The organism is Mesorhizobium sp. WSM3866, assembly GCF_002294795.1.
Taxonomy (GTDB): Bacteria; Pseudomonadota; Alphaproteobacteria; order Rhizobiales; family Rhizobiaceae; genus Mesorhizobium.
Genome location: NZ_NSGC01000003.1, coordinates 281,162 through 336,778 on the forward strand (window position 1 = coordinate 281,162; position 55,617 = coordinate 336,778).

Consider the following 55,617-nt stretch of genomic DNA (forward strand, 5'->3'; position numbering starts at 1 on the left):
GCCTGCCGGTCCTGCGGCGCCATCTGCCGCGCCGCCTCGACCTGCCCGGCATCCGGGCCGGTCGCCGGCTTGCCTGCCGCCGCCGGCGGCTCGGCCGTTTCGGCGAGCGCCTGCTGGACGGCGCCGCGCCAGGGCGAATCGGGCGCAAGCTGACCGAGCATCTTTTGCCAAGCGGCGGCGGCTTCCGCCTTCCTGCCTTCCTGGGCCAGGCCCATCGCCAGATAGAAATTGGCCTTGGCGTTGGCGGGATCGAGCTTCAAGGCCGCGTCGAAGGCGCCCTGAGCCTCGGCCGTGACGATCCCGCCGGCAGCGTTGGCGATCGCCTCGCCAAGGCCGGCCTGGCGCACGGCGCTGTCGCCGTCGAGGCGGATGGCGTTGCGATAGGCGGTCACCGCGTCGGCGTAGCGCTGCAGGCGCAGATAAACCGGCGCCAGCACGTCCCAGCCCTTGCCGTCCGAGGGATTGGCGGCGAGATGCGCCTCGGCGCGGGCAACCAGCTCGTCGACCGAGGACTCGGCAGGGTTCTTGGCCAGCCGTTCGGCCAGCGGCTGCGAGGGCAGATCCGGCGAGCCGAGTGAGCCGTAAAGTCCCCAGCTAACCAGCGGCACCGCCAGCACGGCGGCGGTGGCGACCAGCTTCGCGGCGCGCGCAGGGCGCGGCGCTCGCGCGCTTGCCTGGCTGTGCGAGCCGAGACGCAGAATGCGGCGGCCGATCTCGGCGCGCGCTTCCTCCGCCTCGCCCGGCTGGATGAGACCGCGCGCCATGTCGCGGTCGAGTTCCGAAAGCTGGTCGCGATAGACTTCGAGATCGTGATCGCCGGCGGTCGATGCGGCTTTCGTGCCGCCGGCCAGCGGCAAAAGCACCGCCAGGCTGGCGCCCAGCGTAAGGATTGCAGCTATGACCCAGAACAGCATGGCTATTCCAATAAAGGCAGAGCCCTGCCCTGCCAACACGGACGCCCTGCGACGCTTTGGCGGCAGACGCGCCGGCCGTCCTTGATCAATGTCAAATTGCGCCGATCGTTGCTAATTCAGGTCAGCGGCGTCCAGCTGCCGTCGGCATTGCGGCAGGCGGTGCCGCGCGCCGTGACGCCCGAACCGCTCGTGTAAACGGTGTGGGTGTATTGGCGGCAGTCCTGCGAGCCGACCCGGTAGGGCTGGGCGGCAACGACCTCGCCATAATGGGTCGAGCTGTCGCCCTTCCACGTCACCTTCTGGCCGCTGGCGTTGTATTCCAGCGCCTTGTACTCGGCCTCGAGGCCTTTGCGCTTTTCGGCATCGCTCAGACCCGAACCGATCGAGCCGCCGATGAGCCCGCCATTCATGGCCGCGACGATGCCGGTTCCCACCTTACCGGCGGCCCGCGGCGTGGCGACGGGCGTGACCGGAGAGGTCGGGCCGGTCCTGCCCAGCGTGGTGCAGCCCGACACGGCCATCAGGGCGGAAACGAGCGCAACGCGAATCTTCATGCCAGCAACCAGTTCTCTTGAGCGGGATGGGCTTCTTGGGCGAAAAGCACTTCTGGAGCGAGACGGATCGGGAACCGCGCCAGCGGGAAGGATAGCGAGCCCATAGTATTGATATTTGTCGGAAATTTGGCCGCGAGCGGCCGCACGGAAATCGATAAAAACATTATTGAAGGCTCCGCAATCTTACCACTGCCCTCAAGCCGCCCATGCTGGACCGTTCCAGCGCCAGGGCGCCTCCATACTCGTTGACGAGGTCGGCGACAATGGCCAATCCAAGCCCCGTTCCCGGCTTCGTCTCGTCGAGTCTCTTGCCGCGTTTCAACACTTCCCGCGCGCTGTCCTCGGGAATGCCGGGGCCGTCGTCCTCTATAACGATTTCAAAAAGGTTGGGGCTTCCGGCAACGGTGGCGACCGAGACGGCAACGGCGCTTTTCGCCCATTTCATGGCATTGTCGAGGAGATTGCCGAGCAATTCTTCAAGATCCTCGCGCTCGCCGGCAAAGACGATCCCGGCGGCCGGCGGCGACAGCGAAAGCTGTGTCTGCGGGTTGAGCTTGCGCAGCACGCGCACCATGCGCTCGACCAGCGGCGCCACCGGCGTGCGGAAGACGACGCTGTCGCGCTGGGCGGCGACGCGGGCGCGCTGCAGATAATGGTCGACCTGCTTTTGCATAGAGGCAGCCTGCTCGGCGATGAGCTCTCCCTTGGCGCCGCCGAGCGCGCGGCCCTCGTTGATCAGCACGGCAAGCGGCGTCTTCAGGGAATGGGCGAGATTGCCGACCTGGGTGCGCGAGCGCTCGACGATGCGCCTGTTGTTCTCGATCAGCGCATTGGTCTCGCTGGCCAGAGGCTCGATCTCGGCCGGGAAGCGCCCGTCAAGCCGCTGCGCCGTGCCCTCGCGCACCATCGCCAGAGCATTGCGCACGCGGCGCAAAGGCTGCAAGCCGAAAAGGATGGCGATGGCGTTGATGGCGATCATGCCGACGCCGAACAGCGACAGATAGGTGAGCAGCCGGCGCTGGAAGCTCGCGATCTCCTGCTCGAGCTCGCTGTGATTGCCCATGACGCGGAAGCGCGCGGCGCGGTTCTTGGCATCGAGCACGAACTCGCTCTCGAAAACCTCCAACTCCTCGCCCTTGATGCCCTCGGTCGAATAGCTGCGCTGGAAGTTCGCGTTGAACGGCACCTCGGCGACGCTCGGCGACAGGATCGAGGAGGTCATCGAGGAGGAATGGAGTTCGCCGTGAACGTCTTCGGAGGCCGGCTCGACCGACCAGTACCAGCCGGAATTCGGCTCCGAGAAGCGCAGATCGCCAAGGTCGGGCGAGCCGATGAGCGCGCCATTGTCGGAAATGCCGACGGAGCCGATCAGGTTGAACAGATGCGCCGAAAGCAGGCTGTCGAAGCCGCGCTCGCTGGCCTGGCGGTAGAGCGTGGTGATGAGGGTGAAGATGACGACGAGCGTCAGGATCGCCCAAATCGTGGAAAAGGCGATGACGCGGAAGGTCAGCGAGCGCGGCCAGAGCCGCAGCTTTGAAAGCCACGTTCTCATCGTCGGCTTCAGCGGTTCCGCGTCACGCCTCCGGCTCTCGCATGCGATAGCCCATGCCTCGCACGGTTTCGATCATGTCGATGCCCATCTTCTTGCGAAGCCGTCCGACGAACACCTCGATGGTGTTGGAGTCGCGGTCGAAGTCCTGGTCGTAGAGATGTTCGACCAATTCGGTGCGCGATACCACCTCGCCCATATGATGCATCAGATAGGCAAGCAGCCGAAACTCGTGGGAAGTGAGCTTCAGCGGCACGCCGTTGACGTCGGCCTTGGAGGCCTTGGTGTCGAGCCTCAGCGGCCCGCAGGTGAGCTCGGATGAGGCATGGCCGGCGGCGCGGCGGATCAGCGCCCTCACTCTGGCCAGCACCTCCTCGATGTGAAAAGGCTTGGTGACGTAGTCGTCGGCGCCCGCGTCGATACCGGCAACCTTGTCGCTCCAGCGGTCGCGCGCGGTCAGGATCAGCACAGGCATCTTGCGCCCGCCGCGGCGCCAGCGCTCAACGACGCTGATGCCGTCCATCTGCGGCAGGCCGATGTCGAGGACGACGGCGTCGTAAGGCTCGGTGTCGCCGAGGAAATGCCCCTCTTCGCCGTCATAGGCGCGGTCGACGACATAGCCGGCATCGACCAGCGCATCCGTAAGCTGCCGGTTGAGATCCTTGTCATCCTCGACGACGAGCACGCGCATGGTTCGGAGCCTGTTGAAGGGTGGAGGTATAGGCCGATTCCGCCGGCCAGGAAACTCAAGCCTGTTAAAGGGAATTGGGCGTCAGTCCAGCGGCACCACGATCTCAGTACGGCGCGGCCGCTGGCCCTCCTTGCCCGGGACCAGTACCACGATCACGCAGACCTGCTGTCCGCCGCGCGTCGCCTGCGAGGCCTTGGCGAGCGTGCCGCCGTTCTGCGCGGCGATCTGTTGGCCGATTGCATAGCAGTCGTTGGCAGCAAGCACGAGCGGCTGATCGACCGATGGCTCGACGAGCGGCATCGCCGTCGCCTGCGACGCAAAAATCCCGGCTGCGGCAAGCGCCAGCGTCGCGGCGCGAGTAAGGGAGCGGAACGTTTTCATGATCACGGTACTAACGCATTTGTGCTGAACATGAAATGAACGGTGAACGGCCGAAAATCCATGCCCGCCATACCCCCTGCCCGCGAGACGAACAAATGCGAGTCCAACTGCCTGGGCCCATCAGGACCAGCCATGGATTGATAGCCGGAAAATCACGGGCGCGGCTACGGTTTTCGCGGCTTGCATATGCTCTAATTTGCGCCGTGAAGCAGTTGAGGACGGGGAGAATGCCATGAGCCATGACGACCTTGCCAGTCTCTACAAGGACTACATTGCCTGCCTCAACGAACAGGATTGGGACAATCTCGGCCGGTTCATCGGCGACGAGGTGCAGTATAATGGCGAGACGGTGGGGCTTTCGGGCTATCGCCGCATGCTGGAAGGCGATTTCCAGGCCATTCCCGATCTGCGTTTCAACATCGAGCTTCTGGTATCAGAGCCACCACGCGTGGCGGCCCGCCTGCATTTCGACTGCAGGCCCAAGGGCATGCTGTTCGGCCTGCCGGTGAACGGCAGGCGAGTCACCTTCGCGGAGAACGTCTTTTATGAAATCCAGGACGGGCGAATACGCGAGGTCTGGTCCGTCATCGACAAGGCCGCCATCCAGGCCCAGCTCTAGAGACGTTCATCGCTTTAAGGAAACGCGGAATTGCTCTAACTCTTTGTTTTTTCGCACTTCCGGACGGAAAATAGGTGCGCACTTTCCTGGAATTGCACAAGGAAAAGCTGGTCTCTCAGACACTTTCTTGCGTCAGCGCGCGGAAGCGCAGCAGCCCGTGGTGCACCGCGAGGTCGTCGTCATAGCGCGCCTCGGCGAATTCCAGCGACAGCCGCGTCTGGCCACGCGGGCCGATCGAGAGGGCCGCGCCGTCGAGGCGCGCCTTGATGCTGTCCATGATGAGCCGCGTCTCGGCCTCTCCCTGCGCCTTCGACCAGATGTGGAGCGTGATGAGTTGGTCGTCGTTGTCGTCGGCGCCGGTGTCCAGGTCGAAGGCGCTAGTGCGGCCGTATGTGACGTGCGGAAATGCGGCTTTGGCGTCGGCGCGCTCGAGCAGGCCGGCGCCGCCCAGCAGCGCCGACAGCGACGCATCGGTCTTCAATCGCAGGAACAAGGCCTGCATCAAATCGCCAGGCGCCGTCATATGTGGTTCCTCTCGCCTGCCTTGTCCTCATCGCAGCGTAGCCGCCTTGCACCCGTTTCGCCAGATCGTCGGACGGCGGCTTGAGGCAATGCCATCAAGCCTTGCCGCTGATCACCGTTGCCTGATCCCTGATCACCACAGTTACGAACGGATGACGGCGCACAGGCGCCTCATCACCGATCTCGCGGCGATAGACAAGCAAAACCGGGCGGCTGCCGAGAGTTTCGGGGGCGAGCCGCACCATGCGCGGTTCCGGTTCGGCGGGCATGCAGGGCATCACGCGTGTCACGATGTGGGGCGACACGGTTTTTGAGGAAGGCGCCGCGCAGGGTCTGGTGGAGCAATGCGACTACGTCTACACAAGGCTGCTGCCCGGCTGGGGCGCCGGTCGCTTTCGCCGCAGGGCGCAAGCCTGGCTGACGAGCGGGGCAGACTGGCCAGGGAGGCCGGAGATGAAACTTCTGATCTTTGGCGCCTCGGGCGCGACCGGCCGCGCCCTCGTCTCGGCGGCGCTGGCGGAAGGCCATCTGGTCACCGCCTTCGTCCGCACCCCGCGCAAGCTCGCCATCAGCCACGACCGTCTGAGCGTGATCGTCGGAGACGTCGCCGACTGCAAGGCGGTGGAGGGCGCGATTGCCGGTCACGACGCGGTGTTGAGCTGCCTCGGTGTCGGCGTGCCACTGAAGCACGACGCGGCGGTGATTGCCGGTATCGGCTTCATCGTCGAGGCGATGCAACGGAGCGGGCCAACCCGGCTCATTTATCAGTCCTTCCTCGGCGTCCGCGACAGCCGGCGGCAATTGGGGCCGCTGCTCGGCGGCATCGTCGTGCCGCTCGTGCTGCGCCATGAAGCGGCGGATCACGAAGCGAAAGAAAGGCTCATCGCGCAGTCCGGCCTCGACTGGACGATCGTGCGACCACCAAAGCTCGGCAACGGTCCAGCCATCGGCCGGTTCCGCCACGGCCACGGCATCCGGGCCAGATCCTTGTTGCCGACGCTGGCGCGCGCCGACGTGGCGGCCTTCATGCTCGATCAAGTCAGCGACAAGACCTATTCGCGTACAGCGGTTGCCCTGCTGCCTTGACCTCACGACACCGGTGCCGCGCCGCCCTCTTCGGTGCGACGTGCGATGAAATCGTCGAGCACGCCGGCGGTGGCGGCAGCGGATGCGGGCGGCTGGAAATCGGAAAGAATCCGCTTCCAGATGCCGGTGGCGCGCTCCGTCGCGGTCTTACCGCCGGATTGCGTCCAGTTGCCGAAATTCGACCAGTCGGCCACCAGCGGTTCGTAAAAGGCGGTACGGTAGCGGGCCATGGTGTGGGCGGCCGAGAAGAAATGGCCGCCGGGCTGCACCTCGGCAATAGCGTCGAAACCAATGGCGTCGGCATCACCCGGTGTCGTGGCGCAAAGCTCGGCGACGGTCTGCAGCGCCTCGATGTCAGTGATCAGCTTTTCGAACGAGACGCTCAAGCCGCCTTCCAGCCAGCCTGCGGCATGGATGCTGACGGTGGCGCCGGCAAGCACCGAGCCCCATAGCGCGAACTGCGTCTCATGCGCCGCCTGCGCGTCGGAGACATTGGCGGCGCTGCCGCCGCCGGAGCGCCAAGGCAAGCCGGTGAAGCGCGCGAGCTGACCGGCGCCCAAGGTCGCCTTGATGTGCTCCGGCGTGCCGAAGGCCGGCGCGCCCGACTTCATGTCGACATTGGAGGAAAACGAGCCATAGACCACCGGAGCGCCGGGGCGCACGATCTGGGCGAGCGTCAGCCCCGCCAGCGCCTCCGCATGCTGCAGGGTCAGCGCGCCGGCGACCGTGATCGGCGCCATGGCGCCCGCCAGGCAGAAGGGCGTGATGATCGACACCTGGCCGAACCTGGCGAAGTCGATGATGCCTTGCGCCATCGGGATATCGAGCTGGCGCGGTGAATTGGTGTTGATGACGGTGTAGCAGTAGGCGCCATTACGGAATTCCTCCTGCGAGAGGCCGCGCGCCAGCCGGACCATCTCAAAACTGTCCTCGACCTGCGGCGTGCCGCGGGCGAAGACGAAGGGGAACTTGTCGGAGAGCGTCAGTTGCGCGCGGCCGGTGGCATAGTGGCGAAAGCGCGTGTCGACGTCCTGCGGCTCGATGCAAGGGCCGAGCATATGCAGCACGTCGAAATGCTGCAGCAGCTTCATGAATTCCTCGAAGGCGGCGAGCGTGCCCGGCCGCCTTCCGCGCTCGAGATCGGTGACGTTGGGCGCGCCGGAGCCGGCGAGGAATGTCATGGACCCAAGCTCGAGGATAAGGTCACGGGAGCGGGCGCCGCCATAGGTGGGGATCGAGCGCGGCGCGGACGCCAAGGCTGCCTCGACCATGTCGCGGCCGATCCGCACCATCTGGCTGTCCTCGTCGACCAGGGCGCCGGCCTTGGCAAGAATTGCGCGCGCCTCCGGCAGCAGCACCTTGATGCCGAGTTCTTCCAGCACGCGCAGCGCCGTGTCGTGGATTGCGGCGACCTGATCGTCGGAAAAGACCGGCTGCGGCAGGAAGGGGTTCTTCAGCGAACGATAGTTCGGGCGGCGACTGGACTCGCTACCGGCCTCGCCGGTGCGTCCGCGCCGGCGTTCGCGCCTCTGATCGCGTGCGGCCTCATCAATCATGCCCAATCCTCCCTATTGCCGCATTGCCTCGCCCTTGGGGTCGTAGGGCGAGGCCGCGATGACGCGCGCCGGCCGTTCGACGCCGACAATGTGGACGGAAAGTTGCGTCCCCTCCCCGGCGAAATCGTCATCGAGCAACGCCAGGGCGACGCTCTTGCCAACCGTGTAGCCGTAGCCGCCGGAAGTGACGAAGCCGACGCGCCGGCCCTTGTGCCAGACAGGCTCGAAACCGCTGGCGTCGGCGTCGACGGCATCGACTTCCAGGGTCACGATCCGCCGGGCGACGCCCGCCTTGTGCTCCTTGAGAGCTGCTTCGCGGCCGACAAAATCGCCCTTGTCGAAGGCGACGAACCGGTCAAGGCCGGTCTGGCCGGGCGTGTAGCCTTGGGTAAACTCGCGCGACCAGATGCCGAAACTCTTCTCCAGCCGCAGCGCGTTGAGCGCGTAGTAGCCGATCTCGGCGAGACCAAGATCTTCGCCGGCGGCGAGCAGCGTCTCGCGCAGCGTCCCGTGCAGGGTGGCCGGGCAATTGATTTCGAAGCCGAGCTCGCCGGCGATCGACAGCCGGGCGACCCGGGCGCGAACCATGCCGATGTCGAACTCGGCGCAGGCCATGAACGGCAGGGTTTTGGCGGAGACGTCCTGGTGCGTGGTGCGTTCGACGACCTTCCTTGCATTCGGCCCGGTCACCAGGAAGCCGGACATCGCGTCCGAGATGTCGTTAACCGAGACGCCGTCCGCCATGTGCGCCTCGAACCAGCGCATGTGGAATTCGCGCAGGTAATAGGAGCCCATGATCCAGTAGTCGCCGCCGCCCCAGTTGAGCACGGTAAGGTCGCCCTTCAGCCTGCCGTCATGGCCGAGCATCGGGGCAAGCTTCGCGCGCCGAGGCTTCGGCAGTTTGCAAGCAAGCAGCCGGTCGAGCCAGGCCTCGGCGCCGGGACCGGACACGGCGTAGCGCGAGAAGGCCGTGGTGTCGACGAGGCCGGCGGCGCGGCGCACCTGCAGCACCTCATCGCCGACGATGTCGAAGGCGTTGGAGCGCTTCAGCGTCGTCTCCTCGCGAAAACCCATCGGCGCGAAATAGGCCGGGATTTCCAGCCCCCATGAGGCCGTCCATTCGGCGCCGGCCGCGCTCATGCCGTCATAGGCGCCGGGCCGCTTCAGCGGCCGGCCCGCCGACAGCCGCTCGTTGGGGAAGGTCATGACGAAGCGCCGGGCGTAGAACTGGCGCGTGGTTTGCCTGAGATACTCGCGGTTGGCGGCGAAGGCGCCGTAGCGGGCGATGTCCATGCCGAAGATATCGGCCTGCGGCTCGCCGTAGATCATCCATTCGGCCAGCGACTTGCCGACGCCGCCACCCTGGCTGAAGCCGGCCATGACGCCGCAGGCGACCCAGTAGTTCTTCAAGCCACGCACCGGGCCAACCAGTGGATTGCCGTCGGGGGTGAAGGTGAAGGCGCCATTGACCCATTTGCGGATGCCCGCCTTGGCCAGGCAGGGGAAGCGCTGATAGGCCTTCGAAAGCTCCGGGCTGATGCGGTCGATGTCCTCGGGGATCAGCTCGATGCCGTAGTCCCAGGGCGCACCGTCCATGTTCCAATGTTTTGGGTTCTGCTCGTAGACACCGAGCAGCACGCCTTTGCGCTCCTGCCGAAGATAGGAGAAGCCGTCGAGATCGACGGCAAGGCCGAGCTCGTTGTCCAGGGCAGCGACCTCCGGAATGTCCTCGGTGACGAAATAATGGTGCTCCATCGGCGTCACCGGCAGGTCGACGCCTGCCATGAGGCCGACCTGCTTGGCCCACAGGCCGCCGGCGTTGACGACATGCTCGGCGACAATCGCGCCCTTCTCCGTAACCACATCCCAGCCGCCGTCGGCGCGCTGGCTGAGCTCGATCACGCGGTTGCGCAGGATCACATCGGCGCCGCGCTTCTTTGCGGCGCCCGCATAGGCGTGCGTCGTGCCGTAAGGGTCGAGATGGCCTTCGTTGGAATCGTAAAGGCCACCCAGCACATCGCTGACGTCGACGATCGGGCAGATCTCCTTGATCTCCTCGGGCGTCACCAGGCGGGCCGTCTCGATGCCGACCGACTGGAACACCGCCCAGGCCGATTTCAGCCATTCCCAGCGCTGCGGATCGCTTGCCATGTTGACGCCACCGGTCATGTGCAACCCGGCATCCTGGCCGGACTCGGCCTCGATCTCGCGGTAGAGCTTGATCGTGTAGTCCTGTAGCGCCGCGACATTGGGATCGGCGTTCAGCGCATGGAAGCCGGCCGCCGCGTGCCAGGTCGATCCGGCCGTCAACTCGGCGCGCTCGATAAGCGCCACGTCGCTCCAGCCGAAGCGCGTCAGGTGATAGAGCACCGAGGCGCCGACCACGCCTCCCCCGATGACGACTGCCCGGTAATGCGATTTCACGAGCCTCTCCCTCTCGTTGGAGAGCCTTACGATACACGTCCTGTACAGTAGTGTCTAGACACAAGTGTACAGATCGCTTGCGCGCCGCTTCCCGCCATGCCTATTGTGCGGCCATGATCATGACCGCCCCGCAGGCCGAACCGGTTCCCGGCAACATCAAGGTCACGCGCTCGGACTGGATCGATCTGGCGCTTGAGACGCTGGTTTCAGACGGTATCGAGAGCGTGCGCGTGCTCACCCTCGGCCAGAAGCTCGGCGTGTCGCGCTCGAGCTTCTACTGGTATTTCGAAAGCCGACAGGATCTGCTCGACCAGTTGCTCAAGCATTGGCACGACACCAACACCACTGCGATCGTCGAGCGCGCCCGGCGCCCCGCCGAAACCATCATCATGGGCGTGATGAACGTATTCGAATGCTGGGCCGACGAGCGCCTGTTCGACCCGAGGCTCGATTTCGCCGTACGCGAATGGGCGAGGCGCTCGGCCGACGTGCGGCAGATGATCGACCAGGCCGACGACGAGCGCCTCAGCGCCATCCGCGACATGTACCGCCGGCACGGCTACGACGACGAGGACGCCTTCATCCGAGCGCGTGTGCTCTACTACATGCAGATCGGCTATTACGTGCTCGACCTCAAGGAACCGGTCGAGGCCCGCGTCAGCCATCTCGCCGCCTATCTGCGCTCCTTCACCGGCCAGGAGCCGACCGAAGCGGATGTGGCGCATTTCATGCGCTTCATCGCGGCGCGCTGATGACTACCCGCCGTTCACGGCCGATTGACCTCCATTCAACAAAGCTTGTGCTGTGGCTTCGCTGCCCTTGTGAGCAGTGATAAAATGGTCGAATAGTTTGGCAGGGTGCCACCTGAAACTGCCCGCATGCTGTTTTCGGGCGAAAGCGCATTGGGGCGGAAGTCTGGAATGCCAACTCCTTCGAAACCACGCAAGAGAAGAGGCCGGATCGCCTCGGCGGCTCTTGCCGTCGATGCGTGGCTCGATTCCTCGCTCTACGAGATCAGCTTCAAAGCGCGCGAATTCTGGGAGGCCGCAACCATCTTTTCCCGCCGCTTCCGCCTGCATGGCTGGCGGCGCGCCATCATCGAGGTGCTGAGTGAAGGGTTCACCATGGGAGCCGGCGGCTTCGTGGTGCTGTTGGCGCTGGCCATGCCGGCGTTTGAGATCACCGCCGGCGATTGGCGCAACCAGGGCGATTTCGCCGTCACCTTCCTCGACCGCTACGGCAACGAGATCGGCCAGCGCGGCATCATCCAGCGCGATTCCGTGCCGGTCGACGAGATGCCGGATATCGTCATCAAGGCGGTGCTGGCGACCGAGGACCGCCGCTTCTTCGATCACTACGGCATCGACGTTCTCGGCCTGTCGCGCGCGATCTTCGAGAATGTGCGCGCCAATTCGGTGGTCCAGGGCGGCTCCAGCATCACCCAGCAGCTGGCCAAGAACCTGTTCCTGTCCAACGAGCGCACCTTGGAGCGCAAGATCAAGGAAGCTTTCCTGTCGCTCTGGCTGGAGGCCAATCTCTCCAAGAAGGAGATCCTCCAGCTCTATCTCGACCGCGCCTATATGGGCGGCGGCACGTTCGGCATCGAGGCGGCGGCAGATTTCTATTTCGGCAAGAGCGTCAAGGACCTGAACCTCGCCGAGGCGGCAATGCTGGCCGGCCTGTTCAAGGCGCCCACCAAATACGCCCCGCACATCAACCTGCCGGCCGCCCGTGCGCGCGCCAATGTGGTGCTCTCCAACCTTGTCGACGCCGGCTTCATGACCGAGGGCCAGGTGCTGCAGGCGCGGCTGCATCCGGCAGATGTCGTCGACCGCGGCGAGCAGAAGAGCCCCGACTATTTCCTCGACTGGGCCTTCGACGAGGTCAAGAAGATCGCCAAGCCCGGCCAACACTCGCTGGTCGCCCATACGACCTTCGACGCCAATATCCAGAAAGCGGCCGAAGAGTCGGTCGAATTCCATCTCCGCCAGTTCGGCAAGGAATACAACGTTACCGAGGGCGCGGTGGTGGTGATCGAGACCAACGGCGCGGTGCGCGCCATTGTCGGCGGCCGCGATTATGGCGCCAGCCAGTTCAACCGCGCCACCAAGGCGCTGCGGCAGACCGGGTCGTCGTTCAAGCCTTATGTCTATGCCACCGCGATGGAGCACGGCTTCACGCCGGACTCGGTGGTTTCCGGCGGCGCCGTCAGTTGGGGCAGTTGGTCGCCACACAATTACAATGGCGGCTCGGCCGGCAACGTCACGCTGCTCACGGCTATCGCCAAGTCGATCAACACCGTGCCGGTGCGGCTCGCCAAGGACTATCTCGGTATCGGGCCGATCAAGGCGATGGCCGAATCCATGGGTGTCGAATCGCCGCTGGAATCGCACAAGACCATGGTGCTCGGCACGTCCCTCATGACGGTGATGGACCAGGCGACAGGCTACAGCGTCTTCGCGCAGAACGGCTTCGTCGGTTCCCGGCACGGCATCACGCAGCTCGTTACCCGCACCGGCGACGTCGTCTATGACTGGGCCAAGGACGCGCCGCCGCCGCACCGTGTGCTGTCGGAAAAAGCTCTGAAATACATGAACACCATGCTGGCCGCGGTGCCGGCGATCGGCACGGCGCGGCGCGCGCAGCTTCCCAACATCGTCGTCGCGGGCAAGACCGGCACCACGCAGTCCTACCGAGACGCCTGGTTCGTCGGTTTCACCGGCAACTACACGGCCGCCGTCTGGCTCGGCAATGACGATTTCACGCCGACCAACAACATGACCGGCGGGTCGCTGCCGGCGATGGTCTGGCAGCGGCTGATGGCCTATGCACACCAGAACATCGATCTGAAGCCGATCCCTGGCCTCGATCATCCCTGGGTCGATCCGGAGGTCGCGGCCAAGGCCGAGGAAGAGGCGAAGAAGGAGGCCGCTGATGCCGCGGCGCAGGCAGAGGCCGAGCGCCCGCCAGTGCTTTCCAGCCGCACCACGCAGACGCTGAGGGCAATGACCAAAGCCTTCCAGGCGGCACCCGCTCTCAACGCACCTACCCTGCCGGAGACGCTGTCCGCGCTTTGAACCTTCGTTCGACGCATGCGCTTGCCCCGAAACCGGTCCCACTTTCGAGTGAAATACTTAGCGGAGACTAGGCAATCTCAGCCCGGCCCATTCGCCGGGTGGGATCTCAGCCCCGACACGGAAGTTGAACGACAAGACCCTTGTCGCATCGGCGTCGACCTCGCACCGGAAGCTCAGGCGGTACCATGTGGTTGCCGTGCTGAAGGCGGCCACCGGAGGGTTAAGGACATTGCCCACCTTCAGCGGAATGGATGGCAGCCATTTGGGAGAATAGGAGGCGCCCTGCAATTCCTCGTTCAAAACGCTGCCGCAAAGATTGGCAACCCGCTGGTCGCGAGGCACCTCGCTCATAGAGCTTGTGGCCAGCGCGTCGCCGGTAGCGCCCTGCGAATAGAGCTTTCGAACACCCGGAAGGCCGGAATAGATCGGCGACGCAGCAACGGCGGCGTTGGTGGAACCTGGCGTCCCGGCGCTCTTGCTTCGGGACTTCGAGACCTTCGCGGGCCTGAACTTCAGCGCATTTGCTTGCTTGGGCTTTTGCTTTTCGGTCACGGCCGGAAGATCGACCCTATCGCCGCTCTTGGCATCCATCGGCGTCGGCGCCGCGGCTGTTTGCTTTTCGGCGGTTGGCGCTCCTGCCTCTTGCTCGGCAGCCTGCCGTTTATCCGTGTCCTGGGCTGCCTTCTCCTCACTTTGCGTGGGCTCGGCGTCCGTCGCGGCGATTACCGGCTTCTCGTCAGCCGTGCTTTGATCCGCCGGCTGATCGGCATCTGCCGGCGCGGCAGATTGCTTCTGTGCAGGCTTCGCCACGGCGGGCGGCTTGGTATCGCTATCCTTGGCCGGCGACGGCGTGTTGTCCCGGTTGCCGGCTCCATCCAGGGATTTCCTGGGGCCGGTGTCCTTGTTGCCATACTGGAAAACGGGCTTTAGCACCGCGATCGGCGGTGGCTTCGGCGGCTGCTTTTCCGGCACTGGAGGCTTTTCGACTTTTTCCTGGGGCGGTTTTTCGGCTTTCGGTTCCGGGGGCTTCTCGGCCTTGAGTTCGTTCGGCTGCGGTGCGGGCGGAGGCTTCGGCTTAGGTTGCTCGGGCGGAGGCATAAGCGCGACATTGACCGGCTGTTCCTCATCCGGCTGTTGGGCGGGCTTGGGCAAGGTATAGACCAGAAACGCTGCGATCAGCGCATGCAGCATCAGCGATGCGGGCAAAGCCCACGCCAAATTCCGACGCCGCTCTCCGGTCTCGCCCTTCATTCGACCGATGTGGAACGAAATGGCGGCGGCTTCAAGCACAGGCATCGGATCGGCGCCTGACAAGTCAGTGATTGGATGGCCATGTGCAGCGCCGCCGAGAATCAGAAGGGGCGCGGTCCGGACTTGTCCGTGACAGGCCGTCGCTGACATGGGAACGCAATGCTGCTTGCAGGCCGGACGACCTGAATATCGCGACGCCCGGGGCAAGCCCGCTTGCCACGAGGCCCCACGCCGCGATATCCCGGGCAACCTCCTCAGTTCCGGCCTTCCATGCTCAAGACCGTCTCCCTCACGCTGCTTTCGCTTGCCATGGCCATCGGCCTTGGCGGCGGCAGCGTCTGGTACGCGCTCAACGCGCAGGACGGCGTCGGCGCGATCCGCATCGGCCAATGGACAGCTTTTCCTGAAATCGGCACGGAAGGCTCCGACCCCTACTCCAAGGCGCGCGTGGCGCGTGAGGGCGTGCTGGCGCTCGGCCGGGCGGAGGGGTTGTCCTTCGTCGCCGAGCGCGACGCAGCCGGCCAGCCGCTGAAGCGGGAATGCGCCTATTCGATCGAAGGCGGCTACCCGACGGCCCGGTTCTGGACGCTTTATGCCGCCGACCAGTCGCTCGGCGTCATCGACACCGGCAAGGCGAGACAGGCGGCGCTGCAATCCTACGAAGTGCTGCGCCGGCCCGACAATTCGGTCGTCATCTCCGTCGGCGACCGCCCTGCCCCGGGCAACTGGCTGCTGACGGCCGGCTTCGGCAAGATGTATTTCGTGCTGACCTTCTACGACACGCCGATCGCGAGCAGCACCGGGCTTTCCGACGTGACGCTGCCGCGCATTCTGAAGGCGGGCTGCCATGCGTAGCCTGCTGCACGCCCTGGTCCTCGGTCTGCTCGGCGCCGGCATCGTGCATATCGCGGTGCTGTTTTTGGTGCCGGAATTTTCCGAGCGCGATGCCTGGTCGCGGCTGGCAACGGCCTCCGACCTCTACAAGATGACGCGCCTGGACGCGGAGGCCGGCGGTGCGCCTGTGGTGAAGTCGGTCGACCCCATGTTCTACGCGGCCGCCTGCCGCTTCAATCTCGCCGACGGGCTGGTGCGGATCCGGGCGCCCGGCGACGTGCCGTTCTGGTCGGCCTCGGTCTATGACCGCAGCGGCCATAACATCTATTCCTTCAACGACCACAATGCGAACAGCGAGAAGCTCGATGCCGTGGTGCTGACACCGGCGCAGATGATCGACGTGCGGCGCGATCTTCCCGAGGACTTGCAGGGCGCGATCTTCGTCGAGGCGCCGATCGAGGAGGGAATATTTGTCGTCCGCGCCTTCGTGCCGGACGATAGCTGGAAGCCGATCGTGTCGCGCTTTCTCGAACAGAGTGCCTGCGGGCTGCAGGAATACTGAAGAGTCAGCTCAGTGGTGCGGCACTAGTGGCCGTGGCGACCCAGGCTTGTTCGGGCCGTCCGGACGCGCCCCGCCGACCTGCGGCTGTGGCTCATAGCGGACGCCGGGGAAGATGATGACAGCCGCTGCCGTGTCGGTGTCGTGGGTTACTCGATTGACGGGTGCCGCTCGCGGCACGAAAGACAAGACCATGCCCATGGTTCGCGTATTCCTCTCGGTTTGACCGGAGCACAACGCAACGCCTCCAAAGTCGATTAAGGCGGGCAGAGGGTTAACGGAGCGCTAACGGATCGCGGCTAATTTGATGTTTGTTCCCTGGAGACGCGAAACCGGCCCGGCCGGAGGCGCGGGGCCGGGTCTGTGTCGAGTATCGGGCGTATCCTCCGTGTCTTCTTCGGATTTCAGGCACATCGCTATCCGGACCGAAGCGGGAAAAGCCGAAAGGCTGTTCCGCGCCGCCGTGTCGGCCTTCTGCTCGCTGACGCGCCCGTCGCGGCGCGAAATCGCCCAACTCGAGGATCTGACGCTGCCGCTGTTCGACGAAGTGTCGGTCGAATCGCGCCGCTATGTCGCCGCCGCCCTTTCCGAATGCGAATATGCGCCGGCCGCGTTGGTGCGGCGGCTGGCCGAGGAGCCGGTCGAGATCGCGGCGCCGCTGCTTACCCGCTCGGACGCGCTGAGCGACATCGACCTCATCGCGCTGATCGGCCGCCATGGCCTGCCGCACGCGCGCGCAATCGCTCGCCGCAAGGAACTCAACGCAACCATCGCCCACCTGATCCGCGCGCTGGAGAAGCCGACGCTGGTCAACACGCGGCCGCCGGAGACGGTCACGAAGCTCGCGCCGGTGAAACCGGCGCCAGCTTCCGCAACAGAAGACAACCGCCCGGATCCCGGCGTGCCTGAGGAAAACGCGCGGCGACGCCTGCGCTCGATGATGCGGCCCGCCGGCGAAAGTGCCGCTGTCAACCTGTTCCTCGGACAGCCGACTTATCTGAAGCTGCGCGAGACGGCGCTGACGGGCAACCTTGCTTTCTTCCAGACAGCGCTTGCCGATGCGCTCGACATCGATTTTGCCACAGCCCGCTCAATCACAGAGCAATCGGGCTACGCAGCGCTGCTTGCGGCGCTCAAGGCGCTCGACCTAAGCGAAGACAGGGCCTTCCTGATCGCGGTCGCGGTCCATCCCGGCGAGTTTCCGCATCCCCAGGCAATCCGTCTGTTCCTCGACCGCTATCGGCTGCTGCATCGCGAGGCAGCGCTCGACAAGGTGCGGGCCTGGAAAGCCGAAACGCTGTCTCGGGCGATCCGCGGCAATGCCATCGAGACAGGGCGCCACGCATCGAACAGCGATGACAAGGCCGCCGGCCGCAAGGCGTCCTGACCCAATTCCAGGGAAGTGCACAGCGTTTCCGTGGCCGGTCGGGACGCCGGGCCGCCGCCTCTATTCCGCCTTCACGGACACAAGCTCCTCGACCGGAACGGAGCCGGCCTCGATCTCGACCACCCAGATGTCGGGATCGAATCTCTTTTCCTTTTCCAGCCTTGCATCGAATGCCGAGCTATCGTCGCCAGAATCGAGCAAGGTGAAGAAGCGCTCGTCGGGCTTGGCCGAATCGTAGCTCGTTTGCGGCGCCGGTCCGTACAGAGCCACTTCGCCGAGCCGGTCGCGCGACAACACGAAGACGGCGCCGGCCTCGGTCGCGCCGCGCTTGACCACGGCAGCAAAACCGCCGGCGGTGAAGACACGGCGCAGAAGGGCCGATACCCACAGATCGGTAGTCACGCGCATGGCAGGGTTCCGGATGGCATGCCGACCTTTTTAGCGAGATTCCCGCGTGTTCGCGAGCGGCCAGGATGTCAAGAACGGAACATCCGCTTCTAACAAATCTTGTTGAAATTTATTAGAGGCGTTAAAAACAATAACCATGAAAACTCAAGCCATGCGTACTCTCACCATATCCCTCACACCGAAGCAGGCCGCGCGTCTGCAGGACGCGGTGGACAGCGGCAGCTATGCTTCGAATAGCGAAATCGTCAGGGAAGCCCTCAGGCTGTGGGAACACCGCGAGGAACTTCGCGCCCTGGAACTGGCACAGCTAAAGCAAGCTTATGAAGAAGGCATGGCGAGCGGTAAGGGCCAAGAGGTTGACCGCGCCGCCTTTCTGCGTGCTCTGAAGGCCGAGCGCGCCGGACGTGGCTAACTATCGACTTACTCCTCGCGCGCAACGGGATCTAAGCGAGATTTGGGAACATATCGCGGCTGACAGCGAAAGAGCTGCTGACAGGCTCGTGGGACGCATTTTCGACAAGCTGGAACTCGCTTGCAGCCATGCCAGTATAGGTGTCGCTCGGCCCGAGTTGAGCGACACAGCCCGTGTTCTGGTGGAAGGCCGATATATCGTTATTTACGAACCGACGAGCTACGGCATTCTAGTTGTGGCAATAGTCCACGGGATGCGAAACCCCGAACATTGGCTCGAATGAACCGACGCCCGATGCCGCCGCTCCCTCAGTTTGTCAGGCCGATCTCGCGCATCTTGGCATAGACCACTTCGTCCGGCTCACCGGTTTCGGGCAGGCCGAACAGCGCCTGGAACTCCTTGATCGCAGACTTGGTCCGGGCGCCTACGACGCCGTCGAGCTGCATATCGTCATTGCCGAAGGCCTTCAGGCCAGCCTGGATCTTGACGATGCGGGCGTCGGGGGCCTGCGCTGCGCCGTTGGCCGGAGAGGAGACCGGAATGGCCGCCGGTCCGGCGGCCTGGGCCGCAGCCCTGTCGGCCGGTCTCGGGGCCGGATGCGGAATGGCCGCAGTCGTTTGCCTGGCGCCAAGCTGATCGAGCAGCGCGCCGTCGACATCGCCGGAGGCGGGCAGCCCGACCTTGAGCTGATAGGCCTGGATAGCCTTGCGCGTGGCTGGGCCCGTGAGGCCGTCGACGGTGCCGTCGTAGAAATTGAGGTCCTTCAATATGCCCTGCACCTGCTGGACGACCGGATCGGGCTTGGGAGCGGGCTGCGCCTGCCGCACGATGTTGATGGTGGTCTCCGGCTCATCCGAGACGGCATGCGGGAAATTCTCGATGCTCCTGGTGGCGAAGAAGGCGCCCGTGTGCGGAAAAGGCTGGTACCAGAGCGCGTTGGCCGAAACGTAGAAGAGCGTCACCAGGAAGGCGGTCGAGCCGCCGACCAGAACCGGATTGCGCGAGATCATCTGGCCGACCGCCGCAGCGCTCTCGGCAAGCAAGCCGCGCTCGGGTTCGACCACTTTAGGCCGTCTTGCGGAGCGAGCCATTGCTGTCCCCATTTGCATCCCCCTTCGGCTTTGCAATCGGCACCGGCAGCACGTCGGCCGGCGCGCCCGAGCGCCGCTTCGGTCCATTCACCGGCAGGCTGATCGTCACCGTCGTGCCTTCGCCCGGGGCGCTCTCGATCGACATCGTGCCCTCATGCAGCGCCACCAGCCCCTTGACCAGCGACAGGCCGAGCCCGGTTCCCTCGAAGCGGCGCGTATAGCCGTTCTGGATCTGCATGAACGGCTTGCCGAGATTGGCCATATCCTCTTCGGCGATGCCGATGCCGGTGTCGCTCACCCAGAAATGCAGCCGCGAGCCGACCCGCTTGGCGCCGATCACCACGCTGCCGCCGTCAGGCGTGAACTTTAAGGCGTTCGAAACGAGATTGATCAGGATCTGCTGCACGGCGCGGCGATCGGCATTGATCTCGCCGGCGTCAGGCGCGATCTGCGCGCCGAGCGCGATGCTCTTGGCCTCCGCCAGCGGCCGCATCATCGAGCGACACATGTCGGCGGCATCGGCGAAGCGGAACGGCTCGAGCTCGGTGGCATAGGCGCCTGCCTCTATGCGCGAGACATCGAGGATTGAGGTGACGACGGACAAAAGATGCTGGCCGGACTCCCTGACCAGGGCGACATATTCCTTCTGGCGCGGATCGCGGAAGGCGCCGAACATCTCGTGCAGCAGCATGTCGGAGAAGCCGATGATGGCATTGAGCGGCGTGCGCAACTCGTGGCTGACCACCGCCAGGAAACGCCCCTTAGCCACTTCGGCGGCAGCCGCAGCCTCCCTCGCCGTGGCAAGCTCTTCGCGGAGCGCAGCGACCTCGTCGTTCTCACGAAGGACGAAGGTCAAGATGTCCTGCTCCCGCGCGCCGCGCAGCAATTCAAGGCGGAACGGGCGGAAATTGTCGGCCGAGCAGCCACCGTCGCGCGGCAAGCGGATGCGCAGGTCGAGCCGGCGCTTCGGCGCGCCGTCGCGCATGTCCGCGAGCGCGGTGAGATAGGCGACGCGATCGGAAAGATGGACGCGCTCGAACAAGCCGGTACCGAGCAGGAGCTCCGGCGCAAGCTTCAGAATGGAACGCGCCTTGGCCGAAGCGTCGAGCACCTCGCCCTGGCGGCCGACGCGCAGCACGACGGCATCGATCGTCTCTTCGAGACGGTCCACCGCAGGCTCCGCCTGACGCGCATCGGCGGGATTGGCGACGGCCGCCGCGCGCGGCAGGAGCGTAAGCGCCCAGGCAAGCGGCAGCAGCCAGTGCCAACCGGCGATCGCAGCCTCGCCGAGCGGCAGGAACTGGTTTGCGAAAGGCTGCAGCAGGATGGCGCCGAATGCCGCCAGCGCGCCCGAAATTGCTGCGCGGCGCGACCCGGCGATCCAGCAAGACTCGACCGGCAAAGCCACTGCAAGCAGCGCGACCGGCGACGCCAGACCACCCGCCGCGGCAATTGCGCCGGCAAGCGCGAGGCCACCCGTCGCCACCGAGGCACGGCCGGCGAGCGTCATGCGGCCGGTGGCGGCAACCAGAAGCGCTGCGAACCAGCACAGACCGAAAGCGCCGAAGATCGCAGCCACTGTAACGGCGGCGCCCAGGCTTGAGGTGACCAGCGTCACCGCCGCACCCGCGGCGAGGAAGGGAGCGGCGAGCATGACGCCGATGAAGCGGCGCTGGCGCTGGCGCTCAGCCTCGTCCGTGACGGTCGGATGAACCATGCGTTCGCAGCCGGCGGCAACCGCGCCAGGCAGAGGAACGTATCTGGCCGTAATCGAACTCAACGCACTCGGACCCGGTCGTGAATTGCCCTGCTTCTGCAGGTGACTCTTGATTGGACTGAAAGTCGCATCCAGCGTTTAAGGAATGGATAAGGCAGGGAAGGCGAGCGCCCCGCCCGCGGCAAATATCGGGACGCCGGCACCCCAAAGCCCGTCGATCTGCCGCCATGGTAAATGGAGCGTTAGCCACAGCCCGGCTCGCCTGGCCTCCCGAAAACCCAGTGCCGATGCTCGCCCCTTCCAAAATTTTTCTTTTGAAACAGCCACATAGATGGTTGTTCTGAAGTTAATTACAGTCGATGAGATTTGAGTTAAATCGGTTGCGAAAATCAATCCTTTCGAACTTATCTAAAATTTGAAGAAAATTCGCGGCTTCGGCGCAAGCCACGCTTCGCGCCTTCGTGCCATTGTCATGTCCATAAAAAGAGATCATGCCGATGGATGCATGATCCGATCACGACGAGGCATCGAGATGGGCTTTCTGATCAGGATGGCTTTCTGGTTTTCGCTGGTGCTCTTGGCGCTGCCGCTCAGCGTCGGCCCCGACGAGGATGGCCGCGAGGCGGTCGGGCCGATCCAGGCGTTGTTTGCGGCGCGCGAGGCGGTCGGCGACATTGCCGGCATCTGCGAGCGCAAGCCGGATGTTTGCGAGACCGGCAAATCGGCCATGCACACCATCACCGTGCGCGCCAAGGAGACAGCCAAGATCGCCGCCGCCATGCTTGATGACCAGCAGTCGGAAAAGACGGCCGCGCCCGCTGCGAAGGTAGCGCAGACGTCTGGCGAGACCACCGGCAGCGTCGCCGAGGACATCGTGCTGCCCGCCAAGGTCAACATTCCGGTGATGCTGACGGCGAAGAACTGAGATTGCTTTCTGGAAATGCTCTAACGCCGCGGGCCCGCCCGACCTCTCGACGCCCGCGGCGTCTTTCTTTTTCCGTGACGTTGCGGCGCCGGGTCACTATATGCGGGCAATGACGACCTCGATCGAAACGATCCGCGACGATTTCTCTCTGCTCGACGAGTGGGAGGACCGCTACCGCTATGTGATCGAGCTTGGCGAGGCGCTGCCTCCGTTTCCCGAGGCGGAACGCACACCGGCCAACAAGGTGCCGGGCTGCGTCAGCCAGGTGTGGCTGACCACCGAGCAGGGAGAAGGCGTCGATCCGGTGGTCAGCTTTCGCGGCGATTCCGACGCCCACATCGTGCGCGGCCTTGTCGCCATCATGCTGGCGCTGTTCTCGGGCCGGCCGGCCAGTGAAATCCAGAACACCGATGCGGAAGTGACGCTGAAAGAGCTCGGCCTCGACGAGCATCTGTCGCCGCAGCGCGCCAACGGCCTTCGCTCAATGGTCAAGCGCATCAAGCGCGACGCCGAAGCCGCCTTGAAGCAAACCGCCTGACTCTGCCCCAAGCCCGGCAACAAGCCGCACTGCGGCGGGTTCACCCGTTCGCAGCAAGACATCCCTGAAATACCTCAAAAACGGCGCCCCGCGGGCGCCGTCGCTTTTGCCGACTTGCGGAAGCTGCTACCGGCGACCCTTGGGCTTGCGGCCGAGGCCCATCTTCTTGGCCAACTGCGAACGGGCGGCTGCGTAGTTGGGAGCAACCATCGGATAGTTGGCGTCCAGGCCCCACTTCTCGCGGTATTCTTCCGGGGTGAGATTGTAATGTGTCATAAGGTGGCGCTTCAGCGACTTGAACTTCTTGCCGTCTTCGAGACAGACGATGTAGTCGTCATGCACGGAGCGCTTCGGGTTGACGGCCGGCTTCTGCTTCTCGGCCGAAGGCTGCTCCGTCGTGCCGCCGACGCGGCCGAGCGCGGCATGGACGTCGGCAATCAGGTTCGGCAGTTCGCCGACCGGCACCGGGTTGTTGCTGACATAGGCCGCGACGACATCGGCAGTCAGCTCGATTAGCGCGTCCCCATTCCTTGAAGGTGTTTCGACGATATCCATTGTGCTCAGGCCCCAACGAGAGTTTGTTTTCTAGACTGCGCCCTTTTTCTGGATCGGGCATCGCGCGAAATTCATGCAGGCAAACCCTGCGATTCGCGTCGCGTCATCTTAATGACCCTGTGCTGCAAGTAAGTCAATTCACCCATTGAATTATATTCGGCGATATTCATCAAATATTGCCGATTCAGCTTCAAAAATTCGTGTGCCGTGTAACTTAGCGAGATTTTTCTGGCCGGACCAGTGCAGCCTGACGTGGCGCCAAGCACGCTTTTACACCTCTGGTCGCGTCAAAACAGGTTCTTTATGCTTGGCTAAACTAATGTTTGGCCGCCCGGTGAGCGAAGAATCCTATGGATCATGGCGCGGACATTCATCCTCACGTCGAACAGCCAAGTCGCCTCGACGAACCTCTCAGTGGGGTTTGATGTACTTGCCGTAGACCCAGCCGGTAACAAAATGACCGTTCTGCGCCGGATCGTGCCAGACCTCGCACCAGCGGTAGCGGATCGCCTGCCGCTGCTTCCAGTGCGGTTGGCCGACAATGTCGAGCAGATCTATCCCGCCCGTGCAACGGCCGGTCATCTGCAAGACAGTGCCATTCGGATAGGCCGCCTGTCTTTGCGATGTGTTTGACGGATACTTGCGCGCGTTGAGCGTGTCGCCGAACGGCACGCCAGCCACTTGCCAGGCCGCGAACACGGTTGCATGAGACTGGCCGGAAAAGGCCAGGACCGCCGAAGCGACAGCGAAAGCCACGGCGGCTCGAACATAGGATTTCATCTTTTCCCCTTTCGACTTACCTTGTGTAGACCACCTTGAACCCCGCCCTTTGAACCGCTGCTGAGCGACGCGTTCATTCGCCATTCAAGCAAATTTCAGGCAATTCCACAGCGAGACGCAATGACCAGAACCTCCGTCTTCCCGACCGCCATCCCGCCGCGGCCCGAGAAACGCCCCATCTTCGACGTTCATCACGGCATCACCCGCACCGACGACTACGCCTGGATGCGGGCCGCCAACTGGCAGGCGATGTTCAGGGACCCTGCACTGCTCGACGGCGCGATCCGCGCTCATCTCGAGGCCGAGAATGCCTACCAGGCAACGCTGATGGCCGACACGGCCGAGCTGCGCCGCAAGCTGTTCGCCGAGATGAAGGGGCGCATCAAGGAGGACGACTCCACCGTGCCGATGAAGGACGGTCCCTACGCCTATGGCTCGTCGTTCAAGCTCGGCGGCGAGCAACCGCGCTACTTCCGGACGCCGCGTGATGGCGGCATTGAGGAGATCCTGCTCGACGGCGATGCGGAAGCCGAAGGCAAGCCCTATTTCCGTCTTGGCGGATTCGACCATTCGGCTGACCATCGCAAGCTGCTCTGGGCTTTCGACGACAAGGGCTCGGAGTTCTTCGCGCTGCGCGTGCGAGACATTGCCAGCGGAAAGGAACTCACCGATCAGATTCCGGATACAGGTGGCGGCGGCGTGTGGAATGCCGGAGACGACGGCTTTTTCTACACCCGCCTCGACGACAGCCACCGCCCGTCAAAAGTGTTCTTCCACGCGCTTGGCGACAATCCGGAGAACGATCGGCTGATTTACGAAGAGACGGATGCCGGCTTCTTCATGGACGTCAGTGGCACGCGTTCCAACGACTGGATCATGATCGGCATCAACGATCATGAAACCTCCGAATACCGGCTTCTGCGCGCCGACGAGCCGTTCGCCGAGCCGAAGCTGGTGGCGGCGCGCGAGACCGGCCTGCAATATGACCTGGAGGAAGGTGGTGACGTCTTTTTCATCCTCACCAATGCCGACGGCGCCAAGGACTTCAAGATCATGACCGCGCCGGTCGAAGATCCGGTGCAGGCCAACTGGAAGGAACTGGTGCCGCACGAGCCCGGCCGGCTGATCCTGTCGGTGCTCGGCTTCAGGCACCACATGGTCAGGCTGGAACGCAAGGAGGGCCTGCCGCGCATCGTGGTGCGCGATCGGGCAAACGGCGAGGAGCACCTCATTTCCTTCGACGAGGAGGCCTTCTCGCTCGGCCTTTCCGGCTCCTACGAATACGACACCGAAGTCATGCGCTTCACCTATTCGTCGATGACGACACCGGCACAGGTGTTCGACTACAACATGCGCAGCCGCGAGCGCGTTCTCTTGAAGACGCAGGAGGTGCCATCGGGCCACGATCCGGAGCATTATGTCACGCGCCGGCTGATGGCGCCGGCTGCCGACGGCGAGCTGGTGCCGATCTCGCTGATCCACCATCGCGACACGCCGCTTGATGGCTCGGCGCCCTGCCTGCTCTACGGCTACGGCTCCTATGGCATCACGGTTCCCGCCGCATTCAACACCAATTGCCTGTCGCTGGTCGACCGCGGCTTCGTCTACGCCATTGCCCATGTGCGCGGCGGCAAGGACAAGGGCTACGGCTGGTATGACGACGGCAAGCGTCGGCACAAGATGAACACCTTCACCGATTTCATCGCCTCAGCGCGCCATCTCGTGGCCGAGCGCTACACGTCGCGCGATCGCATCGTCGCGCAGGGCGGCTCGGCCGGCGGCATGCTGATGGGGGCGATCGCCAACATGGCACCCGAAAGCTTCGGCGGCATCGTCGCCGAGGTGCCGTTCGTCGACGTGCTCACCACCATGCTCGACGCCAGCCTGCCGCTGACGCCGCCGGAATGGCCCGAATGGGGCAATCCGATCGCCTCGGCCGAGGACTACGGGACGATCGCTGCCTATTCGCCCTACGACAATGTCGCGGCGCTCGACTATCCGCCGATCCTGGCGCTGGCAGGTCTGACCGACCCACGCGTCACCTATTGGGAGCCGGCCAAATGGGTGGCGCGGCTGCGCGACCGCAAGGCGGGCGACAATCCGGTGCTGTTCAAGATCAACATGGAGTCCGGCCATGCCGGCGCCTCGGGCCGGTTCTCGCGCCTGGAGGAGATCGCGTATATCTACGCCTTTGCGTTGAAAGTGACCGGCAAGGCCTGATTTTTCCCTCGCAATCGCGAGCACCTCGCGCTACGCAATGCGCCTCGTTTTTGGTCGCGGCCGGTTCGGGCCGCGCCATCCGTCATTCGCAGGGTTCGTCATGCTGCTCGTCGACGTCTATCTCGACAAATCGCCCATCCAGGGCATCGGTGTCTTCGCCAAACACCGCATTCCAAAGGGCACGTTGATCTGGAAGCTCGATCCAAGATTCGACCGCCGCATTTCGGTCGACACCTATGAGAACGAAAGCGGCCCGGTGAAGTCCTACCTCGATCGGTACTCCTATCCGGACAGGCGCGACCGGAATTATATCGTCTTCGAGGCGGACGATGCGCGCTACATGAACCATGCCGACGAGCCGAACTGCGACGTCTCCTCGCCGGAGGAAACCTACGCGCTGCGCGACATCGCGCCCGGCGAGGAACTGACCTGCGACTACAACCACTTCTTCGAAAACGGCTTCGATTTTTTGGGCGACCGCCACGCGTAATCGGAGCGACCGCGGTCGAAGCGTCTCACGCCGAGAGCAATTCCGGCAAGCGCTCCATGGCCAATCTGCCGCGCAGGTGTCGAATGGCGGCCAAGGTTTTGCCGGCGATGACGCCTAAAGCGGCGCCGCCGGCGATCGCAAGCAGTTGGAAGCCTGGAGCCGGCAGCCAGCCTGCGACAGGTGCCATCAAAAGCTCCGGGACGAAGCGATGGACCAAGTAGATCGGGAAAGCCGCGACGGCGACCTGCGTAACCGCCCGCCCCACCCCAGCAGGCAGGCGAACACGCGGCAGGTAAAGCAGAGCCGAGAGCGCCGCGAAGATCGTCAAATACTTGACCGTCGTCCCCAGCCAGACCGACTCCCAAAAGGCTAGATACCCCAATACGGCAGTGGCAAATGCGGTCACGAGGAGTTTTCTGGCGGGAGTGTCGGCCAAACCGGCGCACCAGCCGAAGACCGCAAGGTGGAAGACCCAGTAGATCGCGAAGATCTGGCGGCTGCCTAAGTCCACGAACAATGGAACTGCAAAGCGCGCAGCGGCGGCAAACGCCAATAGTCCGATCGAGAAGGCAAAGGGTCGAGCCTGGGCGAGCTTGCGTAGAACCGGAACGGCAAAGGCGAGGGCGAAGACCAACAGCGTCTGCGCATAGGCCTCGATGAACCAGTAGAGATACGGGATCATCTCGTGACGTTCCGGTTCGGCATAGCCGAAGTTGCCGGTAAGGGTCATCGAGGCCCAAGGGATCGCCTGCCAGGCGAGGGAGTAAGCGGCGACTATGAGAAAATAAGGGATCAGGACGCTAATCGCAGGTTTCAGCGCGTGCCGGATCCGACCGGCAAGCAAATGGATCGACTGAAAACGCGCAAGGCTGTAGCCGACAAGCAGCATCATGATGCCGGAGCCGCCCGGGATAGGCCACAGCGTCTCGTGATGCACGACCACCAGCAGGATGGCGAAGGCCCTCAGCACGATATCGACAGGCGTCTCGTTTGCCTGGTCCCGCATGAAAGACCGTTTCGCCGAATAAAGATTTGTCAGGTCTCCAACGCTTAGTCGTTCCCAGCCGTCCGGCAGTTCCAAGCCGAGCCGTTCGAGTTCCAGAGCCAATTGCAAAAAGCGAAGAGAATCTCCGCCGAGCGACACAAAGCTGTCAGCGCGGCCGACCGGAAGCGGATAGAACACGCGGGCATAGGCTCCGGGCACGCCGCCACGTTCGCGGATTTCCGCCCGTCCCAGCAACATCTCGCGTTGCAGGCAGCCATAGTCGATCTTGCCCGAGGCTAGCCTGGGAAGGTCGACACGCGTCGAAACTCGAACCAGATTGGCGGGCAAGCGGCTGACTTCGGCCAGGATACGCTGTGCCCGGCCTGCCGAGCCGGCGCCGGTCACATAGGCTTCTAGGCCTCGATCGTCGCCGAGCACCGCGGCCGCAATGCCCGCCCGCTCCAGGGCCCGCTCCATGATATCGAAGCCGATCCTGAGGCCGGCAATCTTGGCAAAGCGGCTCTTGCGCCCGACGATGCGGAAGAAACCTTGCTCGTCCTGGACGGCAATATCGCCGGTGTTCAGGATCTCGACCTCAGCCCCGCGCGCCAGATCACAACGCTGCTCGGCGTAACCCATCATGACGTTCGGGCCGCGATAGACAAGTTCTCCCGGGATGCCCGAGCGGTTGACCGGCTCCCCCTTGTCGTCGACAAGGCCGAGGCTGCCGCCTGGGATGGCGACGCCGATCCGCTCCTCCCGGTCGGACAGGCTCTCCGGCGGCACGAAGGCGATACGCGCTGTCGCCTCGGTTTGACCATACATGACGAAGAAACGCCCACCCGCGGCGCGCAAATGATCCCTGTACAGGCGGATGACGTCGGGGCTGAGCTGTCCACCCGCCACCGTCATCATGCGCAAACCCTTGAGCTTAGCGTCGCGGAAACGCATCCGTTCCAGGAGTTCGTAGGAATACGGGACGCCGGACAGATTGGTGCAGCCACCGTCGGCGATTATCTGCAGGAAATCGCCGTCCATGGCCGAAACACCGGGGAAGAGGATGCTGCCGCCGGCAATCAGATGCGAATTGAGAACCGACAGTCCGTAGGAATAATGCAGCGGCAGCATGAGAGCGGCCCTGTCGGCGGACGAGAGTTCGAGATAGGTCGTTATCGCGCGCGCATTGGCTTCGAGATTGGCATAGGAGAGCCTGACCGCCTTGGCGGCGCCCGAGCTGCCGGACGTCATCAGCAGCAGCGCGAGATCGGGATGCAGCGGCTCAATGTCCCTCGCGGGCCAAGCTTCCTTCACGAGACGCCAGCGGCCATCGGCTCGGCGATAGGTGAAATCCGGCTGGAAGGCCGCCAGGAAGTCGTCCCAGACCCTTTTGTCGCAAGGCGGCAGCATGGCCACCGCATGACCCGCCCGCAGGGCTCCAAGATAGGCGACGACCGCATGCTCGGAGGGTTCCGCTGAGATAGCGACGAGCTGCTTTCCCTCATCCCCCAGCCGCGTGGCGAAGTGCTGCGCAAGGTCGTCGAGCTCCGCATAAGACAGGCTGCGCCCGTCGGCGAAGAGAAGTGCTGCGCGCTGCTCGCCATGGGCGAATTCAAACACAAGGTCGAGAGAGTGCATGGGCAAGGCTTCGATCCGCCTGGAAACTGGCCGAAGCGCGTATGATACATGACTATTAAAGTCAACTAATATGGACCTGAGACATCACAGGCACACCGCATCATGGTGTCGCGCAGCCGATATGCATCGATCAGCTCGCCGGCTTGCGCGCCGGATAGCCATTGGGATGCGGCGGGACGGCCTTCAGATAGGCCGCGATCGCGGCGCGGTCGTCGGCCGACAACTGAGCTATGTTGCGCTGCACGTCGACCATGGCACCGCCGACGGAATCGAAATCCGGCGTGAAGCCGGTTTCGAGATAGTTGGCGATGTCGGCCTCCGACCAGTCCTTCGTGCCGCCTTGCGGGGTGATATTGGGCACCACGCCCGAGCCTTCGGCGGCCACGGCTCCCGCCAGCCATTCGGCCTTCTTGACGCCGCCGGCAAAGTCGCGCGGCGTGTGGCATTCGCCGCAATGGCCGGGGCCCTCGACCAGATAGCGGCCGGCCAGCACCTTGTCAGGCGCGCCCTCGGGCAAGGCAATGACCGGTTCAGGGCTGACATAGAGCCGCTTCCAGAGACCAATGCCGCGACGGATGTTAAAGGGGAAGGAGAGTTTGTGGCCGGGCGCCTTGCCGGCGACCGCCGGCAGCGTCTTCATAAAGGCATAGAGGTCGGCGACATCGGCCGGCTTCATGCGAGCATAAGAGGCATAAGGGAAGGCCGGATAAAAATGCTCGCCGGAGGGCGAAACACCCTTCAGCATCGCATTGGCGAAGTCCTCCTCGCTCCAGGCGCCGATGCCGTCCTTTTGATCCTGTGAGATGTTGGGCGGGACGAAGGTACCGAACGGCGTCTTCAGCTCCAGCCCGCCGGCAAGCTCTAGGCGGGCATCACCCTTGGACCCCGGTTTGGCGTGGCAGGATGTGCAGCCGCCGGCAAAGAAGATGCGCTTGCCTTTCGCAGCATCACCGGGGCCAAGCTGCGCGACGGTCGCGGCATCAAGCCTGACGGGCGCAGACAACGCCCAGCCGGCGACCGCGCCGGCGCCGCCCAGCACGATGACGGCGCCGACGAGCTTCTTCAGCCACGCCATATCAGGCGATCAGCCCTTCTTGATCCTGTAGGTCTCATGACAGGTGCCGCAGTCGCCGCCGATGGTGTTGAGCTGCGCCTTGAGCGCATCGACATCGGCCGGCGGCGAAGCCACTGCCGCCTTGACGTCGGCCAGGAACTTGTCCCCGGCCGCCTTGAAGCCTGGCATGTCTTCCCAGATCTTCGGCGCCGCCGTGGTGTCGCCCTTGTCGCTGCCGGCCGGGAAAAGTTTCTCGGCATCGAATTTTTCGGCGTTCGCCTCCAGCGCCTTTAGCGCCGTCAGCACAGCGGCGGCGTCGAAAGCCTCCTCGCCTTTGACGACCTTGGACAACTGGCCGGCGAGCTTGCCGCGTTCCTTCATCAGGGCCTGGCGATCCTTGATCGGGTCGGCATAAGCGGCCGAGCCGGCAAAAGCGAGCAAAGAGATGGCGATGACAAGCTTTCTCATTCAATTGGCTCCATGGTGAAGAGAGTTCGCGACTAGACGTTAACGGGCGATGCAGTGGAATTATTCCCTCCGCGCCGCAACGATTTTCTTGACTGGAATTGCCCTCCTGCGCCGGCAAAAGAAAAGCCCCGGTCATGCCGGGGCTTTTCGGAAGGGTCGATCAAGCTTTCGCCTTCTCGTAGAGTTCCAGGACATAATCCCAGTTGATCAGGCTGTCGACGAAGGCTTCGAGATATTTCGGCCGCGCGTTGCGGTAGTCGATGTAATAGGAGTGCTCCCACACGTCGACGCCGAGGATCGGCGAAGCGCCATGAACCAGCGGGTTCTCGCCATTGGGGGTCTTCGAGATCGCGAGCTTGCCGTCCTTGACCGAAAGCCATGCCCAGCCGGAGCCGAACTGGGTGGTGCCGGCGGCGACGAAGTCCGCCTTGAACTTGTCGTAGCCGCCGAGATCGGCATCGACGGCCTTCTGCAGAGCGCCCGGCAGCTTGTTGCCGCCGCCGCCCTTCTTCATCCATTTCCAGAAATGGATATGGTTGTAGTGCTGGGCGGCATTGTTGAAGAGCCCGGCATTCTTGCCGAAGGACTGTTTCACGACCTCTTCGACCGACAGGTCGCCCATTCCGGCCTCGGCGGCCAGCTTGTTGCCGTTGTCGACATAGGCTTTGTGGTGCTTGTCGTGGTGATACTCCAGCGTCTCCTTCGACATGTAAGGCTGCAAGGCCTCGTAGTCGTAGGGCAAAGCGGGCAACTCAAAAGCCATGGATGGTACTCCCTCAGGAAAAGTCCGGTAAAACTACCGGACTAAGATAGGTCTGGAATGGGTTGGGACAACTCCGGAACGAAGCGCCGAACGCCTTTTTATCCGCTCAGGCGGCGGAAGTCGAATGCGCCCAATCCCAATAGAGCTCGCGCGCCTTCTTGGCGACCGGTCCAGGCTGAATGCTACGGTCCTCGATGCGCGTGATCGGCACCACCTTCGAATGGTTGCCGGTCGAGAAGATCTCGTCCGCCTCGAGGAAATCGCGGATCGACAGCGTCTTCTCGGTGGTCCTGAAACCATAGTCGCCGAGCAGGTTGATCGTGCGCGAGCGGGTGATGCCGGAGAGGAAGGTGCCGTTCGCGGCGGGCGTCATCACATGGCCGTCCTTGACCAGGAAGATGTTGGAGGTGCCAGTCTCGGCGACATTGCCCAGCATATCGAGCACCAGCGCGTTGTCGAAGCCGCGCATCTTGGCCTCGAGGATGGCGCGGCCGTTGTTGGGATAGAGGCAGCCTGCCTTGGCGTTGGTCGGCATGGTCTCGATCGTCGGCCGCCGGAACGGCGAGACGCCGATCGAAAAGCCCGAAGGCGGAATCATCGGCGCTTCGTAGAGGCAGAGACAGAAGCGGGTCGAGGACGGGTCGGCCGGCACGCCCATATAGCCGCCATGCTCGGCCCAGTACATCGGCCTGATATAGACGGCGGTCTTGCCGTCGAATTTCTTCAGGCCGTCCCATGTCAGCCCGACGATCTGCTCCGTCGTCATGGAAGGCTTCAGGCCGAGCGCGATCGCCGAGGCGTTGACGCGCGCGGCGTGACGATCGAGATCGGGCGCCACGCCTTCGAACCAGCGGGCGCCGTCGAAGACGCTGGTGCCCAGCCACATGGCGTGGCTGCGCGGTCCCAGAATGGCAACATTGCCCTCGTACCAGTCGCCGTCCACATAGGTCCATGTCGCGGACTGCGCCGCCGCCGCCAGTGTCATCGTTTGCCGTCCGTATAGATGAGTTCCGGCCTCCATAGGACGACGCTTTGACGGCCGGCGTCAACCGACATCGGAAAAAATCCTTGAGGCCAGAGGCACTTAAAGCACGGCGCACGGAAAGGGATGGGCCATGTGTGTTGGGTTTTTGTGTTATGCGATCCTTTCCGAAAACCGCTGCCCACTTTTGGGCGACATGCATTAACCGCAATCAGCGCTTGCGCGGCAGGGCCGGGCGCCGCAAAACTCTTCCTATGCACCATGCAGCCTATGTCTTCGACGCCTATGGCACGTTGTTCGACGTGCACGCCGCGGTGCGCCGCCATGCGGGCGAGATCGGGCCGGACGGCCAGCTTCTCTCCGAGATCTGGCGCGCCAAGCAGCTCGAATATTCCTGGGTGCGGACGCTGATGGGCGCCTATGCCGATTTCTGGCAACTGACCGAGCAGGCGCTGGACTTCGCGCTGCGCAAGGTGCCGTCGGCCGATCCGGCGCTCAGGGCAAGGCTGCTGGAAGCGTATTGGCGGCTCGACTGCTATCCGGAAGTGCCGGCGGTATTGAAGGCGCTGAAAGCAGCGGGAGCGAAGCTCGCGATCCTGTCCAACGGCTCGCCGGAAATGCTGCGGGCGGCGGTGAAATCGGCCGCCCTCGACCAGATCCTGGACGACGTCTTCTCGGTCGACGAGATCAAGCGCTTCAAGACCGATCCTTCGGTCTACGACATGGTGGTCACTGGCTGGCGGCTCTATCCGGGGGCGGTGTCGTTCCAGTCCTCCAACCGCTGGGACGTCGCGGGCGCCGCCAGGTTCGGCTTCCGCACCGTCTGGATCAATCGCGCCAATCAGCCCGACGAATACCGGGATTTTCCGCCGGGGCTGATCCTGCCCTCGCTCGAAGGCCTTCTGGCAGGCGTTTGAGGGTGCTGTTGCTGCAGCGCAACAGATGTGTCGCGGTCACAGCTTCGCCTTTGTTTGTCCACCCTGAGGCCAGAATTGGAACCGCCTATCACCGCCGACTGTTATTGCAGCTGTCGGCGCCGGCCAGCGGATTCATGCATTCTTGCGAATTCAAGACCTAGAAAAGGCAACCATGTCAGACGCTTCCTTCCGCATCAGCCGCCGTGGCTTCCTCAATCTCACGGCCCTTGGCGCTGCTTCGGCGATTTCCGCCTGCTCCACCACCGGTCCTCGCCCGGCAGCCGTGCAGCCGCCACCGCCGGCCTCCGTCGAGCCGCCGCTCGGCGACTACGCCACCATGTATGGGCCGATGTCCGACAACGGCTTCGACCTGCCGGCCATCCCGGTAAACAAGATCGATCACAGATATTTGCGCCAGATCGTTCCCGATCCGACCGGACAGCGCCCGGGCACCATCGTCGTCGATACCACCAACCACTTCCTCTATCTGGTGCGTGAGGGTGGCCAGGCGATCCGCTACGGCGTCGGTCTCGGCCGCGCCGGCTTCGAATGGTCGGGCGATGCGGTGGTGCAATGGAAGCAGAAGTGGCCGAAATGGACGCCGCCGGACGAGATGGTCGCGCGCCAGCCGGAACTGACGGAATACAGCGCCAAGAACGGCGGTATGCCCGGCGGGCTCAAGAACCCGCTCGGGGCGCGTGCGCTCTACCTCTTCAAAGGCAACCAGGACACGCTCTATCGTCTGCACGGGTCGCCGGAATGGTGGTCGATCGGCAAGTCGGTCTCGTCGGGCTGCGTGCGCCTGATCAACCAGGACATCATCGACCTCTATGACCGCGTCCCCAACAAGACGCCGGTCGTTGTCACAGCAGATGTTGGCCAGCCGATGGCCGATATGCCCGAGCGCCGGGCCATTCCGATCGACAACGGCGTGCCGGACGACTCTGTCCTGCTGGGGCCGGTGCCGCAGGAGAGTAACGAGATCTTTTGATCCGGCGTTCGTCAGCGGTGCTTGGCGAGGATGTCCGCCAGCACCGCAACGCCGCGGCGCAACGCCTCCGCGTCGAGACCAGCATATCCCATGATGAAGCCCGCCGTTTCGAGCCGCGGCTCGGCCGGATCATAGAGCGGCGATACCGGATAGAGGCCGATCCCCGCAGCACGTGCGTCGGCGATGATCGCCGGCTCGCATCCAGAATCGATGCCGTTCAACCAGGCCACGACGTGCAGGCCCGTGTCGGCCCCAGCAACAGTCACCTTTGGCCCGATATGATCGGCGAGCGCCCGCAGCAGGACTTCTCGGCGCTCGGCATTTTTCCTGCGGATGCTGCGGACGTGGCGCTCGTAAGCGCCGCTCGTCAGCAGGTCGGCCAACACGTCCTGCTCCAGCATCGGAGCATGCCGGTCGGTCAGGCGCTTTGCCTCGCTGAAGGCCCGACGCAGGCCGGCGGGGACGACCAGATAACCGAGCCGCAAGGTGGGCGAGAGCGTTTTGGACAGCGTGCCGACATAAATGACGGAGCCTGGATCGAGCGTCTGCAGAGGCGGGATGGGGGCGATGTCGTGGCGGTATTCGCCGTCGTAATCGTCTTCGACGACATAGGCGCCTGATGCCGTGGCCCAGGCCAGGAGGGAATGCCGCCGCGTCGCCGAAAGCACGCCGCCGAGCGGAAACTGGTGCGATGGCGTGACGTAAGCCAGACGGGCCGGCGGCAGCGCATCCGTCCTTAGCCCGTCAGCGTCGACCGCAACTGGCACGGCGACGCCGCCCGCGGCCGTGAAGGCATGGCGGGCCAGCAGATAGCCCGGATTCTCGATCACGAACGGGTCGCCGGAGTCGAGCAGCAGCCGCGCGCAGAGGTCGAGCCCTTGCTGGGAGCCGTTGACGATGGCGATCTGGTCCGGCGCGCAGCTGATGCCGCGTGCGCGCCAGAGATAGGTTTGCAGGGCGCTGCGAAGAGCAAGCGAGCCCTGTGGGTCGCCATAGCGCAACCGTGCGCCGCGCCGCAGAATGGCTTTGTTCGAGGCCCGTCGCCAAGCCAGCACCGGGAAGTCCGCCCCGGACAGGTCGCCATAGCGGAAATCCGCAACCTTGGCCGGCTGCTGTTCCGCCGGCGAAGGCAGGGCCAGCAGCCTGCGCGCGAACGTCGAGAGGTTGCGTGGCGAGGCAGCCGCGATGGAAGCCGCGCCTGACGGCCTCTCCAGTCCCGGAGCCACGATGGCACGCGCGCCCTGCCGGATGATCAGATAGCCTTCGGCGTCGAGCTGGTTGTAGGCCGCCGTCACCGTGGTTCGCGACGCGCCCCATTCGGCGGCAAAGGCCCGCGTCGACGGCAGCCGATCGCCGGGCCGGTAAACGCCGCTATGGATCTGCGCCTTGATCGCCGCGATGATCCGGCGCGCCACGCCTTCCTGTTCCAACTGGACCACCGAAAACCTGCAAAACTGGATGTTCCAAGCAAACCAGCTTGCCGGCATCTTTAAATGCAATGCAAGGAGTTTTCGCCATGTACATTCCGCCCGCCTTCCGCGATGACGACAGGGAGAGCCTCATGGCGACGATCCGCGCGGCACGGCTGGCGACGCTGGTCACCGCCACGGCGGAAGGACCGCAGGCGACGCCATTGCCGCTCTTGCTCAACGAGAGCGAGGGCGAGCATGGCACGATCTACGGCCATGTCGCGAAGGCAAATCCGCAGTGGCGCGCACCGGTGCTGGGCGATGGCCTGGCGATCTTCATGGGCCCCGACGCCTACGTGACGCCGGCCTGGTACCAGACCAAGCAGGAGACCGGAAAGGTAGTGCCGACTTGGAACTACCTGGCCGTTCATGCCTATGGGCCGATCGACTTCTTCGAGGACGCCGACAGGCTGCTCGAGATCGTCACGCGCCTGACCAATCTCCACGAAGGCGGACGCCCCTCGCCTTGGTCCGTATCGGATGCGCCGCCGGATTTCATCCAGGCGCAACTCAAAGGCATTGTCGGCTTGCGCATGCCGATCACGCGGCTCCAAGGCAAGCGCAAGATGAGCCAGAACCGCAACGCGGCCGATCGCGCCGGTGTCGCCACTGGTCTAGCAGCGAGCGACCGGCCTTCGGATCGCGACGTCGCCCAACTGATCCCGTCTTGACATCCGACCCAGTCCAATTGCCAGCGAGCCGATCATGCCGGACCTGACACAATTCGCCTTGTACTTCGCCGCGGCGCTGCTGCTCGCCATCACGCCCGGACCGGGCATCTTCTATGTCGCCGCGCGCACCCTGGCCGGAGGCCGCGCTGAAGGCATCGCCTCCAGTTTCGGGACAGGCCTGGGCGGCATGGTTCATGTGCTTGCCGGAAGCCTGGGCGTTTCAGCCCTCGTGCTCGCGAGCGCCGAACTCTTTACGGCGCTGAAGTTGATCGGCGCCGTCTACCTCGTCTGGCTCGGCTTGCGCACCTTCCAGTCCGCCCGCCGCGAGGCAAAGACAAAACTGGAAGGTGGCGCGCCGACGCCTGCGGTCGGCGTTGGCCGCGCGTTTCGCGAAGGGGTGCTGGTCGAGACGTTGAATCCGAAGACGGCCGCCTTCTTCCTGGCCTTCATTCCGCAATTCCTGGATCTCGGCGCCGGCCACGTCGCCTTGCAGTTCATGGTGCTCGGCTTCGTGTCGGTGACGCTCAACACGCTGGCCGATATCGTGGTCGCCTTCGCGGCCGGCCGCATCAGGGATGGCGCGGCAGGCCGGTCCGGCATGATACGTCGGCTCCGGGAGGCGTCCGGCGGCGCGATGATCGCGCTGGGCATCGGCCTTGCCGTAGCCAAGCGCCCTGCCCTCTGATTGCCGCGCCTCAGTTGGGCGCTACCGCCCGCGCGCCAGGCTGCCTAGTATCCCGCGCACTATCGCGCGGCCGACGGAAGAGCCCACCGAACGCACCACCGACTTGATCGCGGCTTCGGCCACTGTCTGACGGTTGGAGGACCGGCGGCCCGACCCTCCCAACACATCGTCGAAGCCCGGAATTGTCCAGCGCGAGCCGCCGGTGCCCGCCTGCTGCGCCTGCGCTTCGGCTTCCTGCGCCTCCCTGGTCTTCTTCTGCAGTATCTCGAAGGCCGAGTCGCGATCGACCGCTTGATCGTACTGCCCGGCGACCGGGCTCTCGGCAAGGACCTTGCGGCGCTCGTCGGGTGTGATCGGCCCGAGCCGCGACGACGGCGGGCGAATCAATGTGCGCTGTACCATGGCCGGCACGCCCTTATCCTCCAGCATCGAGACCAGCGCCTCGCCGGTGGCGAGCTGGGTAATCGCGGTGGCGCAGTCGAAATCCGGGTTGGGCCGGAAGGTGTCGGCCGCCGTCCGCACCGCCTGCTGCTCGCGCGGCGTATAGGCGCGCAACGCGTGCTGCACGCGGTTGCCGAGCTGGGCCAAAACCTTTTCCGGAATGTCGAGCGGGTTCTGGGTGACGAAATAGACGCCGACACCCTTGGAGCGGATCAGCCGCACCACCTGCTCGACGCGATCAACCAGGACCTTCGGCGCGTCCTCGAACAAAAGGTGCGCCTCGTCGAAGAAGAAGACCAGCTTCGGCCGCTCGAGATCGCCGACCTCGGGCAGTTCCTCAAACAGCTCCGACATCAGCCAGAGCAGGAAAGTTGCGTAGAGCCTGGGATTCATCATCAGCTTATCGGCGGCCAGAACGCTGATCGCGCCGCGGCCGTCGCGGGTGGTGCGCATCAAATCGGCGATGCGCAGCGCCGGCTCGCCGAAGAAGTTCGCGGCGCCCTGCTGCTCAAGCACCAGAAGCGTGCGCTGGATGGCGCCGACGGAAGGCTTGGTGACATTGCCGTAGCGTGCGCTGAGCTCGTCGGCTCGCTCGGCGATGTTGGCGAGCAGCGCCTGCAGGTCTTTGAGATCAAGCAGCAGCAGGCCCTCTTCGTCAGCGATGCGGAAGGCGATGTTCATGACACCTTCCTGCGCTTCGGTGAGGTTCATCAGCCGCGACAAAAGCAGCGGCCCCATTTCCGAGATGGTGGCACGGATCGGGTGACCCTGCTCGCCGAACAGATCCCAGAAGATGACCGGGTATTCCTGAAACTGATAGGGATCGAGCTTCACCTGCTCTGCACGCTTGACCAGGAAATCCTTGGCCTCGCCCATCATGGCGATGCCGGAAAGGTCGCCCTTGATGTCGGCGCAGAAGACCGGGACGCCGGCATTTGAAAAGCCCTCGGCCAAGACCTGCAGGCTGACCGTCTTGCCGGTGCCTGTGGCGCCGGTGATCAGGCCGTGGCGGTTGCCGTAGCGCAGCAGGAGTTCCTCGGCGCGCTGGTAGGAATCATCAGGCTTGCGGCTGGCGCCGATGAAGATGCTGGTGTGGTCAGCCATATGTCCGGTCTCCGCAATCTCTTCCGCCAAAAACGGCCGGTCTCATGGAGGATAATAACGCGATCGGCGGGCGACAATGCCCACCATCAAATTTGGCGCTATTCGAATTTGACGCTGGCAGCGAAACCACCTTACTTAGCTTGCGGATTTTGCGCATGTTTGGCAACCGGTTAGCGGCTGCCGGAACAACCGCGACGGATGTCGCATTGTGATATGCGGCGGGGGACCATAGACTGGTGGCTGATGCGGCCGATAGACGAGGAGTGCGATGGGCGCCGGCGCCTTGACTAGGGATGTCGACCTTCCAGACCCGGACGCCAAGCGCTGGCTGGCGCTGGCGGAAAAAGCGCTTGCCGGCGGCGCTTTCGAACAGAAGCTTGTTTCGCACACCGATGACGGCATCCGCATCGAGCCGCTCAGCGAGCGTTCGACGACAGCCGAGCCGCTGGTGCGCACCAATCCGAAGTCGCCATGGATCGTCAGCCAGCGCATCGACGATCCCGATATCGCCCGCGCCAGCGCCCAGGCGCTGCAGGACATCGCTGAGGGCGCGACCGGCCTGTCGCTGGTTTTCGAGGGTGCGCCGAATGCCTTCGGCTTTGGCCTGCCGCGAACCGCGGAGGCGCTGGAAACGGTGCTCGACGGCGTGCCGCTCAACCGGGTCCAGGTGCGCATCGATGCGCATCCGTGGAGCCGCGCCGTGGCGGATTGGCTGCTCGCCTTCCTGACCCGGCGCCGCTCCGATCCGGCGAAGCTCAACCTTTCCTTCGGCATCGACCCGGCGGCGATCTTCGCCGGTACCGGACGGCTGCGCACCTCGATCGAGGCGCTGCAGGAGTCAATGCCGCAATCGCTGGCGCATTTCTTCTCGATGGGCGTGCCCGGCGTGCTGCTCGAAGCGGACGGCCGCGTCTTCCACAATGCCGGCGCCACCGAGGCGCAGGAGCTCGGCACGATGATGGCTTCCGCCGTGTCCTATCTCAGGATGTTCGAGAAGGCGCGCCAGCCGCTGGTCTATGCCGCGCCTTATATCGGCTTTGCCCTCAGCGTGGACCAGGACCAGTTCCTGTCGATGGCCAAGGTGCGGGCGTTGCGCAAGCTCTGGGCGCGGATCCAGGAAGCCTGCTCGATCCCGGCCTCGACGGCGAACGTCCACGCCGAGACCTCCTATCGCATGATGGCGATGGCGGATCCGGAAACCAACATCCTGCGCACCACGATTGCCGCTTTTGCCGCGGCGACCGGCGGGGCTGATTCCGTCTCGATCCTGCCGCACACCATCGCGCATGGACTGCCGGCCGGTTTTGCGCGCCGCGTCGCCCGCAACGCGCAGCTGATCCTGGCGCATGAGAGCCATCTCCATCACGTGGCCGATCCGGCCAGCGGCTCCGGAGCGGTCGAGGCGCTGACCGACGGTCTTTGCGCGGCGGCCTGGGAAGAATTTCAGCGCATCGAGGCCGAGGGCGGCGTGCTCAACAGCCTGCAGCAGGGCTATATCCAGAGCCGTGTGCAGACGGCCGCCGCGAAGCGCAATGCCGCCTATCGGGCCGGCGAACGCGGCATCATCGGCACCACCTTGTTCCGCACCGGCAGCGAGCGCCCCGTCGAGACATTGAAAGCCGAACGCCGGCCCGCGCTGACAGAAGGCGTGGCGACCTGCGAGCCGCTGTTTCCAGTGCGCATCGATCAGTCGATCGGAGCCGGCTCATGATCCCGGATTTCAGCCAGATCGGCTGGTCGGCGCCGCGCCGCCCGCCGGTCGAGCTCAAGGGCCAGCGGATGACGCCGGAAGGCATCGCCGTGAAACACCTCTACACGCAGGGCGACCTCAAGGGCCTGGCCAATCTCGACAGCTACCCGGGCCTGCCGCCCTTCGTGCGCGGCCCCTACCCGACCATGTATGTCCAGCAGCCCTGGACGATCCGGCAATATGCCGGCTTCTCGACGGCGGAGGAATCCAACGCTTTCTACCGGCGCAACCTCGCGGCCGGCCAGAAGGGCCTGTCGGTTGCCTTCGACCTTGCGACCCATCGCGGCTATGACAGCGACCATCCGCGCGTCGCCGGCGATGTCGGCATGGCGGGCGTGGCGATCGATTCCATCCTCGACATGCGCCAGTTGTTCGACGGCATTCCGCTCAACGAGATGACGGTGTCGATGACCATGAACGGCGCCGTGCTGCCGATCATGGCGCTCTATATCGTGGCGGCGGAGGAACAGGGTGTCGCGCAGAAGGACCTCGCCGGGACCATTCAGAACGACATTCTGAAGGAGTTCATGGTCCGCAACACCTACATCTATCCGCCGAAGCCTTCGATGCGGATCGTGTCGGACATCTTCGCCTATACCTCGCGGCACATGCCGAAATTCAATTCGATCTCGATCTCCGGCTATCATATGCAGGAGGCGGGCGCGACGGCCGACCTCGAACTCGCCTATACGATTGCCGACGGCATCGAATATGCGCGCGCCGGCGTCGCCGCGGGTCTCGACATCGACCGGTTCGCGCCGCGCCTTTCCTTCTTCTGGGCGATCGGTATGAACTTCTTCATGGAGGTCGCCAAGCTCAGGGCCGCGCGGCTGCTCTGGTCGAGCCTGATGAAGAAGAATTTTGCGCCGAAGGACGAGCGCTCGCTGTCGCTGCGCACCCATTGCCAGACATCGGGCTGGTCGCTGACGGCGCAGGATCCCTACAACAACATCACCCGCACGATGATCGAGGCGATGGCGGCAACGCAGGGACATACCCAGTCGCTGCACACCAATTCCTTCGACGAGGCGATGGCGCTGCCGACCGACCATTCGGCCCGCATTGCCCGCAACACGCAGCTCATCCTGCAACAGGAATCCGGCACCACGCGCATGATCGACCCGTGGGGCGGCTCGGCCTATGTCGAGCGGCTGACGCATGATCTGGCGGCCCGCGCGCTCGCCCATATCGAGGAGGTCGAAAACCTCGGCGGCATGGCGGCGGCAATCGAGAAAGGCATTCCGAAGCTGCGCATCGAGGAAGCGGCGGCGCGCACCCAGGCACGCATCGATTCCGGCGAGCAGGTGCTGGTCGGAGTCAATGCGCATCGCCCGGAAGCCGACATCGAGGTCGATGTGCTGAAGATCGATAATGCCGAGGTCAAGGCCCGGCAATTGGCCAAGCTGCAGCGGCTCAAAGGCACGCGCGACGTCGCGGCCCTGGAGGATGCCCTAACCGCCCTCACCCGCGCGGCTGAAAGCGGCGAGAACCTGCTCGAATTCGCGATCCGCGCGGCGCGGGCCAATGCGACCGTCGGCGAGATCTCGCTGGCGCTGGAGAAAGTGTTCGGGCGCCATGCAGCCACCGTGCAGACCATCTCCGGCGTCTATCGCGACGCGCTCGGCGACAATCCGGCGGTCGATCGGCTCAAGGAAAAGCTCGGAGCCTTCGAGAAGAAGTCCGGTGCAAAGCCGCGCATCCTGGTCGCCAAGATGGGCCAGGACGGCCATGATCGCGGCCAGAAGGTGATCGCCAGCGCCTTTGCCGATCTCGGCTTCGACGTCACCGTCGGACCGATGTTTCAGACGCCGGAGGAGATCGCAAAGCTGGCGGTGCAGCATGATGTCGACGTGATCGGCGCGTCCTCGCTCGCGGCCGGACATCTGACCCTGATCCCCGAGCTCAAGGAGGCGCTGAGGAAGCTCGGCCATGGCGACATGCTGATCGTCGCCGGCGGCGTCATCCCGCCACAGGACTACGATGCGGTGCTGAAGGCGGGAGCGGCCGAAATCTTCCCGCCCGGGACCGTCATCCCGCAAGCGGCGGACAGGCTGATGGACAGGCTGCTGTCGGTCGAGTGAATAGCCTGTGTCGGGAACTGGTCAAACGCAACTCGTTGCTAAGGCTTATCGGCACAGCTAATGCGCCAATCGAGAGAGGAAGAGGATCCCGTCCTCAACCCGCTTCTTGATGGCGACCATGTCGGTAGTTCCCAATCGGTTGTTATAATTTCCGTTGCAACAACAGGCCCTCCAGTTATAATTGCCGTTGCAGGACGACCTACCATGAACATCACCATTCGAAAGATTGGCAACTCCGAAGGTCTGATTTTGCCGAAAGAGCTTCTCGACCGGCTAAACCTGAAGGCGGGCGACAACGTCATTGTCGTTCAGGAGGGCCAGGAGCTGCGCTTGCGCCGTCTTGAAGACTCTGCCGAAGAATTCGAGCGTAAGATGAAGATCGCGCGCGAACGGATGAAGAAATACGAGGTTGCCTACCGCGCGCTCGCTAAATGACCGAGCATCATTCGCGAGAATTCGTGGAGGCGATGCACGCTAAGCAGTTGCGCCTCCACGGCGGAGCCTCCGGTATACGCGACCAGGGCATGCTGGAATCTGCCCTCGCCCGCCCCCAACAGAAGGAAGCGTGCGGTGAGCCCGATCTTTGTGAACTCGCGGCGGCCTATCTCTTCGGCAGTGCGAAGAACCACCCCTTCGTTGACGGGAACAAGCGCACGGCTTTTGCCGCGGCCGATTTGTTTCTCTATTTCAACGGGTTAAGCGTAGAAGCCGAACAGCAGGATGTTATCCAGTTGGTGATGATGGTCGCCGCAGGTGAAATCGATGAGACCGGAGCCGCGGCGTTTTTCCGCGACCATACAGTCAAGCTCAAGGCCTAGTTCTCGGCCTTGTCCGACAGCTTGACGATCTCCCACTCCTTGCCGTTGACGGCAACGACCTCGCCGACCTTCTTGCCGAACAGGGCCATCGCCATCGGGGAGACATGGGAGATGCTGCCTTTCGACGGGTTGGCCTCGTCCTCGCCGACGATGCGCCAGTGGACCTTCTTGCCGTCGCCGTTTTCCAACGTGACGCCCATGCCGAAGCGGACCACATTGCTGCCGGACTCCGGCACCGAAAGCTCCGCGCTCTCGCGCCGCGCGGTCCAGTAGCGCAGGTCGCGGGACACTATTGCGAGGCGCTCGCGATCGCCGCGTCTTTCGGCCTTGGCCATCTGATCTCGCAATTCGGAGAGGTTCTCTTCGATCATCGCGAGTCCCCGCTCCGTTACCAGATTGCGGTGCGGACTGATCGGCCGTTCGCCGACACCGGCAATGGCGTTTTCGCTGTCTTCCTCGCGGGTGAAAGCTCTACTCATAACATGAACTTAAGCTTGGTGAGGCAACTGCACAAGCGGTTTGCCTGCGAGCCTGCCTTGGCACGATTCCTGCGATGGAGCGGTCGAAACGCCAGGACCTGTGCCGATGTTGAACAGACGAACGCTGCTTGCCCACACCACCGGCCTCGCCGCTGCCGGCCTCCTTGCCGGCAAGGCATCGGCGAAGATGCTGCCCGGCATCGAGAAGGCCACGATGCGCGGCTCGATCAACGCCATCGAAATCGGCGTGCAGCCGGGCGCGCTGGACGACCAGAGCAAGGCCTTCGCCAAGATGCTCAGCGACGCCAGCGACCGCGATGCGCCGGTGTTTCTGCCGCCCGGCACCTATCTTGTCTCCAACCTGAAGCTGCCTGCCCGCGTGCGCCTTTCGGGCGTCCCGGGGGCGACCCGCATCGTCTATGGCGGCAACGGCCACCTGATGATGGCGGAACAGGCCGAGCATATCGAGCTCAGCGGGCTGGTGCTGGACGGCAGCAACCGCTGGCTGGCCGACTATACGCAAGGGCTGCTCGATCTGCGCCGCGTCGCGCATCTCGCCATCGACAATTGCCAGGTCACAGGCAGCGGCAAGAACGGGCTGGCGCTGGAACATGTTTCAGGCCGCATCGGGCGCTGCGATTTTTCGGGTGCGGCAGACGCCGGCATCTATTCGGTCGAGGCCGGCGGGCTGGAGATCTCGGGCAATACCGTCTCGGATTGCGCCAATGGCGGCATTCTCGTGCATCGCTGGCAGCAGGCGGAAGACGGCACCATCGTCAGCGGCAACCGCGTGCAGCGCATCGGCGCGAGGAGCGGCGGCACCGGCCAGAACGGCAACGGTATCAACGCCTTCCGCGCCGGCAATGTCATTATCTCCGCCAACGTCGTGTCGGACTGCGCCTTCTCGGCGATCCGCGCCAACAGCTCCAGCAATCTGCAGATCACCGGCAACACCTGCTCGCGCTCGGGCGAGACGGGGATTTATTCGGAATTCTCCTTCGAGGGTGCGATCCTCAGCAACAATCTGGTCGACGGTGCCGCCAATGGCATCTCGATCGTAAACTTCAACGAAGGCGGCCGCATGGCCGTGTGCTCGAACAATATCGTGCGCAACCTCTCGACCGTCGGCCCCTACACCGCCGACCCGCCGGGCTTCGGCGTCGGCATCAGCGCCGAGGCCGAAACCTCCGTCTGCGGCAATGTCGTGGAGAACGCGCCCCTCTACGGCATGCAGCTCGGCTGGGGTCCTTATCTGCGCAATGTGGTTGCAACGGGCAACATCATCCGCAAGTCCGGCACGGGCATCGTCGTCAGCGTCGTCGAGGGTTCCGGCAGCGCGGTCATTTCGGACAATATCATCGACGCCGCGCAGAACGGCGCCATCATCGGCCAGCGCTGGGCCAATCCGGTGACGGGCGATCTGGCAAGATCAACCTTTACCGGCTACGCGCATCTGACCGTCGAGCGGAACAAGGTCAGTTAGGCCAGCGCCGCCGTCGGCCGCAGCAAGCCCACCTTGGCGCCGATACGGCTTTCGACCGGCGGATGGGCGAGTTCGGCAAGCTTTGCCGCGAGCGCTTCGTCGCTGCGCAGCAGCTTGGCCAGCACGGCGGCGATCATCACCTCGGAGGCGCGGCTGGCGCCGTCATCGCATTTCAAGGCGATGCCGAGACCGAGCTCGGGCAAGGCCGCGCAATAGACGCCCTCGGCGCCGGTCTTGACGAAGATGCGGCCGGGCGCGGCCCGCATCAGCGCGAGGTCCGCCTTACCGGTGCCGGCCACCAGGAACGGTTCGGCCATGCAGGCCGAGAGCAGGCGCTTCGCCGCCTTGGCGCGTTCGGGCGCAAAGCCCCTGCCCGTCGCCATACGCGCGAAGCCCAGCGCAAAGCTCTTCAGCGGCACGGCATAGGTCGGGATCGAGCAGCCGTCGGTGCCGCAATGGTCGACATCATGCGCGGCGCCGGTCACCGATTGCATCGCGTCGCGCACCATCTCCTGCAGCGCATGGCCGGCCTTGACGTAGCCGCCATGGGCAATGCCGGAATGCACGCAGGTACAGAGGAAACCGGCATGCTTGCCGGAGCAATTGTTGTGGAGCGGGTTGGGCGCGCTGCCGGTGCGGGCCATCGCGATCGTCGCAACGTGGCTCGACGGCCAGTGCGCGCCGCATTCGAGCGCCGTCTTATCGAGACCGGCCTTGGCGAGCATTGCTTGCGCCAGTTCGACATGCGCCGGCTCGCCTGAATGCGAGGCGCAGGCCAGCGCCAATTCGCGATCGCCGAAGCCGTAGGCGTCGGCAGCACCGGATTCGAGCAGCGGCAGCGCCTGGATCGCCTTCACCGCCGAGCGCGGAAACACCGGTCGTGCCGTATCGCCGATCTCCCAGACAGGCTTGCCGTCGGCGTCGAAGACAGAAACCGCGCCGCGATGGGCGCTTTCGACCACCGCGCCGCGCGTGACTTCGACCAGAACCGGATTTGCCATGCTGCCTCCCGCACGCGCGCGCCGGCGGCGTCGCTTTGATGCGGGTCGCTTCTACCTGATCCGATCGAGGATGGAAACGTAGTTGGCCACCGCAGCACCGCCCATGTTGAAGATGCCGCCGAGTTTTGCCCCAGGCACCTGAATGCCGCCGGCCTCGCCGGTCAGTTGCATGGCGGTGAGCACATGCATGGAGACGCCGGTGGCGCCGATCGGATGGCCCTTGGCCTTCAGCCCGCCGGACGGATTGACCGGCAGCCGGCCGTCCTTGGCCGTGACGCCTTCCAGCGCGAGCTTCGCGCCCTCGCCGGGCTTCGCCAGGCCCATCGCCTCGTATTCGATAAGCTCGGCGATGGTGAAGCAGTCGTGCGTCTCGACAAAGGAGAGGTCGTCGAGCGTGACGCCGGCCTTCTTCAGCGCCTGTTCCCAAGCTCGCTCGCAGCCCTCGAAGGCAAGGATGTCGCGCTTCGACATCGGCAGGAAATCCTGGACGTGCTCATTGGCGCGGAAGGTCACGGCGCGGCGCATCTTCAGCGCCGTCGCGGTGTCGGTGAGCACGAGCGCGGCGGCGCCATCCGAGACCAGCGAGCAGTCGGTGCGCTTCAGCGGACCGGCGACGAAGGGGTTCTTCTCACTTTCCTGACGGCAGAACTCGTAGCCGAAATCCTTGCGCATTTGGGCATAGGGATTGTCGACGCCGTTTTTGTGGTTCTTGGCGGCAATCATGGCGAGCGCATCCGACTGGTCGCCATAGCGCTGAAAATAGGCCTGCGCGATCTTGCCGAAGACGCCGGCAAAGCCGGCCGGCGTTTCGCCATCCTCGGGCAGGTAGGAGGCTTTCAGCAGGTTCTTGCCGATCTCGGGCCCAGGTGTGGTGGTCATCTGCTCGGCGCCGACCACCAACACGACGCGGGCGGCGTTGGAATCGATGGCGCGGACGCCTTGTCTCACCGCAGCCGAACCGGTGGCGCAGGCATTCTCCACGCGCGTCGCCGGCTTGAAGCGCAGCCGGTCGTCGGCCTGCAGCACCAGGCTCGCGGTGAAATCCTGCGGTGAGAAGCCGGCGTTGAAATGGCCGAGCACGATCTCGTCGACATCGTCAGGGCCGATGCCGGCATGATCGAGCGCGTCCACGGCGACCCTGGTGATCAAGCCCTCCAGCGTCTCGCCTTCGAGCTTGCCGAAACGCGAATGCGCCCAGCCGACGATGCATGCGGTCATGACAGCCTCCATCTGCCGCGCAGCCTAGCACGTCCGATCGCGGCATGACATTCAATATTGTTCAATAGTGAACCGTTTTCCAGCCGAAGGGATGGGGCCAGAGCGATACGATCGATTGATCCGATGCCGATTTTTTATTGATTGATGCGTCAATAAAAAATAATCTCGCTTCGAACCGGACCCCTCGCATGCCGAAAATCGGAATGGAACGGCTGCGCCGCAAGGCGCTGATCGACGCGACGATCTCGGCAATCGGCGAGCGCGGTTCGCTGGACGTGACCATGTCGGAGATCGCCGGCCGCGCCGGCGTGTCGTCGGCGCTCGCCCATCACTATTTCGGCGCCAAGGACGAGCTGCTCTTCGCCACGATGCGGCACATCCTTGCCGAGCTCAACATCGATACAAGACGAGCGCTTCGCGTCGCCGCGACACCGCGCCAGCGCGTCTCGGCCGTCGTTGCGGTCAGTTTCTCCGACGAGCAGTTCCAGCCGGAGATCATCGCGGCCTGGCTCGCCTTCTATGTCGAGGCGCAGAAATCGACCGAGTTGCGGCGGCTGCTTCGTATCTATGCGCGGCGGCTCAATTCCAACCTGATGAGCGGGCTGACCGGCATTCTGCCGAGGGCCGAAGCGGACCGCGCTGCGGAAGCGACGGCGGCGCTGATCGACGGACTCTACATTCGGCGCGCGCTGAAGGACGGCGTGCCCGATGCGCAGACAGCGATCGCGCTCGTCGAAGATTATCTCGAAACCAAGCTCAGCGGACGGAGCCTGCCTTGACCACCGAACGACCCAATTTCCTGATCGTCATGGTCGATCAGCTCAACGGCACGCTCTTCCCCGACGGCCCGGCGGATTTCCTGCACGTGCCGCATCTCAAGGCGCTCGCCGCCCGCTCGGCGCGTTTCGCCAACAACTACACCGCCTCGCCGCTTTGCGCGCCCGGCCGGGCCTCGTTCATGAGCGGCCAGCTGCCGTCGCGCACCGGGGTCTATGACAACGCCGCCGAATTCTCCTCCTCGATCCCGACCTTCGCGCATCATCTGCGCTCCGCCGGCTATTACACCTGCCTGTCCGGCAAGATGCATTTCGTCGGACCGGACCAGTTGCACGGCTTCGAGGAGCGGCTGACCACCGATATCTATCCGGCCGATTTCGGCTGGACGCCGGATTACCGCAAGCCCGGCGAGCGCATCGACTGGTGGTATCACAATCTCGGCTCGGTCACCGGCGCCGGCGTTGCCGAGACCACCAACCAGATGGAGTATGACGACGAGGTGGTGTTTCTGGCCGAGCAAAAGCTGTACCAGCTTTCGCGCGAGCAGGACGATGCGGGACATCGGCCCTGGTGCCTTACCGTTTCGCTATCGCACCCGCACGATCCCTATGTCGCGCGCAGGCAGTACTGGGATCTTTACGAGAACTGCCAGACGCTCGATCCCGAGACGCCGTTCATCCCGCATGACGAACAAGACACGCATTCGCAGCGCCTTTACCGGGCAAGCGACTATCAGTCCTTCGAAATCACGCTCGAGCAGGTGCGCCGTTCCCGGCGCGGCTATTTCGCCAACATTTCCTATGTCGACGATAAGCTCGGCGAGCTTCTGGACGTCCTCAAGCGCACTCGCATGCTTGACGACACCATCATCCTGTTCTGCTCGGATCACGGCGACATGCTGGGCGAGCGCGGCCTGTGGTTCAAAATGAGCTTCTTCGAGGGCTCGGCGCGCGTGCCGCTGATGATCGCCGGCAACGGCGTGCCAGCCGCCCTCATCGAGGCGCCCGTCTCCAATCTCGACGTCACGCCGACGCTCTGTGACCTCGCCGGCATTGATATCGCTGCAATCGCGCCGTGGACCGACGGCCAGTCGCTGCTGCCGCTGCTCGGCGGCAAGCCGCGCACCGCACCCGTTCTCATGGAATATGCCGCCGAAGGCTCCTATGCGCCGCTGGCCGCGATCCGCGACGGCAAATACAAATTCGTCCATTGCGAGCTCGACGCGCCGCAGCTGTTCGACCTGGAGGCCGACCCGCTCGAACGGAACAACCTCGCTGACGAGCCGGCGAACGCTGCCCTGGTGGCGGCGTTCATGGAAAAGGTCCGGGCGCGCTGGGACATGGCCGCGTTCGATGCCGCGGTGCGCGAAAGCCAGGCACGCCGCTGGGTCGTCTACCCGGCGCTGCGCAACGGCGCCTATTACCCCTGGGATTTCCAGCCGCTGCAGAAAGCCTCGGAGCGCTACATGCGCAATCACATGAATCTCGACAACCTCGAAGAGAGCAAACGGTATCCGCGAGGCGAATGATGGCAGACGTTCTGGTTCCCACCCTCGACCGCCTGAAGCAGGCCTATGCGGTGACCTCGACGGCGACGCAAGTCACGCCGCTGTTGGACTCAGCCGCACTTGCCCGGGAAGCCGGCGCCGCGCGGGTGTTCGTCAAGCCGGAATCGCTGCAATGGGCGGGGTCCTTCAAGGTGCGCGGCGCCTATTGGCGCCTTAAGCGGCTGTCACCGGACGAAGCGAGGAAGGGCGTGGTCGCCTATTCCTCCGGCAATTTCGCGCAAGGGCTTGCGGCTGCCGGCCAGGCGCTCGGCATTCCCGTCACCATCGTCATGCCGATCGACGCGCCTGCCGCCAAGCGCGACGCGACCGCCGGCTATGGCGCGCGCGTGGTGCTGACCGATCATGGGGAGCGTGCCCGCGAGGAAGTTGCCGCCGCCAAGGCGCGCGAGATCGCCGAGACCGAGCACCTCACCTTGCTCCACCCCTTCGACGATCCCGAGATCGTCGCCGGCCAGGCAGGGGCCGGGCTGGAAGCGCTCGACCAGTTGGCGGCGAAGAAGGCCCACGCCGACCTGGTGTTCTGCTCGGCCGGCGGCGGCGGCCTGATCGGCGGCGTGTCGCTCGCCTTCCATTATCTGTCGCCGAAAACCGAGATCATCGCCGTCGAGCCGGAAGGCTTCAACGGCATGGGCTCGTCGCTGGCGCATGGCGCCATCGAGACGATGCCGATCGGACCGAGATCGATCTGCGACGGGCTGATGGCGCGCAAGCCAGGCGAGGCGCCCTTCGCGGCGGTGAGTGCTGCCGGCGTTCGCGGCGTCACCGTCGAGGATGCCGCGGTGCGGAATGCAATGAAGATCGCCTTCGAGCGGCTGAAGCTGGTGCTGGAGCCTTCGGGCGCGGCCTCGCTTGCCGCGCTGCTCGGCGGCAAGGTGGATGTGGCGGGCAAAACCGTCCTTGTGGTGGCTACCGGCGGCAATGTCTCGCTCGCCGACTTTATGGCGCATATGAACAATGCTTGAAGCGGATTTCGTCATCATCGGATCGGGCTCCGCCGGCTCGGCCATGGCCTACCGGCTGTCGGAAGACGGCAAGCATTCGGTGATCGTCATCGAGTTCGGCGGCACCGATATGGGGCCGCTGATCCAGATGCCGTCGGCGCTGTCGATCCCGCTCAACATGAGCCTTTACGACTGGGGCTTCGCCAGCGAGCCGGAGCCGCATCTCGGCGGCCGCGTGCTCGCCACCCCGCGCGGCAAGGTGATCGGCGGTTCGTCCTCCATCAACGGCATGGTCTATGTTCGCGGCCATGCGCGCGACTTCGACCATTGGGCCGCACAGGGTGCTGCCGGATGGGGCTTCGCCGACGTGCTTCCCTATTTCAAGCGCATGGAGGATTCCGACGGCGGTGAGGACGGCTGGCGCGGTCAGGGCGGCCCGCTGCATGTGCAGCGCGGCACGCGCAAGAACCCGCTTTACGGCGCCTTCCTCGACGCGGGCCGGCAGGCCGGCTTCGAGCTCACCGACGACTATAACGGATCGAAGCAGGAAGGCTTCGGGCCGATGGAGCAGACCATCTGGCGCGGCCGCCGCTGGTCCGCGGCCAATGCCTATCTGAAGCCGGCGCTCAAACGAAAAAATGTTAGCCTGCTCAAAGGTTTCGCGCGGCGCGTGGTGATCGAGAATCAACGTGCCGTCGGCGTCGAGATCGAAGCTCACAAACAGATTCAGGTCGTTAAGGCGCGACGTGAGGTGATTGTGGCGGCGTCGTCGATCAATTCGCCGAAGATCCTTATGCTGTCCGGCATCGGTCCGGGCGCACATCTGCAGGAAATCGGCATAGAGGTCATTGCCGACCGGCAGGGTGTCGGCCGCAATCTGCAGGACCATCTGGAGCTTTATATCCAGCAGGAAGCGACCAGACCGATCACGCTGAATTCGGTGCTCAACCCGTTCTCCAAGGCAATGATCGGCGCGCAGTGGCTGTTCTTCAAGACCGGCCTCGGCGCCACCAACCATTTCGAGGCGGCGGCCTTCGTGCGTTCGCAGGCCGGTGTCGACTACCCCGATATCCAGTATCACTTCATCCCAGCGGCGGTGCGCTATGACGGCAAGGCGGCGGCGAAGTCGCATGGCTTCCAGGCGCATGTCGGGCCGATGCGGTCGAAGTCGCGCGGCTCGGTGAGCCTGCGCTCGCCCGATCCGAAAGCGAAACCGGTGATCCGCTTCAACTACATGTCGCATCCCGACGACTGGAGCGAGTTCCGCCACTGCATCCGGCTGACGCGCGAGATTTTTGGCCAGAAGGCCTTCGACGGCTTCCGCGGCAAGGAGATTTCGCCGGGCGCCCATGTGCGGACCGACGACGAGCTCGACGCCTTCATCCGCGATCACGCCGAGAGCGCCTATCACCCTTGCGGCACCTGCAGGATGGGCCGCGCCGACGACCTGACCAGCGTCGTCGATCCGGAATGCCGGGTGATCGGCGTCGAGGGGCTGCGCGTTGCCGATTCCTCGATCTTCCCGCGGGTGACCAACGGCAACCTGAACGCGCCGTCGATCATGACCGGCGAGAAGGCGTCCGACCACATCCTTGGCCGCACGCCGCTCGCGCCATCCAACCAGGAACCCTGGATCAATCCGCGCTGGCAGGTGGCAGACAGATAGCGCATGATCCGGCGGGCGCCCTCCCCGCCCCGGCGATTACGAACGGAGAAGACCATGCGCGCCCAGCCAACGGCATCGCACTACGTCAACGGCCGCTACATCGAGGACGAAGGCGGCGCGCCACTGCCGGTGATCTATCCGGCGACGGGCGAGACCATCGCCACGCTGCATTCGGCGACGCCGAACGTGCTGGAGTTGGCGATCGAGGCCGCGCGCGCGGCGCAGCCGGCCTGGGCACGGATGAAGCCGGTCGAGCGCGGCCGCGTCCTGCGCCGCGCCGCTGATATCCTGCGCGCCCGCAATGCCGACCTGGCGCGCATCGAGACCCTGGACACCGGCAAGGCGATCCAGGAGACGCTGGTGGCGGACGCGCCTTCGGCCGCCGATTGCCTCGAATATTTCGCCGGCGCAGTGGCGGCCTTCAACGGCGAGATGATCGATCTCGGCGGACCGTTTGCTTACACAAGGCGCGATCCGCTTGGTGTGTGCGTCGGCATCGGCGCCTGGAACTATCCGATCCAGATCGCCGGCTGGAAGTCGGCGCCGGCTTTAGCCATGGGCAACGCCATGGTGTTCAAGCCGTCGGAGAACACGCCGCTCTCGGCACTGGCGCTGGCCGAAATCTACAGCGAGGCGGGCCTGCCCGACGGGCTGTTCAACGTCGTGCAGGGCTATGGCGATGTCGGCGCCGGCCTCGTCGGCCATGATGTCGTGGCCAAGGTCTCGGTGACCGGCTCGGTGCCGACCGGCCGCAAGGTGCTGTCGCTTGCCGGTTCGAAAATGAAGCACGCCACGATGGAGCTCGGCGGCAAGTCGCCGCTGATCGTCTTCGACGATGCCGATCTCGAAAACGCCATCGGCGGCGCCATGCTCGGCAATTTCTATTCGACCGGCCAGATCTGCTCCAACGGCACGCGCGTCTTCGTGCAGAAGGGCCTGCATGACCGCTTCGTCGAGCGGCTGGTCGAGCGTACCAAAAAAATCCGCATCGGCGATCCGCTCGATCCGGAAACGCAAATGGGGCCGCTGGTCAACAAGGCGCAGCAGGAAAAGGTTGTTTCCTACATCGCCGCCGGCAGAGAGGAAGGGGCGACGCTTGCCTGCGGCGGCAACGTGCCGTCGCTGCAGGGCTTCGAAAGTGGCTTCTTCATCGAACCCACCGTGTTCACCGGCGTGGCCGATGGCATGCGCATCGCGCGCGAGGAAATCTTCGGACCGGTGATGAGCGTGCTGAAATTCGATAACGAGGACGAGGTGATCGAACGCGCCAACAATACCGAATTCGGCCTCGCTGCGGGCGTCTTCACCCGCGACCTGCCCCGCGCCCATCGGGTCATCGCCGAGCTGCAGGCAGGCACCTGCTGGATCAACGCCTACAATCTGACGCCGGTGGAAATGCCCTTCGGCGGCGTCAAGCAGTCCGGCATCGGCCGCGAGAACTCGCTGGCGGCGCTGGCGCACTATTCGCAGCTGAAGGCGGTCTATGTCGAGACGGGGGATGTGGCGAGCCCGTATTGACTTGGCGATTGGCCAAAAGCCCGCAGTGACAGCAATCTCCTCCGCAAGGGTAGAGATTGGCAGCTTCTGCGTTGCCGCCAGTTGCCCCCTCACCCCTTCTCCGCCGTTCCGTCCAGATACTGCGTCAGCGCGCAAACCAGATGGTAGAAGATGCTCGCCGGCACGTCGCTCGCCAATGACCGGCCGCGCTCGTCGATGCGGTCAATCCAGAGGCCGAGCGGCGCCGGGTCGATGTGCCAGCGGAACAGGTGGCCGACGCGCGCCTCGATCTCCGGCTTGAGGTCCGGCCCACCCGAGCCGTCGAGCGCGATCGCAGCCTTGATCGCCTCGGCCTGCGGCCAGCTGCGCGAGACCGTGTCGAGCGGAAGGCCCTGGCGCGAGACGGCGCCATAGGCAAGGCCGGTGGCGCGGTTGAGGCCGTTGGCGACAGCCGAGGCATAGAGCTTGCGGGCGAAGCCGGTGAGTTCGGCCTGGCCGCTGCGGGCGGCGAAATCGACGAGCAGCGAGGCCCATTCGAAATGGTGGCCGGGTTCGGTCCATGTTCCTTTCTCGCCCGCCACGGGCTTCCAGCCGTCGTCGAAATACTCGCCCAGCGTCCAGCTTTCGGCATCGAAGAAATGACTGCGGAAGAGATCTATGACGCGCGCCGCGCGGCGCAGGTAGGCGCGCTCGCCAGTGGCTCTGTGCCAAGCGAGAAAGGCTTCGAGCAGATGCATGTGCGGGTTGGAGCGACGCTCGCCCTCGCCGTCGGAGGTTTCGAGGAAACCTGTCATGCGGCTGTCCTCGAGATGAGCATCGAGGAAAGCAAAGGTTTCCGCGGCGAGCCGCAACGCATCGGGATGACCCGACATATGCGCGTGCGCCAGCGCCAACAGCACGCAGGAATGGTCGTAGGCATCCTCGACCGGATCGGCGACCGAGCCGTCGATATTGAGCGTGCGCACCCAGCCTCCTTTGTCGGTGCGGCCCCGGCCTGCCATGAAGTCAAGGCCATGAGCGATCAGCCGATCCGCCGGGCCGTCCCAGCCGCGCTCCTTGGCGACGGCGAAGGCATAGATCTGGCGCGCCTGGGTGCGCATGCGTTTCGGCTTCATCAACGGCGCCGCGTCGAAGCCCAGCGCCTCGTGGAAGCCGCCATGGCGCTCATCGACGCCTGACCTCGACCACAGCGGCAGCGTCTCCTCGAACAGCCAGTGCCGAACGCGGCGCCGCCAGGCGCCGCTCTCGATGACGCGGTCATGCGCCGGCGTGAACCTCGTCTCCAGCCGGCCGGATTTCTCCAGCTGCTCGACGATCTTCTTGACGTGCTGGCTGTGGCTGACCGGCGCCACGAAGGTGGCGTCTGCCGTCGAGACGATGGCCACGTCCTTCATGCCGATGGCCGACAGCAGCCGGCCGTCGCCGCGGATGTAGGAGTTCTCGCAATCGATGGCGACGACATCGCCGAGGATGACGTTACCGTGGCTGTCGGACGGGCCGACATCGAGCAGCGACTGCCACGAACCGAGATCGTTCCAGCGGAATCCGGCCGCCACCATGGCGATGTCCTTGGCCCGCTCCATGATAGCGTAGTCGATCGAGGTCGACGGGATCGCCGAGTAAAGTTCCAGCGG

At 64.4% G+C, this 55,617-nt stretch carries 55 protein-coding genes (2 of these 55 only partly in view); 27 read left to right on the forward strand and 28 right to left on the reverse strand.

From position 1 onward, the window contains the following. The 6 genes from ccmI to CK222_RS09415 all read right to left on the reverse strand — a co-directional run. On the reverse strand, positions 1-914 hold the 5' portion of the coding sequence (gene ccmI / locus CK222_RS09395) for a c-type cytochrome biogenesis protein CcmI (protein ID WP_095800153.1). 223 nt of this gene lie to the left of the window's left edge; the window shows 914 of its 1,137 coding nt (coding positions 1-914); its start codon is at positions 912-914; the stop codon falls past the left edge of the window. Positions 915-1,030: 116 nt separating this feature from the next. Then, positions 1,031-1,468 (reverse strand): hypothetical protein, encoded by a 438-nt coding sequence (locus CK222_RS09400; RefSeq protein ID WP_095800154.1) that lies wholly within the window; start codon positions 1,466-1,468, stop codon positions 1,031-1,033. Beyond that, positions 1,465-1,632: a hypothetical protein gene (locus tag CK222_RS32230; protein WP_176477602.1), complete on the reverse strand. Its 168-nt coding sequence runs from the start codon at positions 1,630-1,632 to the stop codon at positions 1,465-1,467. The genes CK222_RS09400 and CK222_RS32230 overlap by 4 nt, the downstream gene beginning before the upstream one ends. Further along, positions 1,632-3,020 carry an ATP-binding protein gene (locus CK222_RS09405; protein ID WP_095781555.1) on the reverse strand — a complete coding sequence of 463 codons (1,389 nt, stop codon included), beginning with the start codon at positions 3,018-3,020 and terminating at the stop codon, positions 1,632-1,634. Before CK222_RS09405 ends, CK222_RS32230 begins: the two co-directional genes overlap by 1 nt. Positions 3,021-3,042: 22 nt before the next feature. Further along, positions 3,043-3,708 (reverse strand): response regulator transcription factor, encoded by a 666-nt coding sequence (locus tag CK222_RS09410; protein WP_067320964.1) that lies wholly within the window; start codon positions 3,706-3,708, stop codon positions 3,043-3,045. Positions 3,709-3,789: 81 nt separating this feature from the next. Continuing rightward, positions 3,790-4,089: a hypothetical protein gene (locus CK222_RS09415; protein ID WP_095800155.1), complete on the reverse strand. Its 300-nt coding sequence runs from the start codon at positions 4,087-4,089 to the stop codon at positions 3,790-3,792. A 232-nt stretch (positions 4,090-4,321) separates the two neighbouring features. Between CK222_RS09415 and CK222_RS09420 the strand changes: the two genes are divergently transcribed. After that, positions 4,322-4,708 (forward strand): ester cyclase, encoded by a 387-nt coding sequence (locus tag CK222_RS09420; RefSeq protein WP_095800156.1) that lies wholly within the window; start codon positions 4,322-4,324, stop codon positions 4,706-4,708. A 115-nt stretch (positions 4,709-4,823) separates the two neighbouring features. Here CK222_RS09420 and CK222_RS09425 read toward each other — a convergent pair whose 3' ends face one another. Together CK222_RS09425 and CK222_RS32235 are read right to left on the reverse strand one after the other, a co-directional pair. Then, positions 4,824-5,231 carry a DUF3168 domain-containing protein gene (locus CK222_RS09425; RefSeq protein ID WP_095800157.1) on the reverse strand — a complete coding sequence of 136 codons (408 nt, stop codon included), beginning with the start codon at positions 5,229-5,231 and terminating at the stop codon, positions 4,824-4,826. A gap of 94 nt (positions 5,232-5,325) precedes the next feature. Beyond that, positions 5,326-5,475, reverse strand: coding sequence for a hypothetical protein (locus CK222_RS32235; protein WP_176477603.1), 150 nt, complete (start codon positions 5,473-5,475; stop codon positions 5,326-5,328). Here CK222_RS32235 and CK222_RS09430 point away from each other — a divergent pair. Further along, positions 5,474-6,316, forward strand: coding sequence for an NAD(P)H-binding protein (locus CK222_RS09430; protein ID WP_095800158.1), 843 nt, complete (start codon positions 5,474-5,476; stop codon positions 6,314-6,316). The two genes, CK222_RS32235 and CK222_RS09430, sit on opposite strands and share 2 nt — an antisense overlap. A 2-nt stretch (positions 6,317-6,318) precedes the next feature. Here the strand turns inward: CK222_RS09430 and CK222_RS09435 are convergent, their stop codons facing one another. Next, a complete protein-coding gene (locus CK222_RS09435; protein WP_095800159.1) occupies positions 6,319-7,872 on the reverse strand; it encodes a trimethylamine methyltransferase family protein in 1,554 nt (517 codons plus the stop codon). A gap of 12 nt (positions 7,873-7,884) precedes the next feature. After that, positions 7,885-10,296 (reverse strand): FAD-dependent oxidoreductase, encoded by a 2,412-nt coding sequence (locus tag CK222_RS09440; protein WP_095800160.1) that lies wholly within the window; start codon positions 10,294-10,296, stop codon positions 7,885-7,887. A gap of 113 nt (positions 10,297-10,409) precedes the next feature. Here CK222_RS09440 and CK222_RS09445 point away from each other — a divergent pair, with 113 nt between their 5' ends. Together CK222_RS09445 and CK222_RS09450 are read left to right on the forward strand one after the other, a co-directional pair. Next, the gene (locus tag CK222_RS09445) at positions 10,410-11,048 is read left to right on the forward strand and encodes a TetR/AcrR family transcriptional regulator (protein ID WP_095800161.1); all 639 of its coding nucleotides are present in this window, start codon (positions 10,410-10,412) and stop codon (positions 11,046-11,048) included. 168 nt (positions 11,049-11,216) lie between these two features. Continuing rightward, positions 11,217-13,373: a penicillin-binding protein 1A gene (locus tag CK222_RS09450; RefSeq protein WP_095800162.1), complete on the forward strand. Its 2,157-nt coding sequence runs from the start codon at positions 11,217-11,219 to the stop codon at positions 13,371-13,373. A gap of 57 nt (positions 13,374-13,430) precedes the next feature. On the opposite strand, the gene CK222_RS09455 is transcribed toward CK222_RS09450, so the two are convergent. Further along, entirely contained in the window at positions 13,431-14,624 is a 1,194-nt protein-coding gene (locus CK222_RS09455) for a DUF930 domain-containing protein (protein WP_095800332.1), read from the reverse strand. A 270-nt stretch (positions 14,625-14,894) separates the two neighbouring features. Between CK222_RS09455 and CK222_RS09460 the strand changes: the two genes are divergently transcribed. Next, complete coding sequence (locus CK222_RS09460; RefSeq protein ID WP_067320932.1) at positions 14,895-15,479, forward strand: DUF1214 domain-containing protein; 585 nt, start codon at positions 14,895-14,897, stop codon at positions 15,477-15,479. Beyond that, positions 15,472-16,020, forward strand: a complete 549-nt coding sequence (locus tag CK222_RS09465) for a DUF1254 domain-containing protein (protein WP_095800163.1) — start codon at positions 15,472-15,474, stop codon at positions 16,018-16,020. The genes CK222_RS09460 and CK222_RS09465 overlap by 8 nt, the downstream gene beginning before the upstream one ends. Positions 16,021-16,029: 9 nt before the next feature. Here CK222_RS09465 and CK222_RS09470 read toward each other — a convergent pair whose 3' ends face one another. Continuing rightward, positions 16,030-16,218, reverse strand: a complete 189-nt coding sequence (locus tag CK222_RS09470) for a hypothetical protein (RefSeq protein ID WP_095800164.1) — start codon at positions 16,216-16,218, stop codon at positions 16,030-16,032. Positions 16,219-16,405: 187 nt separating this feature from the next. Here CK222_RS09470 and CK222_RS09475 point away from each other — a divergent pair, with 187 nt between their 5' ends. Beyond that, entirely contained in the window at positions 16,406-17,404 is a 999-nt protein-coding gene (locus CK222_RS09475; RefSeq protein WP_095800165.1) for a DUF2336 domain-containing protein, read from the forward strand. 60 nt (positions 17,405-17,464) lie between these two features. Here CK222_RS09475 and CK222_RS09480 read toward each other — a convergent pair whose 3' ends face one another. Beyond that, positions 17,465-17,812: a DUF1491 family protein gene (locus CK222_RS09480; protein ID WP_067320924.1), complete on the reverse strand. Its 348-nt coding sequence runs from the start codon at positions 17,810-17,812 to the stop codon at positions 17,465-17,467. Between the two features lie 151 nt (positions 17,813-17,963). On the opposite strand from CK222_RS09480, the gene CK222_RS09485 reads away from it, so the two are divergent. Beyond that, the gene (locus CK222_RS09485; RefSeq protein WP_176477604.1) at positions 17,964-18,224 is read left to right on the forward strand and encodes a type II toxin-antitoxin system ParD family antitoxin; all 261 of its coding nucleotides are present in this window, start codon (positions 17,964-17,966) and stop codon (positions 18,222-18,224) included. Further along, positions 18,217-18,507, forward strand: a complete 291-nt coding sequence (locus CK222_RS09490) for a type II toxin-antitoxin system RelE/ParE family toxin (RefSeq protein WP_095800167.1) — start codon at positions 18,217-18,219, stop codon at positions 18,505-18,507. Before CK222_RS09485 ends, CK222_RS09490 begins: the two co-directional genes overlap by 8 nt. Positions 18,508-18,532: 25 nt before the next feature. Here CK222_RS09490 and CK222_RS09495 read toward each other — a convergent pair whose 3' ends face one another. Continuing rightward, entirely contained in the window at positions 18,533-19,315 is a 783-nt protein-coding gene (locus CK222_RS09495) for a peptidoglycan-binding protein (RefSeq protein WP_095800168.1), read from the reverse strand. Continuing rightward, on the reverse strand, positions 19,290-21,032 hold the full coding sequence (locus CK222_RS09500) for a PAS domain-containing sensor histidine kinase (protein WP_095800169.1): 1,743 nt from the start codon (positions 21,030-21,032) through the stop codon (positions 19,290-19,292). Before CK222_RS09500 ends, CK222_RS09495 begins: the two co-directional genes overlap by 26 nt. Before the next feature lie 532 nt (positions 21,033-21,564). On the opposite strand from CK222_RS09500, the gene CK222_RS09505 reads away from it, so the two are divergent. Then, positions 21,565-21,957: a DUF5330 domain-containing protein gene (locus CK222_RS09505; protein ID WP_095800170.1), complete on the forward strand. Its 393-nt coding sequence runs from the start codon at positions 21,565-21,567 to the stop codon at positions 21,955-21,957. Positions 21,958-22,066: 109 nt separating this feature from the next. Then, positions 22,067-22,495, forward strand: coding sequence for a SufE family protein (locus tag CK222_RS09510; RefSeq protein WP_066997661.1), 429 nt, complete (start codon positions 22,067-22,069; stop codon positions 22,493-22,495). A 126-nt stretch (positions 22,496-22,621) separates the two neighbouring features. Here the strand turns inward: CK222_RS09510 and CK222_RS09515 are convergent, their stop codons facing one another. Both CK222_RS09515 and CK222_RS09520 read right to left on the reverse strand, forming a co-directional pair. Continuing rightward, positions 22,622-23,050 carry a MucR family transcriptional regulator gene (locus CK222_RS09515; protein WP_067320912.1) on the reverse strand — a complete coding sequence of 143 codons (429 nt, stop codon included), beginning with the start codon at positions 23,048-23,050 and terminating at the stop codon, positions 22,622-22,624. Positions 23,051-23,461: 411 nt separating this feature from the next. Then, entirely contained in the window at positions 23,462-23,830 is a 369-nt protein-coding gene (locus tag CK222_RS09520; RefSeq protein WP_095800171.1) for a hypothetical protein, read from the reverse strand. Positions 23,831-23,950: 120 nt separating this feature from the next. Here CK222_RS09520 and CK222_RS09525 point away from each other — a divergent pair, with 120 nt between their 5' ends. Together CK222_RS09525 and CK222_RS09530 are read left to right on the forward strand one after the other, a co-directional pair. Continuing rightward, positions 23,951-26,050 (forward strand): S9 family peptidase, encoded by a 2,100-nt coding sequence (locus tag CK222_RS09525; RefSeq protein ID WP_095800172.1) that lies wholly within the window; start codon positions 23,951-23,953, stop codon positions 26,048-26,050. Between the two features lie 100 nt (positions 26,051-26,150). After that, positions 26,151-26,540: an SET domain-containing protein-lysine N-methyltransferase gene (locus tag CK222_RS09530; protein WP_066998147.1), complete on the forward strand. Its 390-nt coding sequence runs from the start codon at positions 26,151-26,153 to the stop codon at positions 26,538-26,540. Between the two features lie 25 nt (positions 26,541-26,565). On the opposite strand, the gene CK222_RS09535 is transcribed toward CK222_RS09530, so the two are convergent. From CK222_RS09535 to CK222_RS09555, 5 genes are all read right to left on the reverse strand, one after another. After that, positions 26,566-29,160, reverse strand: coding sequence for an AMP-binding protein (locus CK222_RS09535; RefSeq protein ID WP_095800173.1), 2,595 nt, complete (start codon positions 29,158-29,160; stop codon positions 26,566-26,568). Between the two features lie 130 nt (positions 29,161-29,290). Then, positions 29,291-30,235, reverse strand: coding sequence for a cytochrome c (locus tag CK222_RS09540; protein WP_095800174.1), 945 nt, complete (start codon positions 30,233-30,235; stop codon positions 29,291-29,293). Positions 30,236-30,244: 9 nt separating this feature from the next. Beyond that, the gene (locus CK222_RS09545) at positions 30,245-30,682 is read right to left on the reverse strand and encodes a cytochrome c (RefSeq protein ID WP_067320896.1); all 438 of its coding nucleotides are present in this window, start codon (positions 30,680-30,682) and stop codon (positions 30,245-30,247) included. 160 nt (positions 30,683-30,842) lie between these two features. Then, positions 30,843-31,445, reverse strand: a complete 603-nt coding sequence (locus CK222_RS09550; RefSeq protein ID WP_066997682.1) for a superoxide dismutase — start codon at positions 31,443-31,445, stop codon at positions 30,843-30,845. Between the two features lie 106 nt (positions 31,446-31,551). After that, on the reverse strand, positions 31,552-32,430 hold the full coding sequence (locus CK222_RS09555; RefSeq protein ID WP_095800175.1) for a branched-chain amino acid aminotransferase: 879 nt from the start codon (positions 32,428-32,430) through the stop codon (positions 31,552-31,554). Between the two features lie 251 nt (positions 32,431-32,681). Between CK222_RS09555 and CK222_RS09560 the strand changes: the two genes are divergently transcribed. Together CK222_RS09560 and CK222_RS09565 are read left to right on the forward strand one after the other, a co-directional pair. Further along, on the forward strand, positions 32,682-33,344 hold the full coding sequence (locus CK222_RS09560) for a haloacid dehalogenase type II (RefSeq protein ID WP_067320889.1): 663 nt from the start codon (positions 32,682-32,684) through the stop codon (positions 33,342-33,344). Between the two features lie 172 nt (positions 33,345-33,516). Then, complete coding sequence (locus CK222_RS09565; protein ID WP_095800176.1) at positions 33,517-34,335, forward strand: L,D-transpeptidase; 819 nt, start codon at positions 33,517-33,519, stop codon at positions 34,333-34,335. A gap of 11 nt (positions 34,336-34,346) precedes the next feature. Here the strand turns inward: CK222_RS09565 and CK222_RS09570 are convergent, their stop codons facing one another. Beyond that, positions 34,347-35,822, reverse strand: coding sequence for a PLP-dependent aminotransferase family protein (locus CK222_RS09570; protein ID WP_095800177.1), 1,476 nt, complete (start codon positions 35,820-35,822; stop codon positions 34,347-34,349). A gap of 29 nt (positions 35,823-35,851) precedes the next feature. Here CK222_RS09570 and CK222_RS09575 point away from each other — a divergent pair, with 29 nt between their 5' ends. Continuing rightward, positions 35,852-36,475: an FMN-binding negative transcriptional regulator gene (locus CK222_RS09575; RefSeq protein WP_095800178.1), complete on the forward strand. Its 624-nt coding sequence runs from the start codon at positions 35,852-35,854 to the stop codon at positions 36,473-36,475. A 34-nt stretch (positions 36,476-36,509) separates the two neighbouring features. Further along, positions 36,510-37,160, forward strand: coding sequence for a LysE family translocator (locus CK222_RS09580; RefSeq protein ID WP_095800179.1), 651 nt, complete (start codon positions 36,510-36,512; stop codon positions 37,158-37,160). Positions 37,161-37,181: 21 nt separating this feature from the next. On the opposite strand, the gene CK222_RS09585 is transcribed toward CK222_RS09580, so the two are convergent. Further along, entirely contained in the window at positions 37,182-38,705 is a 1,524-nt protein-coding gene (locus CK222_RS09585) for a helicase HerA-like C-terminal domain-containing protein (RefSeq protein ID WP_095800180.1), read from the reverse strand. 268 nt (positions 38,706-38,973) lie between these two features. Here CK222_RS09585 and CK222_RS09590 point away from each other — a divergent pair, with 268 nt between their 5' ends. From CK222_RS09590 to CK222_RS09605, 4 genes are all read left to right on the forward strand, one after another. Then, the gene (locus CK222_RS09590) at positions 38,974-40,416 is read left to right on the forward strand and encodes a methylmalonyl-CoA mutase subunit beta (protein WP_095800181.1); all 1,443 of its coding nucleotides are present in this window, start codon (positions 38,974-38,976) and stop codon (positions 40,414-40,416) included. Then, a complete protein-coding gene (gene scpA, locus CK222_RS09595; RefSeq protein WP_095800182.1) occupies positions 40,413-42,536 on the forward strand; it encodes a methylmalonyl-CoA mutase in 2,124 nt (707 codons plus the stop codon). Before CK222_RS09590 ends, scpA begins: the two co-directional genes overlap by 4 nt. A gap of 204 nt (positions 42,537-42,740) precedes the next feature. Then, positions 42,741-42,971: an AbrB/MazE/SpoVT family DNA-binding domain-containing protein gene (locus tag CK222_RS09600; RefSeq protein ID WP_067320863.1), complete on the forward strand. Its 231-nt coding sequence runs from the start codon at positions 42,741-42,743 to the stop codon at positions 42,969-42,971. Continuing rightward, positions 42,968-43,354, forward strand: a complete 387-nt coding sequence (locus tag CK222_RS09605; RefSeq protein ID WP_095800183.1) for a type II toxin-antitoxin system death-on-curing family toxin — start codon at positions 42,968-42,970, stop codon at positions 43,352-43,354. Before CK222_RS09600 ends, CK222_RS09605 begins: the two co-directional genes overlap by 4 nt. Here CK222_RS09605 and greA read toward each other — a convergent pair. After that, the gene (gene greA, locus CK222_RS09610; protein WP_066997710.1) at positions 43,351-43,833 is read right to left on the reverse strand and encodes a transcription elongation factor GreA; all 483 of its coding nucleotides are present in this window, start codon (positions 43,831-43,833) and stop codon (positions 43,351-43,353) included. The two genes, CK222_RS09605 and greA, sit on opposite strands and share 4 nt — an antisense overlap. Positions 43,834-43,939: 106 nt before the next feature. Here greA and CK222_RS09615 point away from each other — a divergent pair, with 106 nt between their 5' ends. After that, the gene (locus CK222_RS09615) at positions 43,940-45,316 is read left to right on the forward strand and encodes a TIGR03808 family TAT-translocated repetitive protein (RefSeq protein WP_095800333.1); all 1,377 of its coding nucleotides are present in this window, start codon (positions 43,940-43,942) and stop codon (positions 45,314-45,316) included. Here the strand turns inward: CK222_RS09615 and CK222_RS09620 are convergent. Continuing rightward, on the reverse strand, positions 45,313-46,317 hold the full coding sequence (locus tag CK222_RS09620) for an asparaginase (protein WP_095800184.1): 1,005 nt from the start codon (positions 46,315-46,317) through the stop codon (positions 45,313-45,315). The two genes, CK222_RS09615 and CK222_RS09620, sit on opposite strands and share 4 nt — an antisense overlap. A 51-nt stretch (positions 46,318-46,368) precedes the next feature. Next, positions 46,369-47,535: an acetyl-CoA acetyltransferase gene (locus CK222_RS09625; protein WP_095800334.1), complete on the reverse strand. Its 1,167-nt coding sequence runs from the start codon at positions 47,533-47,535 to the stop codon at positions 46,369-46,371. 188 nt (positions 47,536-47,723) lie between these two features. On the opposite strand from CK222_RS09625, the gene betI reads away from it, so the two are divergent. The 5 genes from betI to betB are packed head-to-tail and all read left to right on the forward strand — an operon-like array spanning position 47,724 to position 54,004. Continuing rightward, the gene (gene betI, locus CK222_RS09630) at positions 47,724-48,314 is read left to right on the forward strand and encodes a transcriptional regulator BetI (protein WP_095800185.1); all 591 of its coding nucleotides are present in this window, start codon (positions 47,724-47,726) and stop codon (positions 48,312-48,314) included. Beyond that, positions 48,311-49,840 (forward strand): choline-sulfatase, encoded by a 1,530-nt coding sequence (gene betC, locus CK222_RS09635; RefSeq protein ID WP_095800186.1) that lies wholly within the window; start codon positions 48,311-48,313, stop codon positions 49,838-49,840. The genes betI and betC overlap by 4 nt, the downstream gene beginning before the upstream one ends. Then, complete coding sequence (locus CK222_RS09640; protein WP_176477605.1) at positions 49,837-50,841, forward strand: threonine/serine dehydratase; 1,005 nt, start codon at positions 49,837-49,839, stop codon at positions 50,839-50,841. The genes betC and CK222_RS09640 overlap by 4 nt, the downstream gene beginning before the upstream one ends. Further along, positions 50,834-52,486 (forward strand): choline dehydrogenase, encoded by a 1,653-nt coding sequence (gene betA, locus CK222_RS09645; protein WP_095800187.1) that lies wholly within the window; start codon positions 50,834-50,836, stop codon positions 52,484-52,486. The genes CK222_RS09640 and betA overlap by 8 nt, the downstream gene beginning before the upstream one ends. Before the next feature lie 54 nt (positions 52,487-52,540). Further along, positions 52,541-54,004 (forward strand): betaine-aldehyde dehydrogenase, encoded by a 1,464-nt coding sequence (gene betB / locus CK222_RS09650; RefSeq protein ID WP_095800188.1) that lies wholly within the window; start codon positions 52,541-52,543, stop codon positions 54,002-54,004. An 89-nt stretch (positions 54,005-54,093) separates the two neighbouring features. Here betB and CK222_RS09655 read toward each other — a convergent pair whose 3' ends face one another. Continuing rightward, positions 54,094-55,617 carry the 3' portion of an AGE family epimerase/isomerase gene (locus CK222_RS09655; protein WP_095800189.1) on the reverse strand. The gene runs 714 nt beyond the window's last position, so the window shows 1,524 of its 2,238 coding nt (coding positions 715-2,238); its start codon lies off the right edge, out of view; its stop codon occupies positions 54,094-54,096.

Bases quoted from the DNA above. Each gene is read 5' to 3' on its own strand.
- CK222_RS09400 (WP_095800154.1), bottom strand. From the start codon at position 1,468: ATGAAGATTCGCGTTGCGCTCGTTTCCGCCCTGATGGCCGTGTCGGGC.
- CK222_RS32230 (WP_176477602.1), bottom strand. From the start codon at position 1,632: ATGTTTTTATCGATTTCCGTGCGGCCGCTCGCGGCCAAATTTCCGACA.
- CK222_RS09405 (WP_095781555.1), bottom strand. From the start codon at position 3,020: ATGAGAACGTGGCTTTCAAAGCTGCGGCTCTGGCCGCGCTCGCTGACC.
- CK222_RS09410 (WP_067320964.1), bottom strand. From the start codon at position 3,708: ATGCGCGTGCTCGTCGTCGAGGATGACAAGGATCTCAACCGGCAGCTT.
- CK222_RS09415 (WP_095800155.1), bottom strand. From the start codon at position 4,089: ATGAAAACGTTCCGCTCCCTTACTCGCGCCGCGACGCTGGCGCTTGCC.
- CK222_RS09420 (WP_095800156.1), top strand. From the start codon at position 4,322: ATGAGCCATGACGACCTTGCCAGTCTCTACAAGGACTACATTGCCTGC.
- CK222_RS09425 (WP_095800157.1), bottom strand. From the start codon at position 5,231: ATGACGGCGCCTGGCGATTTGATGCAGGCCTTGTTCCTGCGATTGAAG.
- CK222_RS09430 (WP_095800158.1), top strand. From the start codon at position 5,474: ATGCGCGGTTCCGGTTCGGCGGGCATGCAGGGCATCACGCGTGTCACG.
- CK222_RS32235 (WP_176477603.1), bottom strand. From the start codon at position 5,475: ATGGTGCGGCTCGCCCCCGAAACTCTCGGCAGCCGCCCGGTTTTGCTT.
- CK222_RS09435 (WP_095800159.1), bottom strand. From the start codon at position 7,872: ATGATTGATGAGGCCGCACGCGATCAGAGGCGCGAACGCCGGCGCGGA.
- CK222_RS09445 (WP_095800161.1), top strand. From the start codon at position 10,410: ATGATCATGACCGCCCCGCAGGCCGAACCGGTTCCCGGCAACATCAAG.
- CK222_RS09450 (WP_095800162.1), top strand. From the start codon at position 11,217: ATGCCAACTCCTTCGAAACCACGCAAGAGAAGAGGCCGGATCGCCTCG.
- CK222_RS09455 (WP_095800332.1), bottom strand. From the start codon at position 14,624: ATGAAGGGCGAGACCGGAGAGCGGCGTCGGAATTTGGCGTGGGCTTTG.
- CK222_RS09460 (WP_067320932.1), top strand. From the start codon at position 14,895: ATGCTCAAGACCGTCTCCCTCACGCTGCTTTCGCTTGCCATGGCCATC.
- CK222_RS09465 (WP_095800163.1), top strand. From the start codon at position 15,472: ATGCGTAGCCTGCTGCACGCCCTGGTCCTCGGTCTGCTCGGCGCCGGC.
- CK222_RS09470 (WP_095800164.1), bottom strand. From the start codon at position 16,218: ATGGGCATGGTCTTGTCTTTCGTGCCGCGAGCGGCACCCGTCAATCGA.
- CK222_RS09480 (WP_067320924.1), bottom strand. From the start codon at position 17,812: ATGCGCGTGACTACCGATCTGTGGGTATCGGCCCTTCTGCGCCGTGTC.
- CK222_RS09485 (WP_176477604.1), top strand. From the start codon at position 17,964: ATGCGTACTCTCACCATATCCCTCACACCGAAGCAGGCCGCGCGTCTG.
- CK222_RS09495 (WP_095800168.1), bottom strand. From the start codon at position 19,315: ATGGCTCGCTCCGCAAGACGGCCTAAAGTGGTCGAACCCGAGCGCGGC.
- CK222_RS09500 (WP_095800169.1), bottom strand. From the start codon at position 21,032: ATGGTTCATCCGACCGTCACGGACGAGGCTGAGCGCCAGCGCCAGCGC.
- CK222_RS09505 (WP_095800170.1), top strand. From the start codon at position 21,565: ATGGGCTTTCTGATCAGGATGGCTTTCTGGTTTTCGCTGGTGCTCTTG.
- CK222_RS09510 (WP_066997661.1), top strand. From the start codon at position 22,067: ATGACGACCTCGATCGAAACGATCCGCGACGATTTCTCTCTGCTCGAC.
- CK222_RS09515 (WP_067320912.1), bottom strand. From the start codon at position 23,050: ATGGATATCGTCGAAACACCTTCAAGGAATGGGGACGCGCTAATCGAG.
- CK222_RS09520 (WP_095800171.1), bottom strand. From the start codon at position 23,830: ATGAAATCCTATGTTCGAGCCGCCGTGGCTTTCGCTGTCGCTTCGGCG.
- CK222_RS09525 (WP_095800172.1), top strand. From the start codon at position 23,951: ATGACCAGAACCTCCGTCTTCCCGACCGCCATCCCGCCGCGGCCCGAG.
- CK222_RS09530 (WP_066998147.1), top strand. From the start codon at position 26,151: ATGCTGCTCGTCGACGTCTATCTCGACAAATCGCCCATCCAGGGCATC.
- CK222_RS09535 (WP_095800173.1), bottom strand. From the start codon at position 29,160: ATGCACTCTCTCGACCTTGTGTTTGAATTCGCCCATGGCGAGCAGCGC.
- CK222_RS09540 (WP_095800174.1), bottom strand. From the start codon at position 30,235: ATGGCGTGGCTGAAGAAGCTCGTCGGCGCCGTCATCGTGCTGGGCGGC.
- CK222_RS09545 (WP_067320896.1), bottom strand. From the start codon at position 30,682: ATGAGAAAGCTTGTCATCGCCATCTCTTTGCTCGCTTTTGCCGGCTCG.
- CK222_RS09550 (WP_066997682.1), bottom strand. From the start codon at position 31,445: ATGGCTTTTGAGTTGCCCGCTTTGCCCTACGACTACGAGGCCTTGCAG.
- CK222_RS09555 (WP_095800175.1), bottom strand. From the start codon at position 32,430: ATGACACTGGCGGCGGCGGCGCAGTCCGCGACATGGACCTATGTGGAC.
- CK222_RS09560 (WP_067320889.1), top strand. From the start codon at position 32,682: ATGCACCATGCAGCCTATGTCTTCGACGCCTATGGCACGTTGTTCGAC.
- CK222_RS09565 (WP_095800176.1), top strand. From the start codon at position 33,517: ATGTCAGACGCTTCCTTCCGCATCAGCCGCCGTGGCTTCCTCAATCTC.
- CK222_RS09570 (WP_095800177.1), bottom strand. From the start codon at position 35,822: ATGCCGGCAAGCTGGTTTGCTTGGAACATCCAGTTTTGCAGGTTTTCG.
- CK222_RS09575 (WP_095800178.1), top strand. From the start codon at position 35,852: ATGTACATTCCGCCCGCCTTCCGCGATGACGACAGGGAGAGCCTCATG.
- CK222_RS09580 (WP_095800179.1), top strand. From the start codon at position 36,510: ATGCCGGACCTGACACAATTCGCCTTGTACTTCGCCGCGGCGCTGCTG.
- CK222_RS09585 (WP_095800180.1), bottom strand. From the start codon at position 38,705: ATGGCTGACCACACCAGCATCTTCATCGGCGCCAGCCGCAAGCCTGAT.
- CK222_RS09590 (WP_095800181.1), top strand. From the start codon at position 38,974: ATGGGCGCCGGCGCCTTGACTAGGGATGTCGACCTTCCAGACCCGGAC.
- scpA (WP_095800182.1), top strand. From the start codon at position 40,413: ATGATCCCGGATTTCAGCCAGATCGGCTGGTCGGCGCCGCGCCGCCCG.
- CK222_RS09600 (WP_067320863.1), top strand. From the start codon at position 42,741: ATGAACATCACCATTCGAAAGATTGGCAACTCCGAAGGTCTGATTTTG.
- CK222_RS09605 (WP_095800183.1), top strand. From the start codon at position 42,968: ATGACCGAGCATCATTCGCGAGAATTCGTGGAGGCGATGCACGCTAAG.
- greA (WP_066997710.1), bottom strand. From the start codon at position 43,833: ATGAGTAGAGCTTTCACCCGCGAGGAAGACAGCGAAAACGCCATTGCC.
- CK222_RS09615 (WP_095800333.1), top strand. From the start codon at position 43,940: ATGTTGAACAGACGAACGCTGCTTGCCCACACCACCGGCCTCGCCGCT.
- CK222_RS09620 (WP_095800184.1), bottom strand. From the start codon at position 46,317: ATGGCAAATCCGGTTCTGGTCGAAGTCACGCGCGGCGCGGTGGTCGAA.
- CK222_RS09625 (WP_095800334.1), bottom strand. From the start codon at position 47,535: ATGACCGCATGCATCGTCGGCTGGGCGCATTCGCGTTTCGGCAAGCTC.
- betI (WP_095800185.1), top strand. From the start codon at position 47,724: ATGCCGAAAATCGGAATGGAACGGCTGCGCCGCAAGGCGCTGATCGAC.
- CK222_RS09640 (WP_176477605.1), top strand. From the start codon at position 49,837: ATGATGGCAGACGTTCTGGTTCCCACCCTCGACCGCCTGAAGCAGGCC.
- betA (WP_095800187.1), top strand. From the start codon at position 50,834: ATGCTTGAAGCGGATTTCGTCATCATCGGATCGGGCTCCGCCGGCTCG.
- betB (WP_095800188.1), top strand. From the start codon at position 52,541: ATGCGCGCCCAGCCAACGGCATCGCACTACGTCAACGGCCGCTACATC.